The 40,611-nt window shown below is 61.7% G+C and carries 44 protein-coding genes and 2 pseudogenes; 17 read left to right on the forward strand and 29 right to left on the reverse strand.

What is annotated here, in order from left to right; translation table 11 throughout:
- The 4 genes from VB716_RS14840 to VB716_RS14855 form a co-directional block, all read left to right on the forward strand.
- On the forward strand, window positions 1-729 hold a 729-nt coding region (locus tag VB716_RS14840), incomplete at its 5' end, for a molybdopterin molybdotransferase MoeA (protein WP_323270877.1).
- A gap of 118 nt (window positions 730-847) precedes the next feature.
- Window positions 848-3,031 carry an HAD-IIB family hydrolase gene (locus tag VB716_RS14845; protein ID WP_323270878.1) on the forward strand — a complete coding sequence of 728 codons (2,184 nt, stop codon included), beginning with the start codon at window positions 848-850 and terminating at the stop codon, window positions 3,029-3,031.
- Window positions 3,032-3,096: 65 nt separating this feature from the next.
- Window positions 3,097-3,957: an HAD family hydrolase gene (locus VB716_RS14850; protein ID WP_323270879.1), complete on the forward strand. Its 861-nt coding sequence runs from the start codon at window positions 3,097-3,099 to the stop codon at window positions 3,955-3,957.
- Window positions 3,958-4,063: 106 nt separating this feature from the next.
- Window positions 4,064-6,019 (forward strand): alpha-amylase family glycosyl hydrolase, encoded by a 1,956-nt coding sequence (locus VB716_RS14855; RefSeq protein WP_323270880.1) that lies wholly within the window; start codon window positions 4,064-4,066, stop codon window positions 6,017-6,019.
- Window positions 6,020-6,130: 111 nt separating this feature from the next.
- Here the strand turns inward: VB716_RS14855 and VB716_RS14860 are convergent, their stop codons facing one another.
- The 3 genes from VB716_RS14860 to VB716_RS14870 are packed head-to-tail and all read right to left on the reverse strand — an operon-like array spanning window position 6,131 to window position 7,660.
- On the reverse strand, window positions 6,131-6,862 hold the full coding sequence (locus VB716_RS14860; protein WP_323270881.1) for a sulfite exporter TauE/SafE family protein: 732 nt from the start codon (window positions 6,860-6,862) through the stop codon (window positions 6,131-6,133).
- Window positions 6,862-7,380 carry a molybdenum cofactor biosynthesis protein MoaE gene (locus VB716_RS14865; protein WP_416238124.1) on the reverse strand — a complete coding sequence of 173 codons (519 nt, stop codon included), beginning with the start codon at window positions 7,378-7,380 and terminating at the stop codon, window positions 6,862-6,864. The genes VB716_RS14860 and VB716_RS14865 overlap by 1 nt, the downstream gene beginning before the upstream one ends.
- A complete protein-coding gene (locus VB716_RS14870) occupies window positions 7,373-7,660 on the reverse strand; it encodes a MoaD/ThiS family protein (RefSeq protein ID WP_323270882.1) in 288 nt (95 codons plus the stop codon). The genes VB716_RS14865 and VB716_RS14870 overlap by 8 nt, the downstream gene beginning before the upstream one ends.
- A 470-nt stretch (window positions 7,661-8,130) precedes the next feature.
- On the opposite strand from VB716_RS14870, the gene VB716_RS14875 reads away from it, so the two are divergent.
- From VB716_RS14875 to VB716_RS14895, 5 genes are all read left to right on the forward strand, one after another.
- Window positions 8,131-8,724 (forward strand): nucleoside deaminase, encoded by a 594-nt coding sequence (locus tag VB716_RS14875; RefSeq protein WP_323270883.1) that lies wholly within the window; start codon window positions 8,131-8,133, stop codon window positions 8,722-8,724.
- A 251-nt stretch (window positions 8,725-8,975) separates the two neighbouring features.
- Window positions 8,976-9,371: a hypothetical protein gene (locus VB716_RS14880; RefSeq protein ID WP_323270884.1), complete on the forward strand. Its 396-nt coding sequence runs from the start codon at window positions 8,976-8,978 to the stop codon at window positions 9,369-9,371.
- Window positions 9,372-9,620: 249 nt separating this feature from the next.
- On the forward strand, window positions 9,621-10,052 hold the full coding sequence (locus VB716_RS14885; RefSeq protein WP_323270885.1) for a nucleoside deaminase: 432 nt from the start codon (window positions 9,621-9,623) through the stop codon (window positions 10,050-10,052).
- Window positions 10,053-10,175: 123 nt separating this feature from the next.
- Entirely contained in the window at window positions 10,176-10,721 is a 546-nt protein-coding gene (gene moaB / locus VB716_RS14890) for a molybdenum cofactor biosynthesis protein B (protein WP_323270886.1), read from the forward strand.
- On the forward strand, window positions 10,718-12,028 hold the full coding sequence (locus VB716_RS14895) for a diacylglycerol kinase family protein (protein WP_197157717.1): 1,311 nt from the start codon (window positions 10,718-10,720) through the stop codon (window positions 12,026-12,028). Before moaB ends, VB716_RS14895 begins: the two co-directional genes overlap by 4 nt.
- Before the next feature lie 574 nt (window positions 12,029-12,602).
- On the opposite strand, the gene VB716_RS14900 is transcribed toward VB716_RS14895, so the two are convergent.
- Window positions 12,603-13,457 carry an FMN-binding glutamate synthase family protein gene (locus VB716_RS14900; RefSeq protein ID WP_323270887.1) on the reverse strand — a complete coding sequence of 285 codons (855 nt, stop codon included), beginning with the start codon at window positions 13,455-13,457 and terminating at the stop codon, window positions 12,603-12,605.
- 32 nt (window positions 13,458-13,489) lie between these two features.
- The gene (locus tag VB716_RS14905; protein ID WP_323270888.1) at window positions 13,490-13,858 is read right to left on the reverse strand and encodes a CDGSH iron-sulfur domain-containing protein; all 369 of its coding nucleotides are present in this window, start codon (window positions 13,856-13,858) and stop codon (window positions 13,490-13,492) included.
- Window positions 13,859-14,410: 552 nt separating this feature from the next.
- Between VB716_RS14905 and VB716_RS14910 the strand changes: the two are divergent.
- Window positions 14,411-15,413: pseudogene (locus VB716_RS14910) on the forward strand (IS5 family transposase).
- Window positions 15,414-15,628: 215 nt separating this feature from the next.
- On the opposite strand, the gene VB716_RS14915 reads toward VB716_RS14910, so the two are convergent.
- The 19 genes and pseudogenes from VB716_RS14915 to VB716_RS15000 all read right to left on the reverse strand — a co-directional run bounded on the left by VB716_RS14915 (window position 15,629) and on the right by VB716_RS15000 (window position 28,250).
- Complete coding sequence (locus VB716_RS14915; protein WP_323270889.1) at window positions 15,629-16,246, reverse strand: DUF1214 domain-containing protein; 618 nt, start codon at window positions 16,244-16,246, stop codon at window positions 15,629-15,631.
- 51 nt (window positions 16,247-16,297) lie between these two features.
- Entirely contained in the window at window positions 16,298-17,149 is an 852-nt protein-coding gene (locus VB716_RS14920) for a DUF1254 domain-containing protein (protein ID WP_323270890.1), read from the reverse strand.
- Between the two features lie 44 nt (window positions 17,150-17,193).
- Window positions 17,194-18,654 (reverse strand): DUF1254 domain-containing protein, encoded by a 1,461-nt coding sequence (locus VB716_RS14925; RefSeq protein WP_323270891.1) that lies wholly within the window; start codon window positions 18,652-18,654, stop codon window positions 17,194-17,196.
- A gap of 213 nt (window positions 18,655-18,867) precedes the next feature.
- Window positions 18,868-19,203, reverse strand: a complete 336-nt coding sequence (locus tag VB716_RS14930) for a type II toxin-antitoxin system PemK/MazF family toxin (protein ID WP_197171362.1) — start codon at window positions 19,201-19,203, stop codon at window positions 18,868-18,870.
- Window positions 19,197-19,439, reverse strand: a complete 243-nt coding sequence (locus VB716_RS14935; RefSeq protein ID WP_231598134.1) for an AbrB/MazE/SpoVT family DNA-binding domain-containing protein — start codon at window positions 19,437-19,439, stop codon at window positions 19,197-19,199. The genes VB716_RS14930 and VB716_RS14935 overlap by 7 nt, the downstream gene beginning before the upstream one ends.
- 170 nt (window positions 19,440-19,609) lie before the next feature.
- Entirely contained in the window at window positions 19,610-19,837 is a 228-nt protein-coding gene (locus VB716_RS14940) for a type II toxin-antitoxin system HicA family toxin (protein ID WP_197171382.1), read from the reverse strand.
- 2 nt (window positions 19,838-19,839) lie between these two features.
- Entirely contained in the window at window positions 19,840-20,049 is a 210-nt protein-coding gene (locus tag VB716_RS17510) for a type II toxin-antitoxin system HicB family antitoxin (protein ID WP_416238125.1), read from the reverse strand.
- Window positions 20,050-20,185: 136 nt separating this feature from the next.
- Entirely contained in the window at window positions 20,186-20,584 is a 399-nt protein-coding gene (locus VB716_RS14945) for a VOC family protein (protein ID WP_323270892.1), read from the reverse strand.
- Window positions 20,584-20,940 (reverse strand): DUF1801 domain-containing protein, encoded by a 357-nt coding sequence (locus VB716_RS14950; protein WP_323270893.1) that lies wholly within the window; start codon window positions 20,938-20,940, stop codon window positions 20,584-20,586. Before VB716_RS14950 ends, VB716_RS14945 begins: the two co-directional genes overlap by 1 nt.
- Before the next feature lie 93 nt (window positions 20,941-21,033).
- On the reverse strand, window positions 21,034-21,663 hold the full coding sequence (locus tag VB716_RS14955; RefSeq protein ID WP_323270894.1) for a hypothetical protein: 630 nt from the start codon (window positions 21,661-21,663) through the stop codon (window positions 21,034-21,036).
- A gap of 298 nt (window positions 21,664-21,961) precedes the next feature.
- Entirely contained in the window at window positions 21,962-22,525 is a 564-nt protein-coding gene (locus tag VB716_RS14960) for a hypothetical protein (protein WP_322757881.1), read from the reverse strand.
- Between the two features lie 205 nt (window positions 22,526-22,730).
- Complete coding sequence (locus VB716_RS14965) at window positions 22,731-23,219, reverse strand: hypothetical protein (RefSeq protein WP_323270895.1); 489 nt, start codon at window positions 23,217-23,219, stop codon at window positions 22,731-22,733.
- A gap of 182 nt (window positions 23,220-23,401) precedes the next feature.
- Window positions 23,402-23,911, reverse strand: coding sequence for a hypothetical protein (locus tag VB716_RS14970; RefSeq protein WP_322757879.1), 510 nt, complete (start codon window positions 23,909-23,911; stop codon window positions 23,402-23,404).
- A gap of 216 nt (window positions 23,912-24,127) precedes the next feature.
- A pseudogene (locus VB716_RS14975) lies at window positions 24,128-24,241 on the reverse strand (tyrosine-type recombinase/integrase); the annotation flags it as partial.
- A gap of 377 nt (window positions 24,242-24,618) precedes the next feature.
- A complete protein-coding gene (locus tag VB716_RS14980; RefSeq protein ID WP_322757877.1) occupies window positions 24,619-25,467 on the reverse strand; it encodes an endonuclease/exonuclease/phosphatase family protein in 849 nt (282 codons plus the stop codon).
- A 158-nt stretch (window positions 25,468-25,625) separates the two neighbouring features.
- Entirely contained in the window at window positions 25,626-25,934 is a 309-nt protein-coding gene (locus VB716_RS14985) for an addiction module antidote protein (RefSeq protein WP_197157703.1), read from the reverse strand.
- Window positions 25,935-25,943: 9 nt separating this feature from the next.
- Window positions 25,944-26,234 carry a type II toxin-antitoxin system RelE/ParE family toxin gene (locus VB716_RS14990; protein ID WP_197157702.1) on the reverse strand — a complete coding sequence of 97 codons (291 nt, stop codon included), beginning with the start codon at window positions 26,232-26,234 and terminating at the stop codon, window positions 25,944-25,946.
- A 228-nt stretch (window positions 26,235-26,462) separates the two neighbouring features.
- Window positions 26,463-27,293 carry an integron integrase gene (locus tag VB716_RS14995; protein WP_322757876.1) on the reverse strand — a complete coding sequence of 277 codons (831 nt, stop codon included), beginning with the start codon at window positions 27,291-27,293 and terminating at the stop codon, window positions 26,463-26,465.
- 48 nt (window positions 27,294-27,341) lie between these two features.
- On the reverse strand, window positions 27,342-28,250 hold the full coding sequence (locus VB716_RS15000; protein WP_322757875.1) for an MBL fold metallo-hydrolase: 909 nt from the start codon (window positions 28,248-28,250) through the stop codon (window positions 27,342-27,344).
- A gap of 100 nt (window positions 28,251-28,350) precedes the next feature.
- Between VB716_RS15000 and VB716_RS15005 the strand changes: the two genes are divergently transcribed.
- Window positions 28,351-29,364 (forward strand): methyltransferase, encoded by a 1,014-nt coding sequence (locus tag VB716_RS15005; protein ID WP_323270897.1) that lies wholly within the window; start codon window positions 28,351-28,353, stop codon window positions 29,362-29,364.
- A 17-nt stretch (window positions 29,365-29,381) separates the two neighbouring features.
- On the opposite strand, the gene VB716_RS15010 is transcribed toward VB716_RS15005, so the two are convergent.
- Window positions 29,382-30,503, reverse strand: a complete 1,122-nt coding sequence (locus VB716_RS15010) for a GTP 3',8-cyclase MoaA (protein ID WP_323270906.1) — start codon at window positions 30,501-30,503, stop codon at window positions 29,382-29,384.
- A gap of 98 nt (window positions 30,504-30,601) precedes the next feature.
- The gene (locus tag VB716_RS15015; RefSeq protein WP_323270898.1) at window positions 30,602-31,225 is read right to left on the reverse strand and encodes a molybdenum cofactor guanylyltransferase; all 624 of its coding nucleotides are present in this window, start codon (window positions 31,223-31,225) and stop codon (window positions 30,602-30,604) included.
- A gap of 345 nt (window positions 31,226-31,570) precedes the next feature.
- Here VB716_RS15015 and VB716_RS15020 point away from each other — a divergent pair, with 345 nt between their 5' ends.
- Together VB716_RS15020 and VB716_RS15025 are read left to right on the forward strand one after the other, a co-directional pair.
- Entirely contained in the window at window positions 31,571-33,133 is a 1,563-nt protein-coding gene (locus VB716_RS15020; protein ID WP_323270899.1) for an MFS transporter, read from the forward strand.
- Window positions 33,134-33,226: 93 nt separating this feature from the next.
- Entirely contained in the window at window positions 33,227-35,431 is a 2,205-nt protein-coding gene (locus VB716_RS15025) for a nitrate reductase (RefSeq protein ID WP_323270900.1), read from the forward strand.
- Here the strand turns inward: VB716_RS15025 and VB716_RS15030 are convergent.
- Together VB716_RS15030 and VB716_RS15035 are read right to left on the reverse strand one after the other, a co-directional pair.
- Window positions 35,392-35,862, reverse strand: a complete 471-nt coding sequence (locus tag VB716_RS15030) for a nitrate reductase associated protein (protein WP_323270901.1) — start codon at window positions 35,860-35,862, stop codon at window positions 35,392-35,394. The two genes, VB716_RS15025 and VB716_RS15030, sit on opposite strands and share 40 nt — an antisense overlap.
- Window positions 35,852-36,967, reverse strand: coding sequence for an anthranilate phosphoribosyltransferase family protein (locus VB716_RS15035; protein ID WP_323270903.1), 1,116 nt, complete (start codon window positions 36,965-36,967; stop codon window positions 35,852-35,854). Before VB716_RS15035 ends, VB716_RS15030 begins: the two co-directional genes overlap by 11 nt.
- A gap of 253 nt (window positions 36,968-37,220) precedes the next feature.
- Between VB716_RS15035 and VB716_RS15040 the strand changes: the two genes are divergently transcribed.
- The 3 genes from VB716_RS15040 to VB716_RS15050 all read left to right on the forward strand — a co-directional run bounded on the left by VB716_RS15040 (window position 37,221) and on the right by VB716_RS15050 (window position 39,477).
- On the forward strand, window positions 37,221-37,364 hold the full coding sequence (locus tag VB716_RS15040) for a hypothetical protein (RefSeq protein ID WP_323246560.1): 144 nt from the start codon (window positions 37,221-37,223) through the stop codon (window positions 37,362-37,364).
- A gap of 26 nt (window positions 37,365-37,390) precedes the next feature.
- Window positions 37,391-37,594 carry a hypothetical protein gene (locus VB716_RS15045; protein WP_197157681.1) on the forward strand — a complete coding sequence of 68 codons (204 nt, stop codon included), beginning with the start codon at window positions 37,391-37,393 and terminating at the stop codon, window positions 37,592-37,594.
- 314 nt (window positions 37,595-37,908) lie between these two features.
- Entirely contained in the window at window positions 37,909-39,477 is a 1,569-nt protein-coding gene (locus VB716_RS15050; protein WP_197158968.1) for a ferredoxin--nitrite reductase, read from the forward strand.
- Here the strand turns inward: VB716_RS15050 and VB716_RS15055 are convergent.
- Window positions 39,407-39,847, reverse strand: a complete 441-nt coding sequence (locus tag VB716_RS15055; protein WP_197157679.1) for a hypothetical protein — start codon at window positions 39,845-39,847, stop codon at window positions 39,407-39,409. The genes VB716_RS15050 and VB716_RS15055 overlap by 71 nt on opposite strands.
- Before the next feature lie 89 nt (window positions 39,848-39,936).
- Here VB716_RS15055 and VB716_RS15060 point away from each other — a divergent pair.
- The coding region (locus tag VB716_RS15060) for a hypothetical protein (RefSeq protein WP_323270904.1) at window positions 39,937-40,611 on the forward strand (675 nt) is incomplete at its 3' end.

Below are 40,611 nucleotides of genomic sequence, written 5' to 3' on the forward strand. Positions count from 1 at the left end.
GCCGTGGCGCCCCGGCCGCGGCTGGGTCTGCTGGTGAGCGGCGATGAACTGGTGCCGGCGGGAGCACCGCGCGGCCCCGGCCAGATCTGGGAGAGCAACGGCACCCTGCTGGCGTGCCTGAGCGAGCGGCTCGGCTACCCCCTGCTGGAGCGGCGGGTGGTGGGCGACGATCCGATCGCGCTGCGCCAGGCGCTGGCCGATCTGGCGGCCTGCTGCGACGTGGTGGTCAGCACCGGCGGGGTGTCCGCCGGCGACACCGACTGGATCCGGCCGCTGCTGGCGGAGCTTGGCTCGGTGGCCTTCTGGAAGCTGTTTCTCAAGCCGGGCCGGCCCTTTGCCTACGGGACACTGCAGCGTCCTGCCGGAGGCGGCAGTGTGCCGTTCTTCGGGCTGCCGGGCAATCCGGTGGCAGCGGCGATCACGGCGCTGCAGCTGCTCTGGCCGGCGCTGCAGCAGCTCGAGGGTGCTGAGCCGGATCCGTTGCCCCGCCTGCGGGTGCGCTTGGCGGGGCCGTTGAAGCGCGGCGCCGGACGCCCGGAACTGGCCCGGGCCCGCCTGACGGTGGGCCCCGCCGGCGAGCTTCTGGCGGTGGTGGAGGGCTCCCAGGCCTCCTCCCGCATCGGTTCGCTGCAGGGGGCCGATCTGTTGCTGGAGATCCCGGCGGAGCTCGGCAGCCTCACGGCCGGTCAGGAACTCTGGGCCCAGCTGCTGCGCTTGCCCCTGTTCTGAGGTCGTTCAGCGGGGTCAGACCCGTGATCGGCTGGTGGGCATTGGCGTGTGGACCTCACCTTGTGAAAGGCACCAGTCCTGAGCAGGCTGGCTTCAGGTCTTTGATGCGCTTGGCTCCATGGCCCTCCCCCCAGCCAGTGCCCCTGGCGGCACGCTGCAGGCCTCGGAGGTGCCCCAGGAGCCGCTCAGGATCCTGCTGATCAGCATCCATGGCCTGATCCGGGGCAGCCAGCTCGAACTCGGCCGGGATCCCGACACGGGCGGGCAGACCAAGTACGTGGTGGAGCTGGCCAAGGCCCTGGCCCGCAGCCCCTGGGTGGCGGGTGTGGATCTGGTCACCCGCCGGATCGAGGATCCCGCCGTCAGCGGCGACTATGCCGAGCCTCTGGAGCCGCTGGCAGACAAAGCGAGGATCGTGCGGATCGACGCGGGCCCGCCCGATTACCTCCGCAAGGAGGAACTCTGGGATCACCTCGACAGTTTTGCCGACCATCTCTTTACCTGGATCCAGAATCAGCCCGCCAGGCCCGATGTGCTGCACAGCCACTATGCGGATGCCGGTTACGTGGGCGTCAAACTTGCCCGTATGACGGGGCTGCCCCTGGTGCATACGGGCCACTCGCTGGGGCGTGACAAGTATCGACGCTTGATCTCCATGGGCCTCGCCCTTGAAAAGATCGAGGACGATTACAAGATCTCCAGGCGTATTGATGCCGAAGAGGAGGTGATCAACCAGGCGGCGCTCGTGATCACCAGCACGCGCAATGAAATCGAAGATCAGTATGAACTCTATGACTGTTACAACCCTGACAAGATGGTGGTCGTCCCGCCCGGCACAGACCTCCAGCAGTTTCATGTTGCTGATGGGTCTGATCCGCTTCAGGGCTCGGGTTTTCAGGACGGGCTTCAGGTTTCTCTGAAGGATCCGACCAAGCCCATGATTCTGGCGCTCTCCAGACCGGATCTGCGCAAGAACATCATCACGCTGCTGGAAGCCTACGGAGAGTCGAAGCCACTCCAGAGACTCGCCAATCTGGTGATCGTGGCCGGCAATCGTGATGACGTGCGGGATCTCGATGAAGGCCCCCAGGCGGTGTTCACCGAGTTGCTGATTGCCATGGATTCCTATGACCTCTATGGCCTGGCCGCCCTGCCCAAGCACCACAGCTCCGATGAGGTTCCCCTCATCTATCGCCTGGCAGCCAGCACCCGGGGTGTGTTCGTCAATCCTGCTCTGACAGAGCCCTTTGGCCTGACCCTGCTGGAGGCAGCCGCCAGTGGCCTGCCTTTGGTGGCCACGGAGAATGGTGGCCCGGTGGACATCATTGCCAACTGCCGCAATGGCCTGTTGGTGGATCCCCTCAACAAGGAGGCAATTGCCCAGGCCCTGATCACCATTCTTGAAGATGCCAACCAGTGGCAGACCTTCTCACGCAATGGAGTGCGCCATGTGGCCCAATTCTATTCCTGGGATGCCCATGCCGAGGCTTATCTCCATCAGCTCAACCAGCTGGTTCAGCAGCAGCGATCGCCCCTGGCCTCCTCGCGAATCCTCAGCGGCGACCGCCGGCGCACCAAGGCCATCTTCACCGCCATTGACAACACGTTGCTGGGGGATCGGGAAGGCCTGAGTCTGCTCAGCCAGTTGATCCGTGAGCGCCGCAAGGGCTGTCTGTTCGGGATTGCCACCGGGCGGCGTCTCGATTCCGTCCTGACGATCATTCGCGAGTATGATATCCCTGTGCCGGATATCTTGATCACCAGCCTAGGTACGGAAATTTACTATGCTCCCCACTGGCTACCCGATCTAGCCTGGGCCAAGCACATCAATCACCTCTGGACCCCCCAGGTGCTCAGGGCGACGCTGAAGGAGCTACCTGGTCTGCAGCCTCAGTCGAGAAAGGAACAAAGTCAATTTAAATATTCCTATCACTATGACAGTCAACATGCACCGTCTCTGGATCAGGTCAGGGCCATTCTCAGGCAGCAAGACCTATCGGTCAATGTGACTCTGTCATTTGGTCAGTATCTCGACTTTGTGCCTGTCCGGGCCTCCAAGGGGCAGGCCTTGCGATTCATCGCCCAGCGCTGGAATATCCCGTTGGATCGGATCCTGGCCACCGGGGGGTCCGGTGGCGATGAAGACATGCTGCGCGGCAACACCCTGGGGGTTGTTGTTGCTAACCGTCACCGGGAGGAACTGTCCATTCTGGGAGATACCGAGCATGTCTATCTCGCGGAGCAATCCCACGCCAGAGGGATCCTTGAGGCCCTTGAACACTATGACTTCTTCAATCTCTAGGCTTCTGCTGTTCGCGATCGCCCCGATCCTGCCCGCGATGTCCCCTCTGCTCCCGCAGGCTGTCCATGGCTGCTGACCCTCCGGCCCGGTTGTTGCTCTGCACGGATCTCGACCGCACCCTGATCCCCAATGGGCGGCAGCCTGAGTCGCCCGCAGCCAGAAGCCTGTTCGCCCGCCTGGTCCAGCGGCCCGAGGTGACTCTGGCCTATGTCAGCGGCCGCGATGCCGCCCTCGTGGCGGAGGCGATCGTGGACTATGCCCTCCCATCACCGGACTGGGTGGTGGCCGATGTGGGCACCACTCTCCTGGAGGTGGCTCCCGATGGCTGGCGGGCCCATCGCGGATGGCACCAGAGCATCGGGGTGGATTGGGCCGGTCGCACGGCCCAGGATCTCCACCAGTTGCTGGCGGATCTCTCCCCCCTGCAATTGCAGGAGCCCGCCAAGCAGAACACCTACAAGTTGAGCTACTACCTCCACCTGGATGTTGACGTTCCCAGCCTCTGCGCTGAAATCGAGCGGCGGCTGGAGCTTGAACAGCTGCGCGCCAGTCTGATCACCAGCATGGATGAGCAGGCTGAGATCGGCTTGCTGGATGTGTTGCCGCCTGCAGCCACCAAGTTGCATGCGGTGCGCTTTCTGATGGAACTGCTGGGTTTTGATTCCTCTGAGACCCTCTTCTGTGGGGACAGCGGCAATGATCTGCCGGTGATGATGAGTGACCTCCCTTCGGTTCTTGTGGCCAATGCAGATCCTGCGCTGATGGCCCAGCTAGGCTGTTCTGCGGGGGAGCGATCCGCTCGGGAGACTCTCTATCTGGCACAGGGCGGCTTCATGGGGATGAACGGCAACTACGCCGCCGGAATTGTGGAAGGAGTGCTTCACTTCCACCCGCAGTTATCGGGCTGGTTGGCCGAGCCTTGTTGAGTTCAGCCCCTTTGGCGTCGTCAGGTGCCGATGAAAACTGATTGGCCAGCTTGAATGCAACCGAACAGTGTGTTGACGATTCGTTTCTCTTGCCTGCACTCGAATCATGTATGAACAGGTCTCCCACTCGCTGCTCAATGCAATTCTTGATGACCTGAAACCTGAGATCCGACGTCAAGATCTCAGACACTTCTATACGCGCTTGGGTGCCAACTTTTATGCGATTTACTCGCTGTTCTTCCGTCTATATGGTCACAGGCCTGATTTCAAGCGCCAGATGCTGGGCTTGGTCGAAACGATGGCGGAAGGCTATATCAATCGTTCGCCCGAGCTGGAGGCGCTCGACATAGCCCGGGAGAAGGACCACAACTGGTTTCTCTCCCAGCAATGGGTCGGCATGGCCCTCTACACCAATGGCTTCGCCCGAAATCTGCGGGATCTGGCCGATAAGACTGAGTATTTCCAGGAGCTCGGCGTCAATATGATTCATGTGATGCCGATTCTGAAGTGTCCAATCGGCAAGAGTGACGGTGGCTATGCCGTGAGCGACTTCAGGCAGATCGATGACCGGGTCGGTGATCTGGAGGATCTTCAATATCTTGCCTCGGAGCTGCGTCAGCGCCAGATCCTGTTGGTGCTTGACATCGTGATGAATCACACTTCGGATGAGCATACCTGGGCTCGGAAGGCCGTCGCGGGAGATCCTGTCTATCAGGATTACTACTATATGTATGAGAGTCGCGATATCCCTGACCTTTTTGAGAGGTCAATGCCTGAAGTCTTTCCTGAGTCGTCGCCGGGCAACTTCACCTGGAATGAGGAGACCCAGCGCTGGGTCATGACGGTCTTCCACGATTATCAATGGGATCTCAATTACAGCAATCCTGAAGTCTTCATTGAAATGCTGGGAGTGGTGCTGTTCTGGGCCAACAATGGTGTTGACATCATGCGGTTGGATGCGGTGGCATTCCTGTGGAAGGAAATCGGCACCGACTGTCAGAACGAGCGTAATGCCCATCTTCTGCTCCAGCTGATGAAGGACTGCTGCCAGGCCACGGCCCCGGGAGTGTTATTCATTGCTGAGGCGATTGTCGCCCCTGTCGAGGTGATTAAATATTTCGGCGAAGATGCGATCAGCGCCAAGGAGTGTGAGATTGCTTACAATGCCACCTTCATGGCCCTGCTCTGGGATGCGGTGGCGACCCAGAACGCCAGGCTGCTCACCCGGGGGCTCAGGAGTCTTCCCAATAAGCTGGATCGTGCCACCTGGCTCAACTATCTGCGTTGTCACGACGACATCGGCTTCGGTTTTGATGACCAGGATGTGTTGGCTGTCGGTTATCAGCCCAGGTCCCATCGGCGGTTTCTGACCGACTTCTTCTGTGGTGAGTTTGAGGGATCTCCCTCCCGGGGACTTCCATTCATGCGCAATGAAGTCACGGGGGATGCTCGCATCTGTGGCTCCCTGGCCTCCCTTGCGGGTCTGGAGAAGGCGATGCAGGAAGAGAATCCGGTGGCAATCAATATCGCGATCAGTCGAATTCTGATGCTGCACAGCCTGATCTTTTCGTTCGGTGGTATTCCCTTGCTCTACAACGGTGATGCCCTTGGCCTGCTGAATGACTATAGCTATCAACAGGATCCAGCCAAGGTCTCAGACAACCGCTGGGTGCATCGGCCAAGCATTGATTGGCAGCATGCCGAGCGGCGTCATCAGAGCGGCACAGTGGAGAATCGGCTGTTCACGGCGTTACGGCGGATGATCGCCATCCGTAAGTCGCTGGATGCCTTTGCCGATTTCAACAACCGAGAGTTGTTGGATACGGGTAACGAGCATCTGCTCTGCTTCTTGCGTTCCTATCAGCAGCGTCCTTCCGAGCAGGTCTTGGTGGTGGCTAACTTCCATTCCACTCCGCAGGCTCTCCCTGTTGATGTGCTGCGGCGGCGCGGGCTCGATTTCACGGCTCCGCTGATTGATGTGTTCACCGGTCGCAGGCCCCACCAGATCGAGGAGAATATCCTGCTGCAGAGCTATCAATTTTACTGGCTGAAGAAGGTCTGACATCCACTGCTCCAACACCCGCAGGGGCCACATCCAGGCGGCTTCCTGCCTCGGTTCGCTCCAGGGGGCCGTTCCGGACGTCTGGGCCCAGCAGCGTGACCCTCCGTTGGCTCAGTCTCCCAGCAGCAGACGCACTCCCGCCAGGCTCAGCACCAGAGCAAGGCAGCGCCGGATGATCGGAACCGGCAGAACTCGGCTGCCCAAGGCGGCGCCGCAGCCGCCGAGGAGCACCACCACCGGGATCAGCGGCCAGGCTTCCGCCGGCACGCTTCTGCCGGTGGAGATCAGGCCTGCCAGCCCGGCCAGGGAGTTCACCAGGATGAAGATAACGGCCACGGCCGCTGTCTCGCGAGTGCGACTCCAGCCCGCCAGCAGCATCAGCGGACTGAGGAAGACGCCCCCTCCCGTTCCGGTCAGCCCGGCCAGGAACCCCAGGGAACCGCCCACGGACACCAGCGTCGCCGGGCCGGGTGGCTGTACCTGCTCCGGATCCTGGGGTCTCTGCAAAAACCGCAGGGCCGAACCCAGCAGAATCACCCCCACCAGGCTCTGGAACACCCGCTTCGGCAGGGCCAGGCTGCCCCCCAGGAAAGCCCCAGGGATCGAGAGCAGCACCAGCGGCCAGAAGCGTCGCCAGCGCAGGTGGCCCGCCTGGATGAACTGCCAGCTCCCCAGCGCTGCCACAACCACGTTGAGCAGCAGGGCGGTGGGGCGGATCGTCTCCGGATCGGTGCCGAACAAGCTAAGGGCGGCGATGTATCCGGAGGCCCCTGCGTGGCCCACGCTGGCGTAGAGGAAGGCCACCAGGCCGAGGGTGAGCCACAGCCCTGGTTGGGCCTCCATCACGGCTGTTCCCGCTGGGGCTCTGCCGTGCCGGAACGCTCCCTCTCCGTTACCGGTGTGTTGCCCTCCACCCACCGACCGTTGCCGTCCACCCCCACCTCCTTCTTCCAGAACGGGGCCTCGTGCTTGAGCGCCTCCAGCAGTTCCTGGCAGCACCGTTGGGCAGGGCCGCGTCGATCAGCGGCCACCGCCACCAGCACGATCGCCTCGCCGGGGCGCACCTTCCCCACCCGATGGCGGACCAGAACCGCCAGCACCCCATGGCGGACGGCGGCCTCGGCGGCGAGTCGCTCCAACTGGGCGTCGGTCATGCCGGGGTAATGCTCCAGTTCCAGCGCCGCCAGCGCTTCACCGGCTGCACTCCAGCCCCGCACCCGACCGATGAAGTGGGTCACTGCCGGAGCTTCACTGCCGTCGCTCCAGGACCCCAGCGCCTCGAAGGGATCGAAGGGCCCGGCCTCCAGGGCGATCGCAAGGGTCGCTGTGACCTTTCGCGGTGCTGGGCTGGGATCAGCCACCGGTGATTGGCGGCAGAAAGGCCACCTCATCGCCGGGGGCCAGGCTCTGGGTGGGATCGGCGAACTGCTGGTTCACCGCCACCCGCACCCCGGCGGGCCAGGGACCGAGTCCGAGCCGCTGCCAGACCTCGGCAGCGGTGGGGGCTTCCGCCAGTTCGCTGCCACCGCCCGCTTCCGGATCCAGGAGTGCCAGGCTCCGCTGCCCCCAGCCGGCCTTTTCGCGCAAGCGCGCGAACAGCCGCACGTTGAGGGGAGGCGGGGTGGCAGGCTTGGGTGCCATGGTTCCAGGCGATGCTGGCGCCATGTTGAATCAGATCAGCCAGCTTTGTTGAGGTTCAGGACTTTCCCTCCATACAGAGCGGAAACGGGTAGCCAGTCGTTAGCTGTTGATTGGATGCACTGGTGGCTTGCTCTTTTGAGCTCTGGATCAGCAGCAAGGATCTTCAGAAAGCCCACAGCAAAGCTGGCCAGCACCTCCCGCTTTATCTGGCACCTTGTTACGTTTGACAAAGCACAATCTTCTTCAAGACTTGCACGACTAGCCTGTGATTTAAGGAGGTTTTGGCATTATTCTTCGTCGCTTTAATGATTGACAGCTTAGGGTTTTTCTCGGACCGGCATTTGTAGTCTTGCGTTTGTCTGCCTTGCGTTTGTCAGTGCGATCCCGTTTGGTCGAGATTAAGTCGCGAGCCAGGCTGGTGACACCTGCAGGGTTGGCTTGGCCATGCTGTTGCTTTTGTGATTCAAGCCATGACGTCTCCAGACATTGAAAGCGTCGAATACAAGAAGCGGTTTCTTCACGAGGCCACCCGCTTGGCGATCGAAGCCGTTGAGAAAGGATGGGGTGGACCCTTTGGCGCGGTGATTGTCAAGGATGGCGAGATTATCGGCCGAGGTCAGAATCGCGTGCTGCTCACTGGAATCCCGGTCTATCACGCGGAGGTCACGGCAATTATTGATGCCTGCTCCAGGATCAACTCCAAGGCGCTTCTGGGTTCCGATGTCTACGAAGGCAATCTGAAAATGATTCCACGTCCAGACGGATCTCCCGATCCAGTGCCGGAGAGGGCTCAGATGCTGAAGGGCTGTGATCTCTATGTCAATGGAGCGCCCTGTCCGATGTGCATGAGCGCCATCTATTGGGCTCGGATCGATCGCTTGTACTTCGGCACCCGGCTGGAGGACACAAGCATGATTGGATTCGATGATGAGTTCCAGTACATCGACTTCCAGCTTCCCTGGGAGCAGCGCAAGGCGATTCAGTGTTTTCCGGATTTTGAGCGGGACTTTGCCCTCCAGGCCTGCCAAGCCTGGATCAACAAGCAGGATCGCCACCCCTATTGAAAATCGTATGGCTCCATGGCTGATTCTGTGACGCTGATTGCAGCAGGCCTGGTGCGGCTTGGCATGAGTGAAGCCTTGGCGACCTGGCATGCTCGACAGGTGGAGGCCTTGCCCAGGCAGAGTGGCTTCTCAGCACCGACCTGATATCTTCCCGCTCCGAGGTGATGGAAGGGTCTGGACCATTCTGAGTACCTTTCAGTCCAAAGAGAGTCTCAAGGCCTGGCAAAGTTCCAGCATCTGCCAGGAGTTGCTTGCTGATGCCGCCTTCTGAACTGATTCGAGTTTCCACCTCTTTTCCCGGCTGGGTGCCTGTCGATCCAATCTCTGGACAGGGACCACCGGACTGGAAGACGGCGATACTCATTCTATTTGAACTTTACCCAATCGTGAGACTGGCACTGAAGCTGTTCAATCCTTTTTTTACCTTGCTTCAGATCCATGGTGCCTTGGTCACCTCTATCGGCAATGCGATCAGTGTGGCGCTCACCAGTTGTCTGAAGATGCCCTTCTTTGTTCAGGAGTTTGATTGGTGGTTGTTTCACAGCACCGCTTCCCGCCGAGCCTTGACTCGGCGAGGCGTTCGCTGGATCTGCCCTTCTGAACGTGGCTTGATCTTTCTGGGATTTGATCTGTTCTTCTGCTGCTGAACCTGGGATCTCATAGCCCTGCAACAGCGCTGTCGTGCTGTCAAGGCTCAGCCTGAGGGCCCTGATAATTCGTCCTTGCCAGCATGAGCTGAGTCGTATCCAATTCTGTCGTTGTTCAAGAAGAATTTCGGACGAGGCCAGGGGCGGAAATCTTCTTCAGTTTGTAGGCGAATCTACGCGGGTGCCTGCACTGGTAACCTGATCTCCGCAACCGTAGACAGTGATTTCATGCGCCAAGCGATCTAGCTGATGCGGGAAGCCGGAGTTGTGAACAAAACCGGCGGACCCTTCGGCTGCGTGATCGTCAAGGATGGCCAGGTGATCGGCGCTGCCGGCAACAGTGTCATGCGGGATCATGATCCCTCCGCCCATGCCGAGGTGAATGCGATTCGGCAGGCCTGCAAGACTCTGCAGACCGTGGATCTCACGGGAGCAGTGATGTACACAAGCTGCGAATGTTGCCCGATGTGCTACGCCACTGCCTTCTGGGCCAGGATCTCGAAGATCTACTTCGCTGCCGGTTGGCAGGATTACGCCGATCTCTTCGATGATGCCAACATCGGCGATGATCTTGCCTTGCCCTATCCAGAGCGTCGTCTCGCTCCGCAGCAGATCCTCCAGCAGGAGGCTGCCGTGGTGTGGGACGAGTTCCGGCAGCTGCCTGATGGTGCGCGGTACTGAAACTCGCCGTTGAGGCTCACCTGCAGCGTCGGCGTCCTTCGAGACCTTTCGGCGGAGTCGACCAACTCCGCAGCCCACCTGCAGGATCTGCCTACGATCCAACTCCTGCCTGTCCCGATCGTGGTGAGCCTCGCCATTGCCCTGCTCACGGTCTCCGACAGCCGCACCCTGGCGGACGACCCCAGTGGCGAGGCCCTGCGTCAGCGTCTTGAAGCCGCCGGCCATCGCCTGGTGGCGCGCCGACTGGTGCCTGACAACCGCTATCGCATCCGCGCTGAGGTGAGCGGCTGGATCGCCGATCCGGCGGTGCAGGTGGTGATCAGCAGCGGCGGCACAGGCCTCACCGGCCGCGACGGCACACCGGAGGCGGTGGCGCCGTTGCTCGATAAGACGATGGAGGGCTTCGGCGAGCTGTTCCGGGTGCTCTCCTTCGAGATCATCGGCACCAGCAGCCTCCAGAGCCGCTGCCTGGCGGGGGTGGCGAACGGCACGGTGCTGTTTGTGTTGCCGGGCTCCCTCGATGCGGTGACCACCGCCTGGGATCGCCTGATCGCCGCCCAGCTTGATGGCGCCACCCGGCCCTGCAACCTGGTGCAGCTGTTGCCCAGGCTTACGGAACCGGTGGATCACCCGGCCGTGCGGCCGTCCGCTGGCGCAACGCCGGGATGAGCGTTCCGCCTGGGCTTGTGCTGCTTGCCTCCCCGGCACGCCGGGACGCTCTGCTCGCTTGGGTGCGTCGGCACCGGGCCCTGCTGGCCCCCTTTGCCCTGCGCCTCACCGCCGACCTGGCGGAGCCGCTGCAGCTCGAGGTTTCCACCGCCGACCTCCGCCTGGAGATGGCCGGCACGCTGGAGGCCGGCGGCGACATCAGCCTGGCCGCGGCGGTGCTGGCCCAGGAGGTGATGGCCGTGGTGGCGTTCCTGGATCCGGCGGCGCCCGTGGGTTCGCCGCCGGAGCTGCCGATGCTGCTGCGGGCCTGTCAGGTGCGTGATGTGCCGCTGCTGCTGAACGAGGCCAGCGCCACCCTGGCCCTGCGGGGCCTGTCGCGGGGCCGCCTGGCCACCCTGATCTTCAATCCGGTGGCCGGGCAGCGCGATCCGAACCAGGATCTGGCCCAGATCCGCTCGATCCTCGAGCCGCAGCTGCAGGTGCATGTCTGCTTCACCCAGCCGGATCTCGATCCAGCTGAGCAGGCCCGGGCGCTGCTGGGTCCGCTGCGGGCCCGTCAGGCCCGGCGGCCGGATTCGGCCCTGATGATCGCCTGCGGCGGGGATGGCACCGTGTCCGCCGTGGCCGGAGCCCTGCTGGACAGTGGCCTGCCTCTGGGGGTGATCCCCCGCGGCACCGCCAATGCCTTCGCCGGAGCCCTGGGCATCCCCACCGATCTGCCCGGAGCCTGTCGCACGGTGCTGGCGGGGCACATCCAGCGCATGGATGCGGCCCTCTGCAACGACACGCCGATGGTGCTGCTGGCGGGGGTGGGGTTCGAGGCCGGCATGGTGGACCGGGCCACGCGCGAACTCAAGAACCGGTTGGGGCCGTTGGCCTATGTGCTGGCCGGCGCCCAGCAGCTGGTGAACCAGCAGCCCTTCCAGGCCCACCTGGAGATCGACGGCAAGGCCATCAGCCTGCAGGCTTCCGCCATCACCGTGGCCAACGCCGCCCCCGGCACCTCGGTGTTGGCCCAGGGCTTCGGGAGGGTGATTGCGGACGACGGCCTGCTGGAGGTGACGATCGCCACCTCCACGGACCGGCTGCAGGGCCTGCAGGCCCTGGCCAGCCTGGCGGCCTCCGCGGTGGTGCAGACCCCGGCCCAGCACGGTGACCTGCTCTGCCTGCGCGCCCGCCGCATCACCATCGCCACGGCAACACCCCAGAAGCTGGTGGTGGACGGCGAGATGCTTGAGGGCGACCGCTTCTGCTTCGAGTGCTTGCCGGGGAGCCTGCGGGTGCTGGCCCCCTGGCCTCTGCCGTAGCGGATGCGTGTTGGGTCCGTCTCTGGAGCTGTGTTCCGCGCGGGCGATGTTGCGCCCGTGTGCTTCCCCGCTGAAAGCCATGGCATGCACCGCAGGCTGCATGATGCGTCCAACCTGGCCCGGCAGCTGTCTCTGGACCATCACGGGGCTGTCGATGTCAGCAATCACCCTCCAAAATCCCTGAGGCCAGCAGGAAGGAAACGGATCGAGGAAGCTGTTTTCACCGGCGAAATGCCCTGGTAAAACAATCAAAGATACGCTGGAGTTGTCTGGGTATTGAATCATCAAGGAAATAGGATGAGGAAGTGCGCCCTCAATGTCCAATCCGCGTCCACTTCGGGCTTCGCATGGATGGATTGATGTGCTTCGGTTGGTGACTGGCGACAATGATCTTGCCCAGGGCGTAGATCGTCTCGCTTGGCCGGTCTTCCAGCGGATTGTCCGGTCCATCCGCTCTTTGGCTGTCCGATCCCGTGGGACAGGTCCGCGTGATCGGCGGGGGCGTTTGCCGTGCTCCTGCCAGCTGGTCGAGCAATCGGCATTGAGCTTGCTCTTCTCGCACGACTCGATGTGCTCAGTGCTGCAGGACTCCGCAGCCACGATCAGCTCGTCCGGCCGCCGGTCTCATGGTTGCGTCGGTGCCGCCGCTCCGCTCCCGGCGATGCCGGCTTATGCGGTTCAGGTGGTCGTGGCCGCAGGCCCGCGCCATCACCTGCATCAGCGCCACCGTGGCCCGGAAGAAACGATCCAGGCGCTGGCCGGCAGGCTCCACCTGCAGACGGCGGCGCAGCTCGGGATCCTGGGTGGCCACTCCCGTGGGGCAGCGGTGGGTGTGGCAGATCCTGGAGCCCACGCAGCCGATCACCTGGATCGCGGCACTGGCCAGCGCGATCCCATCGGCCCCCAGGGCCGGGGCCTTGATGCAGTCGGCCGGTTGTCCTTCGGGAATGCCGCGGACCCTGGCGATGTGGGCGGTGACCTTGGCGCCGGGCAGATGACCGCCCGCGCCGGTCTTGGCCGCTTGGGCGGCCTTGAAGTGAAAGGCCTGCACCCGGGGTAGGAGGTCTTCGCGGTAGCCGAACATCGCCGGCGCGAGTTCGTAGAGGTAGCGGTGGTTGGCGGCCTGCTCCTCGCTCAGCATTCCCCCTTCGCCGGAGCAGATCCCAGTGCCGGCCCGCTCCGCCCCCGTGGCCAGGGCCCGCTTGGCCTCCTCGGAGAGGGTCCCGAAGCTCATGTCCGACACCAGCAGGGGGATCTCCAGCCTCAGTGGCCGCCGGGCCCGGGGACCGATCACCAGCTCCGTGCCTACCGGGGCGGATTCGGCCAGGGGCCGCCGTGCCAGCTGGGCCGTGAGGATCTGGATGTCATCCCAGAGGGGAAGCTGGGAGCGGGGCAGCCCCATGGACACCACCGGCCCCAGGGCGCCCACCCGCGCAAGGCCGTGCTCGGCCAGCTCGTGGATCAGCTCCAGGTTGGGCTCCTCCTCCGTGGCCTGGCCTGGGTCGTCCTGCCGACGGGGGAACCACCACTTTCCGGCTTCTCGTTATCACCGTCTTCGTCAACAGCAAAGGTGGTGCCCACCCGGTCGGCGGGAACACGGGCATGGGTGCCATCGCAATAGGGAGGCGTGGCGGTCTGCTTGCAGCGGCAGAGCAGGGCCCTGCCGTTGGTCCCGGCAACGAAGGCCAGGGGTGTGAAGCCGCTGCCCTGATGGGATCCGTCGCAGAACGGCTGATCCGAGGATCGGCCGCAAGCGCAGTAGAAGTACTTCGTTCCTTCCTCCAGGCTGACGGTGATGGGCGTACTGGCGGCAATCGTCGGCGCTGTCATCACACGTTCAGCGGAGAGCACAGGGCGTGGAGGCCCTCCCTCGGTCTGAGTACCCAGGCGGCTCAGCTATATGTTCCTGGAGGTGCGCCAAGATCACTATGTAAAAGGCAGGCCGGATTGTCAACAGGCGTCTGTGCGAAATGATAATGCCTCAGGCTCAAGATCAGCGGCAGGCAACATGCCTGTGGGTTGCGCAGGCATGTTGAACTCCCATCCGCTGAATCTTGAGGCCAGCTTGCCGTTCTAACTTGAAGGGCTATTCTGCAACTACGAGAGCAAAATTTGACCACCGGAATATCCCACCATTGGGGGGTCTGTGAAGTTGACATCTTCAGGGCCATGCATCAAATCTTTCTGACCGCGAATGCCAACGAACCAAAATGGCTCTGCCATCGTATAAGGGCACATGCGCTGCCGTGTTCGTGAACTTGCAGGTTGCTTGCTCCTTAAAGGTCTGTGCACTGGCGCTACCCGTAACTGCTAGGGAGACTCTGGAAAACCCCGCCACCCTGCGCGACAATGGCCTTGTGATCGGTGACGTGGACAGGCTTGATGGACGCCAAGCAGTTCGGTTTTGGTGATTACGAGCAGTCCACGGCCAAAAAGCGTACCCGGCGAGAGCGATTTCTGGCTGAGATGGAGGCGGTTGTTCCCTGGAAAGCACTGATCGATCTGATCGAACCCCACTACCCCAGGACCAGCAGCAAGGGCGGTCGGCCGCCCTATCCGTTGGAAACCATGCTGCGGATTCATCTGCTGCAGCAGTGGTATGACCTGAGCGATCCGGCGATGGAGGATGCGCTGCTTGAGGTGGCGACCATGCGCCGCTTTGCCGGTATCGCCCTGATCACCGACCGGATCCCGGATGAGGCCACGATCCTGGCGTTCCGGCATCTACTGGAGGAGAAGGATCTGGGCGCGCAGATCTTTGAAGCCGTGAAGGCCCACCTCAAGGCCAATGGCATGGTTATGAAGCAGGGCACGATCATCGATGCGACCATCATCGCGGCACCAAGCTCCACAAAGAATGAGAAGCGGGAGAGGGATCCTGAGATGCACCAGACCTGCAAGGGCAAGCAATGGCACTTTGGGATGTAGCCGTAGGCCCGCGAAGCGGTAGGTCCACATCGGGGTGGACAGCGAGAGCGGCCTCATCCACTCGGTGGAAACGACCGCCGCCAATGTGCATGACCTCACTCCCGCCGCTGAACTCCTGCACGGTGAAGAGACAGTGGTCTATGCAGATGCCGGGTACCAGGGTATTGAGAAGCGACCCGAGATGGAAGGCAGGGGTATCGGCTTCCGTACTGCCATGCGTCCAGGCAAGCGTCGCGCGTTACCGGATACACCCGAGGGGAGGGTGGATGACCTGATCGAGACGGCAAAGGCTCACTTCCGCGCCAAGGTGGAGCATCCGTTCCGCGTGAGCAAGCGCCAGTTCGGCTTTCAAAAGACCCGGCTGCGTGGAATGCTCAAGAACCGCTGGAAGGTGAATGTGCTGGCCGGCCTCTCAAACCTATTTATGGCGCGCCATGAGTTGCAATGCAAGACATGACTGGGGGAGTGGTGTGCCCATTTGGGGCAGGCACCACCCCAAATGGGCAAGATTCAGCGTCCACGAAGGTGAATTCAGGCTGATCAACAACCGATCCACCCTCAAATTGTTCATCCTGAACAATGCGCGGCTCCAGGCCCTTTTCAGAGGGGCGTTATCCAGAGGTTCCTTAGCTGTCCGATAGAATCGATCTGCTCAAGATATGGAAGGGAGACTCATGTAACTGGTTCGAAATCACCTGGCATCCAGGTCTTGTTGAACCAGGGTTCCAGCGGGCCGTATAGGCGCAGCAGCACGTTGTAGCCCTTTCCAGGCATGGTCTGGATCCAGTTGCCTTCATGTCCTCTTGGCGCCTTCGGGCCAAACCACATCGTGTAAGAACCATCGGTATTAGCCTTTACGGACGGGTTGTTGCTGTCCAGGCCACCAGTCTTCTGATCGGTCTCGAGTACCGAACGAGTCTGGTTGTCGTAGACCATGAAGGACCAGAAGTCCTTGGCGGGCACGGGACCCGGGAGGGTGACCTTGTAGGTCTTGCCGCCATCGAGGTAGTTGCCTTTCGAATCGTGCGCTCCAATCGCGTAGACAGAACCGGTGCCGACCGCCGGCTTGGCCATGGCCGGGGTGATGCCGGTCGCGTAGTAGTGGAACATGATCCGATCGTCCAGGACCAGTTCGCCGTTGTTCATGAACTCGTGGCTGCCACCCGTGAAGCTTGAATACCAACGGCTCTTGCCTGGATAGAAGTAGGCACTCTCGTCGCGGGGTCGGAACGTGATCGATCGGGCCGTTGCATTGCCGATGGCCACGCCCTCGGTGAGGATCTTCTTCATGCGGGCGTCCGGCGCGAAGGGCTTGCCTTTCTTGATTCCGACCGCGGCGAACTAGCCGACGACTTCAGGATTGAAGGCATCGGCCGGCTCATACTGGACGACCGCGTTCAACTCCGCCCAGTAGTCGTAGTCGTTCGCGTGGATGGTGTTGATCTTCGCACCCGAAGCATTGACCACCCTTCCCTTGGGCGGGTTGTTCAACTTGGAGAGGGGATAGATGCGGAACTGCGTTCTGAGCCCCAGCGTAGCTGCTTCCAGGTCGCCGTCCTGGACCAGCGCGCGCAGGAACAGGAAGTTGCGGTAGGTGGGGGTCTTCACGACGCGATAGCCGTCGGGAAGCTGACCCTTGTAGTCCGGACCGATAAAGACATACTTACCGCCCTTGCCCTGGTTCGGCCCGGTGACCCCGAGGTCCGTGACCCAGCGGAAGAAGGCATCATCCACAGCACCGACCAGACGCCCGGCAGGCACCTCCACGATGACCGGTTCATCCTTCACGTTGATCTCGGCAAACGCATAGGGCGTAGTTGTCTGGGGCGTTAGGAGCAGGCTTCGCGCGTCGTAGAGGTTTTCCCACAGCACCAGATCGCCCGGTTTCGCGCCTGCCTGCTTCAGACCTTCCAGCATGGCGTAAACGGAGGTGGCCGGAATGCCGTTGAGAAACGCGTCGACGGCGCGAGACAGATCGATGTAGTCGTAGGTCTTCCTGACCGTGGCCTCGCTGGGCATGCCGTCCCTGAACGTGAGCTCGCCGAGAAGTTCGGTCTGCACCTTGTCTGGTGTGATCAGGCTCGAAGGCACATCGGCCTTGTACTTGGGCTCGGCCCTGGCGGCCGAGGCGAGCAGCATGGTCGCGCATGCCGCAGCGGCGATGCGGGCCGAGAGAAAGTGGCTTGTCTTCATGTCAGAGTCCTGTTTCGTTCCTGATTGAGCATCACGCGGCAGTCCTACTTCACGAGCTCGAAATCGCCCGGCTTCCAGGTCTTGTCGAACCAGGGCTGGAGCGGGCCATAGAGGCGCAGCAGGGTGTTCCAGCCCTTGCCCGGCATGGTCTGGACCCAGTTGCCTTCCTTGCCTTTCGGTGCCTTGGGGCCGAACCAGATGGTGTAGGAGCCGTCGTCGTTCGCCACCAGGCCGCGGCTGTTGCTGTCGAGGCCAGCGGACTTCTGGTCAGTCTCGAGCATCGACCGGCTCTGGTTGTCGTAGACCATGAACGACCAGAAGTCCTTCATCGGGATCGGTGCGGGCAGCGTGATCCTGTAGGTCTTGCCGCCATCGAGATAGTCGCCGTTGGCGTCCCGTTCGGCATAGGCATAAACCGATCCTTTCCCGACCACCGGCTGCGCCATCGCGGGCGTGATCCCAGTGGCGTAGTAATGGAACAGGACACGGGAATCGAGCATCCGTTCGCCGTTGTCGTAAAACTCGGAACTACCGCCGATGAAGTTGGTCTTCCACTGACGGTCCGGGTAGTAGAAGCCGCGCCTGTCGCGCTGGGCGAAAACGATTGCCCGCGCGGTGGCGTTGCCGACCGCGACCGCGTCGGTAAGGATCGCGCGCATCCTGTCATCGGGCGCGAAGGGCTGGCCCTTCTTGATGCCGATGGAAGCCAGCGTGCCGACCAGTTCAGCCGGCAAGGCATCGCCCGGTTCCTTCTGGATGACGGCGTTGAGCTCTTCGTAGAACTCGAAATTGTTGGCGTGGACCGTGTTGAACTTCAGCCCGGACAGGTTGACGAACTTTGTTTTTGGCGGGTTGTCACGCTGCGCCCACGGGTAGACCCGCATCGTGTCCTTGACCTGTTGCACGCCCGCCGCAAGATCGCGGTTCATGATCCGGGTCAACTGCCAGACCGTATAGGTGGGCGAACGGACGATGAAATAGCCCTCGTTGGGCAACTCGCCCTTGTATCCCGGGGGAACCAGTATGTATTTGCCCCCCTTCCCCTGGTCAGGGCCGGTTACGCCCACGTCAACGACGTGCCGGAAATAGGCGTCGTCCAGCGGTCCGAGCAGGCCGGGCGACGCTTCCAGAACGATCGGACCGTTTTTCAGGTCAAAGCAGAGGGTGACATAGGAGGTTGTCGTCTGGGCCGTCAGAAAAACCGACCTGGCGTCCATGAGCGTTTCGAAAATGCCAACCGTCTGATCGTCGACCCCGGCTCCTTTCTTCAGGCCGTTGCACATCGCATAGATTGATGCCTCTGGCATGCCGTCAAGAAAGGCTTGGACGCCCCGCATGAAATCCAGGTTGTCGTACACGGTCTTCACGGTCGCATCGTCCGGTGCGCCATCCTTGAAGCGCAAGGTCCCGAGCCGGGTCTTGACGCTGTCCGGCGTAAGAATCGACCCGGGAACGTCTGCCTTGTACTTAGGCTCCTCCGCTGAAACCGCGACAGATGGGGACATCAACAGCAGGGCACTGGACGCGATACTTAACAGGGTTCTACTGACGTTCACGGTTTTGCTTTCTCCTTGATTGTCGGTGTGCATACTCTGGCACAGGAAAGACAGCTAACGCTGGCCATCACCGGCCCGCAGAAAGCTTCTGGTTCGGGATCTCGTTGGGCTTTGGGAAATTGAAGGTGGCGGGTCAGGTGCATGGCTGTGTTAGCCAGGCATCTACACAGCGAACATCGCCTGAAGAACACTCAGCAGTTCATTCAGCGTAGTCTCCGACAGACTCCCCAACCGCTTGACTAGACGGTCTCTGTCTACAGCTCTCAGCTGATCAGCCACAACATGGCCGTCCTTGCCATCAAACCTGCAACGCACACGAAATGGGTATGGATGGCCGCCAGTTGTGAGCGGCGCAACAATGAAAGTGCGAAGGTGAGCATTAAGCTCGTCCGGCGACACTACGGCACAAGGCCTCGTCTTCCTGATTTCAGATCCTCGCGTGGGATTCAACGCGACAAGGAAGATATCGCCTCTTGAGACGTGTTCTTCAGTCACCATGACCACTCTTCGTCATCAAACTGGGTGGCGCTCATTTCATCCAGAAGTCCCTCTGGCTCCAAAGACGATGCCGCCTCTGCCCAGCCAGCCCTCGGATGAGCGGATGGCCTGATGGTCAGAACCCCTGGAGCCGCTTCGATCTCGACTTCGTCAGCGAGCCCCGCAACCTCAAGCAGTGGCTTGGCGAGGCGGATCCCTCTCGAGTTGCCGATTTTGACCAGCTTCGCTCGCACCACGACTACACCCAGCACACGTGCTCACATTGTAGCCACGGTGGCGACTTCCGCGCATCCCCCTGCTCTGTCTAACCGCTGCCCCTGAGTGGCAGGCTGGGAGCCTGCGGTGTCGAAGAAGATAGTTTGCGGAGGCCTGTCCACTCGAGGGGCTGGTTGGCCGGCCTCTTCGCTCAAGAAAGCAGCTCCTCTAGTTCATCTCTGGTTTGCTCAGTATCACGAAGGATTTTGGAAAGCAACCCAGGTCCCAGCGTTTCACCAGAATGAACAGGGACTACAGTCGTTCGCCCGTCGGGATGTCGCAGAAAATGATGACTCCCCTTTATTCGCAGAACTTCAAAGCCAATCCTTCGAAGGGCCAGGATGAGCGCCTTGCCTGTGACGGCGGAGTAAGTTGACACGTCTAGACGGTCACTCGCTGAACACCAATGAAGTCAAGTTGTTCAACTATTCCGTCCTGAACCTCTAGGCAGAGCTCAATAGCTTCTCTGATCCGGCCCATCAACTCATCAAGAGACTTAGCCTGTGTGTGGCACCCGGCTAGAGCGGGCACGCTCGCAACATAAAAGCCCTCTGAGTCTCTCTCAACCACCACATCGAACTGCTTTGCCATGGGAGTCACCTGCGTCCACTCACGATAGCCCCGCCACAGCCTGTCGGTAGCTCTTCACTGGGACCGGCCAACGTCAGCGTTCCACCACTACGCGCCACTTGTGGCGCGTAGTGGTGGAACGCCTTGTTCGGCTTCTTCATTCCTTGTAGTACTGCTTGAACTCGGCTGCCGGCTCCCGATCCGAGTAGATATACAGGGTGACTCCGTTCGGGTCGAGAACTGCAAATCCACGATCACCCCACGGGTGATCTTCAAGAGGCATAATGGGGGTAAGACCTGCCGCGGTCAGGCGGCCGTGCTCAGCATCCACGTCGTCCACACAGAAGTTGTACATCAGACCTGCCGGATTGCAGGCGGGAGGCCCAGGCTCTCGCGGCGCGATGAACTGTAGTTCTGATGTATCCTTCCCGAACTGAAGGTTCACGTACCACCCGCAGTCAAAGGTGACCTTGGCGTTGAAGTGCTTGACGTAGAAATCCCGTGATTCCTCAACTTTCTCGGTTGCGATACACGCGGACAGTGTGTTTGCGATCATTAATCTATCTCCTTCAGTTCGTATGATTGCGCAATGTATGAACCTATATTCTTCTCTTTCAAGTCCTCAAGACAGCGGATCTTTATGTGGCGCATGGTGTGACCCTTGCCTTCGAGGACATTGTCTGTGTCATCAAGCTCAACCCCTCGGTCGAATATCACCGAGATGTACTTCTTGTATGGCATGATTCCGACAAAGGCACAATCACCTTTGAAATAGCAGAGAGCATTCCATTTGACATCTTCTCGGATGTCGCGGGAGAGGTCGAGCGCACTGTTGGCCAGACGTGAAATGATGGCCTCTTCCTTTTCGGTAAGCCCCATCATGAATGCGTCCACTTTGTCGTTAGTCTTCATTCTTCTCCTGCCGAACGCTCGCCATCACCTGGCCGCAGAGAGGCGGTGGAGTATACAAGGATCATTCGGTGGCGGCTCAGGTGAATGGCGGTGTTAGGTCTCATTGGTTAGAGCTCTCTTGAGCTCTGTCAAAACCTGATGAGATGACTCTAGTAGCTCTAGACTGACGACGGGATCGGCACCATGAATTATGGAATTACGGAGGGTGATCAGATTTCTGATGCGAGTATAGAGGTCTTTGGAGATCAGCTCGTTGCGAGCGAGGATTTCCGCAAGCCTGGCATTAGATGGTCGTCGTGCCTGCTTGAATGAAGAGGGTGTGATCTCAAGGTTGGCCGAAAGACCATACTCGGTAAGCAGTGACTCAATCTCATTGTAGTTTCTGAGAAAGTCTTCTAGACTGCCCTTGTTTTGCCTGGCATAAGTTGGGTCGACCGTGCTTTGAAGAGCCTTGCTTGCCGCTTCTATCCTTCTGGGCGAGATTACGTCGAATATGAAGTATGCAATTGTCACCAGGCTCGTCGCGAATAAGCTTTGACCTGAATTAATGACTATGGCACCCAATGCGGACCGGCTGCTGGACGCCATTGATATCGCCAGATTCGACAATGCAATAGTTGCTAGTACCAGGATGGTTATGAATGCAAGTAACTTGAAATACCTTGCCTTTAGGCTCTCAACGGCATCCACAAGGGTATCGTCCTCCTGCTCTTCACGACTCAACTCATTACGAAAGAAGATAAACCCTGTCAAGGTTAGACCATAAATACCTGCAAGCACTTGAGCAGAAGTTGAGAACAAGTATAGAATCTGATTTTCGTTGAGCCTAAATAGGCTAGATAGTGTCCCCCAAGTGCTCGTCGCGCAAGACAAGAAAAGCCCTAATCCAAAGAAGGCCAGCATCAGCGTTCTTGGTTGTACTCGAATTCTCATGCAGACCTAACGCTGCCCCTGAGTGGCAGGCAAGGCATGTACAACGCACGCTAGGTTTTGGTGGTGGCCTGTCCACTCGAGGGGCTTGTTATGTGACACGCTCAAACGGAGCAGACAGTCTGGTCGCAAGGTCTTCTCCTAGGCTTGGGAATGAACTCATTATTTGACCGCGTGTAATCTTTGAAATTACTGGCTCGTAGGCGCGCAGAACCTTGATCGCATCTGGGTTATGTGATAAAAGCTCTTGGGCCAGTTCTGCAGCATCTGCATAGCATTGTAAACCGGGATTGAATTGCACCCCAAACGAATTCCTTACATACCTACCTGAGAATAAGGTTGCTAGCCCTTCTTCCAAAGTATTGGCTGAGCGGCCGCCCTGTGGAGACAGAAGGTGCACGCATTCATGAGCTAACTGATAGCAAGCACTGGGCCAATCACCAATCGCACTTGTGCTGAGTTGTATTGCAATATAGCCGCAATTGCCTGGATACCAGATCTGTGGTCCACTTTCTTGAAACTCAATACCAAGAATAGTGTATGACTTATCACGTTCGCCAAACTCGTCCTCGGCCATTCGAAGCATTTCTCCAAGCCTTGTAGTAAGTGTCCATGAGAAGCCGCCTTCAATTGGTGTTGCAATAAATTCATTCATTTGGGGAACCTCGTCACATAACGCTGCCCCTTAGTCGCAGGCAGTGAGCCTAGGGTGGCATAGCAGACAGTTTGCGGTGGCCTGTCCACTCGAGGGGCTTGTTATGTGGAGTCTGGGGCTGCATGACCAAGCTCTTCTGCCAGCCTTCTTTGAGAGGAGGACAGTGCAGGCCAGATGAGACGCACTCTACTGGGTTCCATATCCCTCAAGTCATCTCTGTACTTCTGCCTCTGCAAGCTGACTTTGAAAAATGAAGGAGAATGATCAATCTTGTTCTTTTGAAGGCGCCAAAGAACGACAAAGCCTGCTTAGGGGTTAAACACTTATTCTCAGCATAGTAATCCAGAGCATTATGCAGTATCTCGTTGTTCTCGGCTTCCGCAAGCCTCTCTAGGGCCTTGATGCAGGAGTCGAGACGCATCTGCTGTGTCAGTCGATCAAGCTTTTTCTTGGCCTGTTGCCCAGAGAGTCTGAGGCCATCTTCAAAAACAGATAGTCCAAACTTCAATATGCACTGGGAGCCAACCCATAAGACTTCTTTCGTAAGAGCATTCCGGATCATGAAATGGTACCGGAGTTGTTCTTGCTCGCACAGCTGGCATGTTTCAACTGGTTTTTCGTGATCTCTAATCTCATCGGTAAATGTCCATTCCTCAAACGCCTCAGGCAGTGACTCCGCCACCGAAAGAGGCAATATGTTCTCCCTCACTCGTTGTGGGTAGCTTCGTGGCTTGGTCATTCGTTTAGATCCACATAACGCTGCCCTTGTGTGGCAGGCAAAGACTCTAGTGATCAGAAAGGAATTGGTGGCGGCCTGTCCACTCCAAGGACTTGTTAGGCCACCACTATTCACTCTCAGTTGTTAGAACATTGTGATCAAGTCCCGGACTCCCGGGAGGATGAACGGCGCTCGGAAGGCAACTCTCGTTGCTGCTCTTGGCGAAACGCTTCTTTTAGCTCGCGTATCCCATGAGCAATCGGAGGAAGCTTGAATTCTCCAGTATAGACATTTGCCTCCACGCCTGATAGAATTACAGCCATTACTAGCGCTGTCAGGCAAGCCCCTACGACCTTGGTTCCAAGCTTAAGCGGGCTTTGCTTGGATATAGTCAAAAACTCCAGATCTAACTCATGCGATAGATTTGCGAGCCATAACGTGGTTACCTCTCTAGAAAGTGGAGCGAGCAAGTCCCCTTTTGCAAGTGCAATAGCCTCGTCAAGTGGTACATCCTTGGATTCGATTGAAGTAAGGCATGCGACGTACGCGGCTCGGAAGTAATAGAGAAAATATCCAAGCTCAAAAGCATTAACGGGTTCACCTTCTTCAGCCTCTTCAAACACTATCTCAACAGTCTCTTGATAGTTAAGGATTGAACCGGAAGACATGATTGGGGAAATGGACTGGGGTTCTTGATGCTATAGTAAGCCTAACGCTTATTGGATGGTTTCTGAGAACCACAGCCGAACAGACTCGGCAGTCCGTGAACCACGGCAACCTGGTCGATCGGATGCGGCACAAAGCAAGCAGCAATGCATGGTCTCGGCAGCCATGGTCCATCCATTGCATTGGTTAACGGGTCCGTGAACCACCTGTAGCGTCAGCTACAGGAGATCGGCGGGGCTGCGGACGCCCAGGGGATCACGATTCAGCACGTGGGTGTAAATCATTGTGGTGCTCACGTTGTGATGGCCCAGCAGTTCCTGGATCGTTCGGATGTGCCCGGCTCCAGAAGGCCCGGCCACCTTCCAGCAGCCGGGCCTCAGCCTCAGGCTCAGCAGACCGGCACGGTGCAGCCCGGCGCCCCCTTCAGCTTCCGAGCGAAGGCAAAGGCTTTCTCGGCCGGGATGAAGCGCATGCGCTTGACTGGCCGCAGATTCAACGCCGGAGCTGATGGCGGTGCTTGATGTGCTGGAGCCGGTAGGGGGGCTACTAGCGGAGGAACGCGACAAATCCCTGCTGAGGATCAAGAACAGCGGGGAAAGGATTTGGCTTGCAATGCTCGGCTGCAGCCACTCTCTCCCAACGCATCTTGAAGTTAGACATATTGAATGAAAGTTCATTGCCATTGCGCTGCTGACAACCGGGTTAGCGGTCAATAAGCGAGTCTGACGCTCAACGCACTATGGTCGCTCTCACCCTCTGGGCGACGAACGTCATGCCTGTAGGTACAGTCGATTACTTTGAAGTGCGATGAGACGAACGCGTGGTCAAACCACCGCTCAGGGTGTGATACTGACCTCGTCATGTAAGAGGCTTCCATCGCACCGTCATCGTGCTTCGCCCAATAGGCATGGCGGAGACCATGCGATTCATCCTTGTCGAAGAACCACACAACCGCATCATCCCATCGTCCTAGAGGATGTTCATCCGTGCTGCCTTGATCGCCCTTGCGCGACCATAGTTTGTCTCGATCAGCCTCCCAAGTCTGCTCCCTTGTCCACCCCCAACTACGAATAGGTAGTACGCCAGGAAAGAACTGAGGCTCGTTGAAGTCGCCTGTGACAATAAGCGGGCCGGGAGAGATCGTTTCAATGACACGCCGAAGCGCTTCTAGTGTGTAAATCTTGGCCCAGCCATTGTTGGATCCGTTCGGCGCATGGACGGTCAGGACGTCTACCGGCTCACCAGAGGCAATAGCAACCCGAGCGTGGCCAATGAGACTGGGGAATGGAGGAGGGTCGGATAGGCGGAGAGCGATTCGCTCCATCGGCCACTTACTCGCGATCAGATTTCCGTATGTTTTACCGGCATTGGTAGGATCGCCAGTGTGAATGCTTTGAAAGCCAAGGTCAGCAAGTCGTTGAATAAATTCCGCTGCGTGATGATGTTTCACCTCCTGCAACGTCAAGAGATCGGAATCCAGGCGACCATCGGCGATAAATGCATCGAGAACTTTTGCTGTCCGACCATTTACGTTCCACGTGAGCAGGGGGATGTTCATGTCTAGAATTCAGAGAGTCCCTCTGCGATGAGAAGGATAGTCACAAGGCCGAGATGGTGACAACATCCTGCTTCGCCTAACGCTGTCCCTGAGTGGCAGGCAAGAAGAATGAAGATTCAGCTGATTCCTTTTGGTGGCCTGTCCACTCGAGGGGCTGGTTAGACAGCCATTTTCGCATTGTCAGTAGCGCTGACATGTAGTTGCAAGCCTAGTGCCGAGATAACCTTCAATACCGTGGCTAATTCTGGATTTCCTGAAGAGGATAGGGACTTGTACAGACTCTCCCTGCCTAGACCCGCCTCACGTGCGATTTGGCTCATCCCTTTGGCCCTAGCAATATCGCCAAGAGCAGCGGCTACAAGCTGAGGATCTCCATCTTGAAGCGCAGCTTCCAAATAAGCCGCGACATCATCGGCAGTGGTTAGGTGTGCGGCCGGGTCCCAGATAGTCGTGATTGTTTTTGTCATTGAAGTCTCCTAGAGGTTGCGAGCAAGATGCTTAGCGAGACGAATATCCTGATCTTGAGAGCTCTTGTCCCCGCCTGCAAGAAGGATGACGATGGCCTCTCCTTGCATTGTCAGATAGATCCGATAGCCGGGGCCGTAATGGATTCTTAGCTCTGATACGCCCTCTCCTACAGGGCGAACGTCGCCTGGGTTGCCCAAGGAGAGACGCCTGATGCGAATGTCGATACGAGCTTTGGCTGTCCGGTCACGCAGGGAAGAAAACCACGTGGCATAGGCAGACGTCTCCCGGATCTCGAGCATGCTCCCACTGTATCCCAGGAGATACGAGGGGCGCAACCGGCTGCCTGGCCTGTCTAACTGTATTTCGGCGGGTCCGGTATCCCCTCCCTGCTCAGTGCCTGCGGCTGCATACGAGCCCTAAGTCTCCCAAGGCGATGGCTGAAATGCGTTCCAGCATAAGGCCCTTTCTGGCATTGCTCTATCGCTGACGGGAACTTGGGCGGGTCCGAGAGCCAAATGTTTGGGCCGCTACAAAAGGTCGACGGGGCTCATCACCCCGCAAGGGCCTCGATTCAGTACATGTGTATAGATCATCGTGGTCTTCACGTCGCTGTGCCCAAGCAATTCCTGGATCGTGCGGATATCCTGGCCGCGCTCCAGTAGATGAGTCGCAAACGAGTGGCGAAAGGTGTGGCAGCTGGCCGCCTTGCTGATGCCGGCACGCAGGATCGCCCGCTTCACGGCCTTCTGGATCACGGATGGGTCGATGTGGTGCCGGCCTTCCACTCTCGTCTTTGCGTCACGCCAGCGGTGGGCCTGTGGAAAGACCCATTGCCACCCCCATTCCAAAGCAGCATTCGGGTATTTCCTTCCCAGTGCCATTGGCAGCAAGACTCTCCCCCAACCTGCTTCCAGGTCTGCACAGTGAATCTGTCGCACCGCCTGTAGATGCGCCTGCAATGGCTCCGCGAGGCTGGTTGGAAGCACGGTGATCCGGTCCTTGTCCCCTTTGCCGCTGCGAACGGTCACGTGCCTGGCCTCGAAGTCCACGTCCTGGACCCGGAGCCGCAGGGCTTCCATGAGCCTCAGGCCGCCGCCATACAGCATCTGCGCCACGAGTTGTTCGGTGCCCTCGAGTTGTTGCAGCACAGCCTTCGTCTCTGCCACCGTGAACACCACCGGTAGCCGCTTGGGCTGCCTGGCACGGACCACTCCCTCCAGGTTGCCCACATCACCGCCCATCTCACGCGGATGGCGCATCCCGTGAAAGTGCAGAAATCGTTTCACCCATTGGGAATAGGTGCTGATCGTGCGGCGCGCGTAGTGCCGCACCTGTAGCTCCTCCCGGTATCGATCCATCAGCCTTGGGCCTTGACGAGGAGTCATGTCTGCGGTGCGGAACCACCTTCAGGGTTCCCCGCCCGGTCCCTGCCGCCCTCGCGCCAGCGTTGCCTCCAGTTCCCGGCGCCATTCGCCCGGCGCGAAGGTGTGCCAACGGCCGTGGCCGGGCAGCAGCCAGCGCACGTCCAGATCCAGCAACCGCTCCACCGAACGCAGCTGCTCCGGCCAGTTCCACCAGCAATAGCGTTGGGACGCCACCACCCCCGGCGGATCCACGCCCCACCAGAGGTGGTCGCCGCTGAACAGCACCTGCTTGGCGAACAGCACCGCCACTGAGCCGGCCGTGTGTCCCGGCACCGGCAGCACCAGCAGGTCGGCATCGAGCCGGATCGGCTCCGTGCCTTCGAAGCGGTGCTCCGCCTGCGGCGCGGCCTCCGCATCAGCGCTGTGGATCCAGCGTTCGGCGCCGAACCGCTTGGCCCAGGCCTGGTGATCGGCCACATCGTCGCGGTGGCTGAGCAGGATGCGGCTCACACCTCCCAGGGCCTCGATCCGGCGGGCCAGCGCTGCGCTCCAGCGCGGTGAATCGATCAGCACGTTGTCTGAGCTGCCATCGGGGCGTCGCCGGGTGATCAGCCAGCTGCTCGCCCCGAAGCTCTGGCGCGAGGCCCAGCCGCAGTAGTGCACCTCCCCCTGCGGCAGGCTCACCACCAGCGATGGGAAGCCATCGGCTGGTGTGAGCGCCAGCAGGTTCCGGCTGGTGCCGATCGCCCCCACCGGGCAGGCCTGCAGCGCCAGCAGGGCGGCGCGGGTCTCGACATCGCCCTGGGGCTGGGCCCAGACGTGCGAGCTGCTGCCGGTGGGGGCGAAGTGGGCCGGATCGAACTGCCAGCAGGTGCCGCAGTCGATGCAGCTGGCATCCACGTAGAAGGGGCCGCCCGCATTGGCGGCCAGGCGCTGGCTCGCACGGGCCATGGCGGTGAGGCAATACCACCCTCAGCCTGGTGGATCGCTCCGCTCTGGCCCACGGTCTCGTGCTGGGGCTTATAGAGCAACGGCACCCCGTTCCGGCCCGATGGACCCCCGCGCGGATCTCACCAGCCACTTTCTCCAGCTCGCCAGCGGTAACTGGGTCACCCAGATGATCCACGTGGCTGCCGAACTGGAGCTCGCCGACCATCTGGCCGCCGCCAACCCCGAGGGCCTGACCGCCGAGGAGCTCGCCGCCCAATGCGGCGCCGATGCCGATGCCCTGTTCCGGCTGCTGCGGGGCCTGGCCAGCCTGGGCCTGTTCGCCGAAACCGAGCCGCGCTGCTTCGTGCTCACCCCCCTGGCCGACCTGCTGCGCAGCGACCATCCCGCCTCCCAGCGCCAGTTCGTTCGGATGCTCGGCGGTGAGCACTACGACGCCTGGGCCGACCTGCTCCACAGCGTGCGCACCGGCGAGAGCGCCTTCCGCCACCATTACGGCGAACCCGTCTTCCCCTGGTACGGCCACAACCCCGAGCGCGGCGCCATCTTCGACGGCGCCATGACCGACTTCTCCCGCGTGGAGACCCAGGGCCTGCTGGCGGCCTACGACTTCAGCGCCATCACCCACCTGGTCGACGTGGGCGGTGGCCGGGGTCAGCTGCTGCAGGCGGTGCTGCGCCACCACGGGCACCTGCGCGGCACCCTGTTCGATCAGCCCTCCGTGGTGGAGCCGGTGGTGGTTGCGCCGGAGCTGGAGGGGCGCTTCCAGGTCGCTTCCGGCGACTTCTTCCACTCCGTGCCGGCTGGAGCTGACGCCTACCTGCTCAAGCACATCCTCCACGACTGGGGCGATGACGCCTGCCTCACGATCCTGGGCCACATCCGCGCCGGCCTTGCCCCCGGCGGCCGGGTGCTGATCCTCGAGCAGGTGATTCCGCCGGGCAACGATCCGGCCCCCGCCAAGATGCTCGACCTGAATATGCTCGTGATGACCGAAGGTGGCCGCGAGCGCACCCCCGGCGAGTACGCCCAGCTGCTGGAGCGGGCCGGCCTGCGTCTTGAGGCGATCACCGCCACACCGTCGCCGATCAGCGTGGTGGAGGCGGTGCTGGGCTGAAGCTCATGGGGTCAGCCTCAGCCCCCGAGGTAGGCCATCTCTGCCGGAGTGGCTCGGCCCGCGGTCGTGCCAACGGCCTCCCTACGTTCTTCGCTGTAGCGGTCCTGCCGCTGTTGCCAGAGTGCCCCGATCGCAGCCCGCAGTCCCGCCGCATCCGGCGCTGCGGCTGTACTTGGCCGGAGCCAGGGTTTGAGGTCGCTGCCGCCGCTGGCGAACAGGCAGGTGTAGGCCACGCCGTCGGAGGTGACCCGCAGGCGATTGCAATCGCCGCAGAAGGGGGCGCTGATCGAGGCCACCACCGCCACATGCAGCGGCGCGGCGCCGGCTGAAGACCCTGGGTTGTCGAGGTAGCGCCAGCGGCTGGCGGTGCCCTGGGCCGGACGCCCCACCGGTTGCAGCGGCCAGTGGGCTCCGATGCGCCGCACCATCTCGGCGGCGCTGAGCACCTGCTGCGGGTCCCAGCCGTTGCGGTTGCCCACATCCATGAACTCGATCAGGCGCAACTCCACCCCCCGCTGACGCGCCAGGGCCGCCAGCGGGATCAGCTGGTCGTCGTTGCGGCCGCGGGCGATCACCGCGTTGAGCTTCAGCTCCCCCCGGGCCGGATCGAAGCCGGCGGCGCGGGCATGCTCGATCGCCTCCAGCACCCGCTGCAGCAGCCGCTCCCCCCGTGCCGCCTCGGCCTTTGCAGGCGGGGCGGTGCTGTCCAGACCGGCCATCCGGGCCACGCTGGCGCCATCGGTGCCATCAAGGCTGAGCGTGATCCGATCCAGCCCGGCCTGCCGCAGCGCCCTGGCCCGTTCCGCCGTGAGCAGCGCCCCGTTGCTGGTCAGGGCGATCTCGCGCAGCTGGCTGCCCTGGCCGCGGTTGCTTTGTCCGCTGGCGGCACCACCTTTCAGCGGCTGCAGGCTGCTGATCAGCTCCTCGAGCGGTGCATAGAGCAGTGGCTCCCCGCCCGTGAGCCGCAGCGAGGAGAAGCCCAGCCCGGCGGCGGTTTCGATCAGCTGCCGCCGTTCCGCCAGGGTCAGCAGCTCGGGCGGATCCCGATCGTCCGGGCAGCAGTAGGGACAGGCCAGGTTGCAGCGGGCCGTGAGCGACAGCCGCAGCACCCCCGGCGCGCGGTGGTGGCGATCGAGCAGAGGGACTGGGGGGTCTGAGGCGGCAGGGTCCACGCGGGCATCAGCCCTTGAGGCTTCGGCTCCGCCCAGCCTGCCGGGTTCCGCCTTGGGCTGGCGAGTCACGGCCCGGCTGCCTTGTCCGGTCGTGCGGCTGGCCCGTCGTGGGGCCAGTCGTGCGGATGGTTGCAGTTCCTCAGCTGGGAGGGCTCCAGCCTCACCGGCAGCACCGGCTGGCGATCCAGCCAGCCCTGCAGGCGGCGATGGCCCAGTGCCAGCCAATCCTCCAGATCGCGGCGCACGGTTGGCGTGTTCGGGTAGACCCCCAGCAGGGGCTGCAGGCGCTGGCCGTCGTGGGCGAGGCAGAACTGGTGGGGGTGTTGGTCTGCGGCTTCGAGCAGCTGCCGCAGGCTCTGGGTCTCCAGCCAGGGCATGTCCACTGGCATCAGCAGCAGGATTGCGTCGTCCGGGTGCCGGTGCATCAGCCGCGCCAGGGCCCGCAGCGGCCCTCGCCAGGGGGGTGGTTCCTCGAAGCAATCCAAGGGCACGCCCAGGGGCTGCGCCAACCCTGCGGCCAGGGCCAGGTGGGACGAATGGCGGCTGCAGAGGGTGATCGGCTGCTCCAGGGCGGCCAGCCGCCGCAGCCCCCGCTCCAGCCAGGTGCCGCCGGCCGGATGGGGCAACAGGGCCTTGTCGCGGCCCATGCGGTGGCTGTCACCACCGCTCAGCAGGCAGCTGCGCAGCAAGGATCAGCACTGCTCAGCCGGTGGATTTCGGCAGTAGCTGTTGCTTGCGAGGATCACGCTGCCGTCCACAATCGTCAGAGGTCTTGTCATGACATTCGCTGATCAGATGGCTTGAGAATGCCAAGGAGGGTGGCTGAACCATTGCTCTGTCTTCCTTGTCTGTCTTCCTGGATCGATACAAGCAGCGATGCAGTCCGGCATGAAGGCTGCTCGATGACCATCCGTAACTGTGGCTACATCGCGGGTTTGGTGTGAGCTGGTCTAATGCCTGAGCGGTTGGCATGGTGCGCCGCTCAAAGGCTCCGCCCGATTTTCGAGAGGTGAGGGTCGCCATCTTGATTTCACATGCTTGCCGAACTCTGGTCACTCCAGGGCAGATATAAGACACTGCATCTCACCTGGTTTGCCTTTTTCCTTACTTTCGTTGTCTGGTTCAACCTTGCACCCCTGGCCACCACGGTCAAGGCCGAATTTGGGCTCAGCGTTCCTCAGATCCGCACCCTGGCGATTTGCAACGTTGCCCTGACAGTGCCCGCCCGCATTCTGATTGGAATGCTGCTCGACAAGTTTGGACCCCGAATTACCTACTCCACGTTGTTGGTGTTTTCGGCGATCCCCTGTCTGATGTTTGCGGCCGCTCAGGATTTCAACCAGCTGGTTGTGGCCCGCTTGTTGCTTTCTATCGTGGGCGCCGGGTTTGTGATCGGCATCCGAATGGTGGCTGAATGGTTTCCCCCCAAGGAGATTGGCGTTGCCGAAGGGATTTATGGCGGCTGGGGAAATTTCGGCTCGGCTTTCTCTGCCTTGACCCTGGTGATCGTGGCCGGCTGGCTGTCATTCTCCGGCGGTTTTGAAGTGGATGGTGCTGTTCTGAACTGGCGAGGTGCAATTGCCTTGACGGGCATCATTTCGGCCGTCTATGGATTGATTTATTATTTTAATGTCACCGATACGCCCCCCGGAAAAACTTATCAAAAGCCCCTTAAGACTGCTGGTCTCGAGGTGACATCGATCAAGGATTTCTGGGGTCTGATCGGCATGAATGTGCCCTTCGCGGCGATCCTGGCGGTGCTGGCCTGGCGCCTCCAGAAAGTGAAGTTCCTTGATGCGGGTGGATATACGATTGCCCTGCTCCTGGTGCTGGTTTTCTTTGTCTTCCAGACCTGGGGCATTATCCGAACCAACAAGGCCCTGATCCTGGGTCAACGCACCTACGACAAGGACGATCGCTATCAGTTCAAGCAGGTGGCGATCCTGGAGCTCACTTATATCGTCAATTTCGGGTCCGAGCTGGCGGTGGTGTCGATGCTTCCCACCTTCTTTGAAACCACCTTTGACCTTCCCAAGGCAACGGCGGGCATCCTGGCCTCCGCTTTTGCCTTCGTGAACCTGATCGCCCGACCTGGCGGCGGCCTGCTGTCCGACAAGCTCGGTTCACGCAAGTCGACCATGGGATTTCTCACCATCGGCCTGGGTATCGGCTATCTGGTGATGAGCATGATCAAGCCCGGCACTTTCACCGGCAATGCTGGCATTGCCCTGGCCCTGGTGCTCACGATGGCCTGCTCGTTCTTTGTGCAGGCTGGCGAAGGCTCCACCTTTGCCATGGTGCCTCTGGTCAAGCGCCGGGTCACCGGCCAGATCGCTGGCATGGTCGGGGCTTACGGCAATGTGGGGGCCGTGGCTTACCTCACGATCTACAGCCTGCTGCCCGTCTGGATGGGTGGCGCTTCGGCGGAGCCTTCGCCTGAAGTGATTGCTGCCTCCAACAGTGCCTTCTTCCAGATCCTGGGAGTGGCTGGCTTGATCGTGGGCTTCATGTGTTACTTCTTCCTCAATGAGCCCAAGGGCTCCTTCGCTGATCAGCATGAGGGTGAAGCCGTTGCTGCCGCCTCCCCCGCGGGCTGATTGCCCGCTGTTTTGAGGCCTGGTTCTCCACCACGACCGTCGACATCAGGCAGGCCGATGGCCTGCCTTTTCCATTGTGATCGTTGTCTGTTCATGGTTGATTCCGCTGCCTCCTCCCTGCGCTCCCAGTGCCCCTATTGCGGAGTTGGGTGCGGGCTTGAGCTGATGCCGCCGGCCTCGAAAGGCAAGCCCACCCGTCGAGGTGACGATGGCCTGCCGGTCTGGGGTGCCCGGGGCGATCGGCAGCATCCCTCCAGTCTCGGACAGGTCTGCGTCAAGGGAGCCACGGTCTGCGACACGCTGGATGGGGGAAGGCAGCTGCAGCCCCTCTATCGCGCCAGCCTGGATGATCCGTTGGCGCCGATCTCGTGGGATCTGGCCTTGGATCGGATTGTGCACCAGATCAAGGCGAGTCTGGCTGGCAAGGGGGCAGACGCGATCGCCATGTATGGCTCCGGCCAGTTTCACACCGAGGACTACTACCTCGCCCAGAAACTGTTGAAGGGGGCGATCGGTACCAACAATTTTGATGCCAATTCACGCCTGTGCATGAGTTCGGCTGTGGCCGGCTATGCCCGCAGCCTGGGCTCTGATGGCCCGCCCTGCAGTTATGACGACCTTGACCACTGCGGCGTCGCCTTTCTGATCGGCACCAACATGGCGGAGTGCCATCCGGTTCTGTTCCAACGTCTGCTCAAGCGCAAACGGCGCCAGCCTGGATCCCTGCAGCTGGTGGTGGTGGATCCGCGCGCCACCGCCACCGCTGCCGCCGCCGATCTGCATCTGCCGATTCGCCCAGGCACCGATCTCGTGCTGCTGCACGGAATTGGCCATCTGCTGTTGCGGCAGGCATGGATCAATTTTGAGTTCATCGAGGGGGAAACCGAGGGTTTTGCGGCCTATGCGCAGTTGATCCAGGCCTGGACTCCCGATCGGGTGACGCGGATCTGTGGCATCACCGAGGAGCAGTTGCAGGCTGTGGCCTCCCTTTGGGGTGGTGACGGTCCGGTGCTCAGCCTCTGGTCCATGGGCGTGAACCAGAGCGTCGAAGGCACTGCCACCGTGGCGGGGATCATCAACCTGCATCTGATCACCGGTCAGATCGGCCGTGTCGGCGCCGGACCGTTCTCGCTCACGGGACAGCCCAATGCGATGGGGGGGAGGGAGGCCGGTGGCCTCTCCCATCTCCTGCCCGGCTATCGCACGGTCGCGGATCCTCTGCATCGCCGGGCGGTGGAGCAGGTCTGGGGGTTCCAGCCTGGTGCGATCAGCCCCGCCCCCGGGCTCACGGCCTGGCAGCAGGTGGAAGCGATGGAGGCGGGCGAACTCGATCTCTGGTGGGTCGCCGCCACCAATCCGTTGGTGAGCCTGCCCAATCTTGAACGGGTCAAGGCGGCGCTGCTGCGTTGTCCCCTGGTGGTGGTGAGCGAGGCCTATGCGGAGACGGAAACAGCTCAGTACGCCCATCTGATCCTGCCCGCTGCCCAGTGGAGCGAGAAGGAGGGTGCCATGACCAACTCCGAGCGACGGGTCACCCTCTGCCCCTGCTTCCGCCCCGCTCCCGGCCAGGCGCGTGCCGATTGGCAGGTGTTTGCCGAGGTGGGTCGCCGCCTTGGTTTTGTGGATCAGTTCACCTATGCCTCAGCCGCTGAGGTCTATGCCGAGTTCGTGCAGCTCACCGCCGGTCGTCTTTGCGATGTCTCCGGTCTGAGCCACGATCTTCTCCGTCTGGAGGGGCCCCAGCAGTGGCCCTTTCCGATCGGCACCGAGCCCACCACCGAAGCCCGGCGGCTGTACACCGATTGGCGCTTCGCGACCCCCAGTGGGCGCGCCCGCCTGATCGCCGAGCAGCCGCTGGGGCTGGCGGAACCCCCCAGTGAGGCCTATCCCCTGGTACTCACGGTGGGGCGCTACCTCGGCCACTGGCACACCATGACCCGCACGGCCCGTGTTCCCCGGCTCACGGCGATGCATCCCGAACCCCTGCTGGAGATCCATCCCGACGATGCGGAGTCCCTGGGGCTGGAGAGCGGAGCCCTGGCCTCGATCACCTCGCGGCGGGCCAGCATCACCGCCAGGGTCGACATCACCGAACGGATTCGGCCAGGCACGGTTTTTCTGCCGATGCACTGGGGATTCATGCAGGAGCAGGCCTGTGAAGTGAATGCCCTGTTGCATGAGCAGGCCTGCCCGATCTCGAAGCAGCCTGAACTCAAGGCAGCGGCGGTGTGTGTGCGGCGGCGCAGTCGCGAGCAGCTTCAGGGGAAGATTTCCGCCAGCGCAGCCGCCAGGTTGTGATGGTCGTGCCCGGGGCGGGCCAGCTTGCAGAGGGCGAAGCGTTCCAGTTCCGACAGGGCAAGCCAGCCCTCCGGCGTGAGGCTGTATCCCAGCTCGGCGGCCGCCGTCGTTGCCGCCATGGGCGGTTCACCTCCCTGCTGCCATGGTTCCTGGCTGGCTACCGGCAGGTCTGTGGCTTCGCCATCCGGCATCTCCCGGGTGCACTGCTTCAGATGGGTGGCCAGGGCCCGGAGTGCCTCGGCATCGTCGCCCCAGAGCACCAGCTCCTGCCGCGCCGCTTCGGGCATCGCCAGCCAGTGGCTGAGGCGAAGTTTGATGCCGGCCAGATCAAGTTTGCGCCTCACACAGAGAGGGATGCAGCGCCAGTTGCCGACGAAGTCGTGCTCAAAATCAAAGCAATGGCTGCCCTGACTGGCCTGGTCAGGACGCATCGGCCCTCCACTGGATCAGACGCTGCAGCTGGGTCAGACCGGCGCCGCTGTTCACCAGGTTCCGGGCCATGGCCAGGCCACGCTCGAGATCGGCCTGCACCCCCGCCAGAGAGAGATAGACGCCTGCATTCCAGATCAGAGCCGTTGTCAGCGGGCCCTGTCCGCCCAGGGCCGCCAGCGCCTGTTGACTCCAGCTGTCCAGCTCGAGCCAGGGCACATCGTTGTCGTAGCAGCCATGGTCACGGGGATGGAGGATCATCCGCTCGATCTGGTCACCCCGCGCACGGGCGGTGATGCAGGCCCGGCTGATCGGCAGGTCTGTGCTGCCTTCCAGGCCTTTCACGGTGATCACCTCCTCCTCGCCCGTCAGATCCAGTGCTTTCCATGCCCGCGATTCGGTGGGGGGATGCACGAAGCCGCTCACCAGGAGATGGGGACCGCGGTGGGCGGTCCAGAGCAGTTCGAGGCTGGCGACGGGTGGGCGCTTCCCCAGATCTTCCCGAATCTCGGTGAGCCGCTCCGCCAGGGGAAAATGATCGGGCTGATGGATCAGGGCCAACCGCTGCTGAGTGAGCCCCTCCTGAACGGTGGCCAGCGGCAGGTGCAGCAGATCGAGGCCCAGGGAGGCGAACAGTTCCATGGCCGTCACCCCGTATTTGACCGGCATCCGGCTTCCGCCCTGCAGCACCACCGGCAGGCCGGCGGCAGCCAGCACCAGGCTGGTCAGCGGGTAGATCGGCGCTGTGCGGGTGCGGCCATCAAAGGGCATGCCGAAGCTGACCGCTCGCTCAGTGGTGTGGAGGGCGGGGCCGAGGTCCCTGTAGAGATCCAGCATGCCGGCGAGTTCCTGGGTCTCCGGTCGTCGAATCCGGTGGGCGATCAGGAAGGCACCGATCTGGGCTGGACTGGCCAGGCCGCGCAGCATCAGCTCCAGAGCATCCCGCGCTTCGCTGCGGCTGAGGCCCTGGCTGGTGTGCTCACCGCTGCCGATTTTCTTGAGATAGAGCTTGAATCGCTGGCGTTCATCACTGGGCTGTCTGGCAAATGCTGCTGCGGCTTCCAGGGTGGTCGTGGGATCTGGCGCGGGATTCGAGGTGGCTGGCATCAACATGGACGGTCGGCACTGAATCCACCAGCACCAGTATTTTCCACAGCTGAATGCGGAACTGTGCGGGTTGTGGCCTGAGCCGCACGGGGCCCAAGCGGACGGTGTCAGCCCATCACTGCGAAGAAGTATCAAGCGATACTGATTCTTTCCTGAAGAGGCGAGGGGGCGATCAGGTCGATCGGTTCGGTACCAACCATTGCATCGAGGCGCGTCGTGGGCCGAGAGAGTCACCCGAACGTCCCCTGTTCCCGTGCGTCTCGCCGCTTCCTTTGGACTGTTGCTCGGTGTCCTGCATGGCTGGAGCGTTCTGGATCTGAGGGCCTCCCAGGCGGCCGCCCCCTTCGCAGGCCTCTCGGAGGCGGCGCCTCTCCAGGATTCGGGCCGCTCATACTGACGCCATTCATCAGCTTGGTTGCTGCCATGGCTGCGCCGCTGCAGGTCACCCGCGCCCAGGCCTCGCCCCTGGGGGTGGCCCTCGCCTTCCTTGGCATGTTCGTGGTGGGCTCGCTCGCTGTTCAGCTGCTGGCTTCGCTGCCGCGCTCCTCGGGAGCGGCTTCCCGGTCGGCTCCGGCGCCGGTGATTGCCCATCAGGCGACGCTCTGGCAGACCCTCGGCGAACGCTGAGTCTCGGCGGGTCGGATTCAGGGAGTGTCCCGGGCCAGCCTGGTCTGGGAGCTGGGATGGGGGCGCGGCGAGATTCCGTAGCGGTAGTGACACGAGCCCTGAAGCTTCCGCCTCAGGATGTGGCGATCGCGTGATTCGGGTACTGGCGCTGCTGTTTCGGCTGCCGTCTCCGACGACTCTTGCCGGCTGCGTATCCCTCATTGGCGCTCGCCGGCCCCACCGCTCTGCTGGATGCCGGCGTGGTGGGGCTTTCGAGGTCACGTCATCCCTCCGCCGCTTCCTGTTCCGGCGCCGTATGGGCGCGCTACTTCTTTATGCAGACCCCTCCCGTAACCGATCTGTCAGCTGAGCCCAAGCTCAGTAAACTCGAGCAGGCCAAAGCCGACTTCTGTGGCCTCGATCTGGAGCCCCAGCTTGCAGATCTCGCTCTACAGGGGTGGGAATCCCTGGATGAGGCCACCCTCACCATTCATCTCAAGTGGCTGGGCATCTTTTTCCGGCCGGTTACGCCGGGGCGCTTCATGCTGCGGCTGCGGCTGCGCAATGGTGTGATTCAGGCGGAGCAGTTGGAGGTGCTGGCCGAAGCCGTGGATCGCTGCGGCGAGCATGGCAGCGCCGACATCACCACCCGCCAGAACCTGCAGCTGCGGGGGTTGTTGTTCGAAGACATGGCCCCGCTGCTGGCGGCGATGGAGCGGGTGGGCCTCACCAGCCGTCAATCCGGCCACGACAATCCCCGCAACATCACCGGCAATCCACTGGCCGGCATTGATCCCGAGGAGGTTTTCGATACACGACCACTGGTGAGCGCGATTCAGGAGCGGCTCTTCGCTCCGGATGGTCCCCGCAACCTGCCCCGCAAGTTCAATGTGGCGGTGGGAGGGGCGCCAGACAGTTTCCTTCTGCATAACGATCTTGCCTTTCTTCCGGCCTGGAGCGGTGGGGCCAGTGGTGGTGAGCTTGGCTTCACGGTGATGGTTGGAGGCTTCTTCTCCGCCCAGCGCAATGCCCTGGCTCTCCCGCTGGGCGTGTGGCTTCCTCCGGAGCACTTGCCCACATTCACGCTTGCGGTGCTTCGCCACTTCGAGGATCAGGGCAACCGGGAGGTGCGCAACAAGAGCCGGTTGATGTATCTGATTGATGCCCTGGGGCTCGACGACTACCGCACCGCCGTGCTCGCCCGGTTCGCTGCATTCGCCGGTATCGCGGCGGCCGACACGGTCCGGCCGCACGATGGCAGCAACCTCGTCTGCCGCGCCCCGCGTGATGGTCTGGGGGTGCATGCCCAGAAGCAGGACGGCCTGCATTGGGTGGGCCTGCATGTGCCGATGGGCCGGTTCCGTGGCGCCGACCTGTTTGAGCTGGCGCGCCTGGCGTGCACCTATGGCAGCGGAGAGCTGCGTCTGACCGAAGCCCAGAACGTGCTGTTGCCGAATGTGCCGACTGACCGCCTGGAGGCGCTGCAGCAGGAGCCGCTGCTACAACGCTTCCGTCTCGATCCCGGAGCCCTGCAGGCCGAGGCGGTGAGCTGCACCGGCAATGCCTACTGCAGCTTTGCCCTGATCCCCACCAAGGGCCTGGCCCAGGATGTTCTCGATGCGCTGGAGACGAGGATCGATCTCCCTGAGGCTGTCCGCATGCACTGGACCGGTTGCCCCAACGCCTGCGGCCAGCCCTACATGGGTCAGATTGGCCTGATGGGTGCCAAGGCTCGCAAGGATGGCGAGATGGTGGAGGCCGCCAAGATCTTTCTGGGAGGTTCCATCGGCCAGGAACCGAAGCTGGCGGAGCTCCACGACAAGGGGGTCCCGCTCACCGACCTGACCGATGTGTTGGAGCAGCTGCTCCTGGAGCGCTTCGGTGCCACGCCGAAGGCTGCCTGACCGCCCCCGGCCACCAGGCAGGGCGACGCCAGCCGTGCTGCTGGCGTTGCTCCTGCCGCCAGACCCGATCGATCGCCTCCAGTGCGGCGGTGTCGTGGGGGTCCTGCCCGCCGTAGAGGAGACGGGTGAGCCGCTCAGGGTCGAATCCCATCAAGGCCGCTTCCTGCCACAGGCGGCTGCTACGGGCCGTATCGCCGAGGGCGAACTGGGCTCGATCGAGATCGCGCACCCATCGGAACAGCAATTGCCGCTCCTTGAGCGCATCCAGTCCGTCGAGCTCCGCCCCTGACGCCGAAACGCTGGCCGATTGCACCCCAACGCCGCGCTGTCGTGCCCGATCGAGCCCTGGGTCTGCGGTGGTCCGGATCATGCGATTGGCCATGGGGTCGTTCGAGCAAGCCTGCACTTGTGATAGACGCCATGGACGCCACCACCCTCTCCATCACATCAAACGTATCGATGGCTACGGTTTCTGAGCCAGGGTGGTGCCCGCCCCATCCCCGTGCCATGCCGGAGCTGTTGCCGCCACCGGGCAGTCCGGAACGCTGGCCCTGGCTTCAGCAGCTGCGCCGCCGGCCGAGTCTGGATCTTGAGCCCTGGTTGGTGGCGATTGAAACGGGCCGATTGCAGCCGGAGGCCGATCTTCTGGCCGTGTTGGCGGAACGCGTCGACGGCCAGGCCACGGTGCGCCTGCTGGCCTGGTGGTTGGCGGAGCCCAGCGCTGATCCGGAGTGCCTGTCCGTGATCGCTCGGTTGCGCCATCCCGGCTGTGCTGGGCTGCTGCGCCAGGCCCTGGCGACGGCTTCCTCCGACCGTCAGGAGCTGCTGGTGCCGCTGCTCGGCCATCAGCGGGATCCAGCTGATTTCAACCGGCTGCGCTCCCTGGCCCTCGAGCCAGGGCCGTTGCTGTTGCGCCGGGCAGCACTCGAGGGTCTGGCCCTGGGACTGCCGGCATGGCCCACCGAATCCCTGCGGCAGGTGCTGCGGAGCTGCGCCGTTGATCTCGATCCCCTCCTGGCGGGGGCAGCCGTGGACCTTCTGGCCCGGCTGCCGCACGGCCGCCGCAGCCTGTCTCACCTCGATCCGTCGCGGCTGGACGGGGCCGTGGCCAGGCGGCGGCAGCGGCGCCTGGCC

The sequence above is a fragment of the Synechococcus sp. CCY9201 genome, assembly GCF_034931105.1.
GTDB lineage: Bacteria > Cyanobacteriota > Cyanobacteriia > PCC-6307 > Cyanobiaceae > CBW1002.

Bases quoted from the DNA above. Each gene is read 5' to 3' on its own strand.
- VB716_RS14845 (WP_323270878.1), top strand. From the start codon at position 848: ATGGCCCTCCCCCCAGCCAGTGCCCCTGGCGGCACGCTGCAGGCCTCG.
- VB716_RS14850 (WP_323270879.1), top strand. From the start codon at position 3,097: ATGGCTGCTGACCCTCCGGCCCGGTTGTTGCTCTGCACGGATCTCGAC.
- VB716_RS14855 (WP_323270880.1), top strand. From the start codon at position 4,064: ATGTATGAACAGGTCTCCCACTCGCTGCTCAATGCAATTCTTGATGAC.
- VB716_RS14860 (WP_323270881.1), bottom strand. From the start codon at position 6,862: ATGGAGGCCCAACCAGGGCTGTGGCTCACCCTCGGCCTGGTGGCCTTC.
- VB716_RS14870 (WP_323270882.1), bottom strand. From the start codon at position 7,660: ATGGCACCCAAGCCTGCCACCCCGCCTCCCCTCAACGTGCGGCTGTTC.
- VB716_RS14875 (WP_323270883.1), top strand. From the start codon at position 8,131: ATGACGTCTCCAGACATTGAAAGCGTCGAATACAAGAAGCGGTTTCTT.
- VB716_RS14885 (WP_323270885.1), top strand. From the start codon at position 9,621: ATGCGGGAAGCCGGAGTTGTGAACAAAACCGGCGGACCCTTCGGCTGC.
- VB716_RS14895 (WP_197157717.1), top strand. From the start codon at position 10,718: ATGAGCGTTCCGCCTGGGCTTGTGCTGCTTGCCTCCCCGGCACGCCGG.
- VB716_RS14905 (WP_323270888.1), bottom strand. From the start codon at position 13,858: ATGACAGCGCCGACGATTGCCGCCAGTACGCCCATCACCGTCAGCCTG.
- VB716_RS14915 (WP_323270889.1), bottom strand. From the start codon at position 16,246: ATGAAGAAGATCCTCACCGAGGGCGTGGCCATCGGCAATGCAACGGCC.
- VB716_RS14920 (WP_323270890.1), bottom strand. From the start codon at position 17,149: ATGAAGACAAGCCACTTTCTCTCGGCCCGCATCGCCGCTGCGGCATGC.
- VB716_RS14925 (WP_323270891.1), bottom strand. From the start codon at position 18,654: ATGTCCCCATCTGTCGCGGTTTCAGCGGAGGAGCCTAAGTACAAGGCA.
- VB716_RS14930 (WP_197171362.1), bottom strand. From the start codon at position 19,203: ATGGTGACTGAAGAACACGTCTCAAGAGGCGATATCTTCCTTGTCGCG.
- VB716_RS17510 (WP_416238125.1), bottom strand. From the start codon at position 20,049: ATGGCAAAGCAGTTCGATGTGGTGGTTGAGAGAGACTCAGAGGGCTTT.
- VB716_RS14945 (WP_323270892.1), bottom strand. From the start codon at position 20,584: ATGATCGCAAACACACTGTCCGCGTGTATCGCAACCGAGAAAGTTGAG.
- VB716_RS14950 (WP_323270893.1), bottom strand. From the start codon at position 20,940: ATGAAGACTAACGACAAAGTGGACGCATTCATGATGGGGCTTACCGAA.
- VB716_RS14960 (WP_322757881.1), bottom strand. From the start codon at position 22,525: ATGAATGAATTTATTGCAACACCAATTGAAGGCGGCTTCTCATGGACA.
- VB716_RS14970 (WP_322757879.1), bottom strand. From the start codon at position 23,911: ATGTCTTCCGGTTCAATCCTTAACTATCAAGAGACTGTTGAGATAGTG.
- VB716_RS14980 (WP_322757877.1), bottom strand. From the start codon at position 25,467: ATGAACATCCCCCTGCTCACGTGGAACGTAAATGGTCGGACAGCAAAA.
- VB716_RS14985 (WP_197157703.1), bottom strand. From the start codon at position 25,934: ATGACAAAAACAATCACGACTATCTGGGACCCGGCCGCACACCTAACC.
- VB716_RS14990 (WP_197157702.1), bottom strand. From the start codon at position 26,234: ATGCTCGAGATCCGGGAGACGTCTGCCTATGCCACGTGGTTTTCTTCC.
- VB716_RS14995 (WP_322757876.1), bottom strand. From the start codon at position 27,293: ATGGATCGATACCGGGAGGAGCTACAGGTGCGGCACTACGCGCGCCGC.
- VB716_RS15000 (WP_322757875.1), bottom strand. From the start codon at position 28,250: ATGGCCCGTGCGAGCCAGCGCCTGGCCGCCAATGCGGGCGGCCCCTTC.
- VB716_RS15005 (WP_323270897.1), top strand. From the start codon at position 28,351: ATGGACCCCCGCGCGGATCTCACCAGCCACTTTCTCCAGCTCGCCAGC.
- VB716_RS15020 (WP_323270899.1), top strand. From the start codon at position 31,571: ATGCTTGCCGAACTCTGGTCACTCCAGGGCAGATATAAGACACTGCAT.
- VB716_RS15025 (WP_323270900.1), top strand. From the start codon at position 33,227: ATGGTTGATTCCGCTGCCTCCTCCCTGCGCTCCCAGTGCCCCTATTGC.
- VB716_RS15030 (WP_323270901.1), bottom strand. From the start codon at position 35,862: ATGCGTCCTGACCAGGCCAGTCAGGGCAGCCATTGCTTTGATTTTGAG.
- VB716_RS15035 (WP_323270903.1), bottom strand. From the start codon at position 36,967: ATGCCAGCCACCTCGAATCCCGCGCCAGATCCCACGACCACCCTGGAA.
- VB716_RS15045 (WP_197157681.1), top strand. From the start codon at position 37,391: ATGGCTGCGCCGCTGCAGGTCACCCGCGCCCAGGCCTCGCCCCTGGGG.
- VB716_RS15050 (WP_197158968.1), top strand. From the start codon at position 37,909: ATGCAGACCCCTCCCGTAACCGATCTGTCAGCTGAGCCCAAGCTCAGT.
- VB716_RS15055 (WP_197157679.1), bottom strand. From the start codon at position 39,847: ATGATCCGGACCACCGCAGACCCAGGGCTCGATCGGGCACGACAGCGC.